The 57,671-nt window shown below is 57.3% G+C and carries 53 protein-coding genes (1 of these 53 cut by a window edge); 16 read left to right on the plus strand and 37 right to left on the minus strand.

Annotation, left to right across the window (positions count from 1 at the left end):
* The 6 genes from ACVMB0_RS00700 to ACVMB0_RS00725 form a co-directional block, all read left to right on the plus strand.
* Positions 1–368, plus strand: partial view of a hypothetical protein gene (locus tag ACVMB0_RS00700; protein ID WP_461344947.1) — the 3' portion only. 46 nt of this gene lie to the left of the window's left edge; only the last 368 of its 414 coding nucleotides appear in the window; its start codon lies off the left edge, out of view; its stop codon occupies positions 366–368.
* 193 nt (positions 369–561) lie between these two features.
* A complete protein-coding gene (locus ACVMB0_RS00705; RefSeq protein ID WP_461344948.1) occupies positions 562–996 on the plus strand; it encodes a hypothetical protein in 435 nt (144 codons plus the stop codon).
* A 423-nt stretch (positions 997–1,419) separates the two neighbouring features.
* Positions 1,420–1,686 (plus strand): DUF3892 domain-containing protein, encoded by a 267-nt coding sequence (locus ACVMB0_RS00710; RefSeq protein ID WP_461344949.1) that lies wholly within the window; start codon positions 1,420–1,422, stop codon positions 1,684–1,686.
* Positions 1,687–2,001: 315 nt separating this feature from the next.
* Positions 2,002–2,220 carry a hypothetical protein gene (locus ACVMB0_RS00715; RefSeq protein WP_461344950.1) on the plus strand — a complete coding sequence of 73 codons (219 nt, stop codon included), beginning with the start codon at positions 2,002–2,004 and terminating at the stop codon, positions 2,218–2,220.
* 373 nt (positions 2,221–2,593) lie between these two features.
* Entirely contained in the window at positions 2,594–3,421 is an 828-nt protein-coding gene (locus ACVMB0_RS00720; protein ID WP_461344951.1) for a 2OG-Fe(II) oxygenase family protein, read from the plus strand.
* 13 nt (positions 3,422–3,434) lie between these two features.
* A complete protein-coding gene (locus ACVMB0_RS00725; RefSeq protein WP_461344952.1) occupies positions 3,435–5,114 on the plus strand; it encodes a carbamoyltransferase C-terminal domain-containing protein in 1,680 nt (559 codons plus the stop codon).
* On the opposite strand, the gene ACVMB0_RS00730 is transcribed toward ACVMB0_RS00725, so the two are convergent.
* Positions 5,084–8,812: an SIR2 family protein gene (locus ACVMB0_RS00730; protein ID WP_461344953.1), complete on the minus strand. Its 3,729-nt coding sequence runs from the start codon at positions 8,810–8,812 to the stop codon at positions 5,084–5,086. The genes ACVMB0_RS00725 and ACVMB0_RS00730 overlap by 31 nt on opposite strands.
* A gap of 140 nt (positions 8,813–8,952) precedes the next feature.
* Here ACVMB0_RS00730 and ACVMB0_RS00735 point away from each other — a divergent pair, with 140 nt between their 5' ends.
* From ACVMB0_RS00735 to ACVMB0_RS00755, 5 genes are all read left to right on the plus strand, one after another.
* Positions 8,953–9,465: an SET domain-containing protein gene (locus tag ACVMB0_RS00735; protein WP_461344954.1), complete on the plus strand. Its 513-nt coding sequence runs from the start codon at positions 8,953–8,955 to the stop codon at positions 9,463–9,465.
* 152 nt (positions 9,466–9,617) lie between these two features.
* The gene (locus ACVMB0_RS00740; RefSeq protein ID WP_461344955.1) at positions 9,618–10,520 is read left to right on the plus strand and encodes a tyrosine-type recombinase/integrase; all 903 of its coding nucleotides are present in this window, start codon (positions 9,618–9,620) and stop codon (positions 10,518–10,520) included.
* A 44-nt stretch (positions 10,521–10,564) separates the two neighbouring features.
* Complete coding sequence (locus tag ACVMB0_RS00745; RefSeq protein WP_461344956.1) at positions 10,565–10,873, plus strand: hypothetical protein; 309 nt, start codon at positions 10,565–10,567, stop codon at positions 10,871–10,873.
* A gap of 369 nt (positions 10,874–11,242) precedes the next feature.
* Complete coding sequence (locus ACVMB0_RS00750; RefSeq protein ID WP_461344957.1) at positions 11,243–11,836, plus strand: nucleotidyltransferase domain-containing protein; 594 nt, start codon at positions 11,243–11,245, stop codon at positions 11,834–11,836.
* Positions 11,829–12,254: a hypothetical protein gene (locus tag ACVMB0_RS00755; RefSeq protein WP_461344958.1), complete on the plus strand. Its 426-nt coding sequence runs from the start codon at positions 11,829–11,831 to the stop codon at positions 12,252–12,254. Before ACVMB0_RS00750 ends, ACVMB0_RS00755 begins: the two co-directional genes overlap by 8 nt.
* A gap of 45 nt (positions 12,255–12,299) precedes the next feature.
* On the opposite strand, the gene ACVMB0_RS00760 is transcribed toward ACVMB0_RS00755, so the two are convergent.
* Positions 12,300–12,422 (minus strand): hypothetical protein, encoded by a 123-nt coding sequence (locus ACVMB0_RS00760; RefSeq protein WP_461344959.1) that lies wholly within the window; start codon positions 12,420–12,422, stop codon positions 12,300–12,302.
* A gap of 140 nt (positions 12,423–12,562) precedes the next feature.
* Entirely contained in the window at positions 12,563–12,763 is a 201-nt protein-coding gene (locus ACVMB0_RS00765) for a hypothetical protein (protein WP_461344960.1), read from the minus strand.
* Between the two features lie 28 nt (positions 12,764–12,791).
* Between ACVMB0_RS00765 and ACVMB0_RS00770 the strand changes: the two genes are divergently transcribed.
* Entirely contained in the window at positions 12,792–13,046 is a 255-nt protein-coding gene (locus ACVMB0_RS00770; RefSeq protein ID WP_461344961.1) for a hypothetical protein, read from the plus strand.
* A 1-nt stretch (position 13,047) separates the two neighbouring features.
* Here ACVMB0_RS00770 and ACVMB0_RS00775 read toward each other — a convergent pair whose 3' ends face one another.
* Positions 13,048–13,965: a nucleotidyl transferase AbiEii/AbiGii toxin family protein gene (locus ACVMB0_RS00775; RefSeq protein WP_461344962.1), complete on the minus strand. Its 918-nt coding sequence runs from the start codon at positions 13,963–13,965 to the stop codon at positions 13,048–13,050.
* Complete coding sequence (locus ACVMB0_RS00780; protein WP_461344963.1) at positions 13,952–14,806, minus strand: type IV toxin-antitoxin system AbiEi family antitoxin domain-containing protein; 855 nt, start codon at positions 14,804–14,806, stop codon at positions 13,952–13,954. Before ACVMB0_RS00780 ends, ACVMB0_RS00775 begins: the two co-directional genes overlap by 14 nt.
* A 267-nt stretch (positions 14,807–15,073) precedes the next feature.
* Here ACVMB0_RS00780 and ACVMB0_RS00785 point away from each other — a divergent pair, with 267 nt between their 5' ends.
* Positions 15,074–15,289 carry a hypothetical protein gene (locus tag ACVMB0_RS00785; RefSeq protein ID WP_461349566.1) on the plus strand — a complete coding sequence of 72 codons (216 nt, stop codon included), beginning with the start codon at positions 15,074–15,076 and terminating at the stop codon, positions 15,287–15,289.
* Between the two features lie 163 nt (positions 15,290–15,452).
* Here the strand turns inward: ACVMB0_RS00785 and ACVMB0_RS00790 are convergent, their stop codons facing one another.
* From ACVMB0_RS00790 to ACVMB0_RS00825, 8 genes are all read right to left on the minus strand, one after another.
* Entirely contained in the window at positions 15,453–16,787 is a 1,335-nt protein-coding gene (locus tag ACVMB0_RS00790; RefSeq protein ID WP_461344964.1) for a PIN domain-containing protein, read from the minus strand.
* A 22-nt stretch (positions 16,788–16,809) separates the two neighbouring features.
* Positions 16,810–17,346, minus strand: a complete 537-nt coding sequence (locus ACVMB0_RS00795) for an endonuclease domain-containing protein (RefSeq protein WP_461344965.1) — start codon at positions 17,344–17,346, stop codon at positions 16,810–16,812.
* 18 nt (positions 17,347–17,364) lie between these two features.
* Positions 17,365–17,859, minus strand: a complete 495-nt coding sequence (locus tag ACVMB0_RS00800; protein ID WP_461344966.1) for a hypothetical protein — start codon at positions 17,857–17,859, stop codon at positions 17,365–17,367.
* 557 nt (positions 17,860–18,416) lie between these two features.
* Entirely contained in the window at positions 18,417–19,829 is a 1,413-nt protein-coding gene (gene pyk, locus ACVMB0_RS00805; protein WP_461344967.1) for a pyruvate kinase, read from the minus strand.
* 57 nt (positions 19,830–19,886) lie between these two features.
* Positions 19,887–20,417 (minus strand): Lrp/AsnC family transcriptional regulator, encoded by a 531-nt coding sequence (locus ACVMB0_RS00810; protein ID WP_461344968.1) that lies wholly within the window; start codon positions 20,415–20,417, stop codon positions 19,887–19,889.
* Between the two features lie 354 nt (positions 20,418–20,771).
* Positions 20,772–22,550, minus strand: a complete 1,779-nt coding sequence (locus ACVMB0_RS00815; RefSeq protein WP_461344969.1) for an FAD-dependent oxidoreductase — start codon at positions 22,548–22,550, stop codon at positions 20,772–20,774.
* A gap of 30 nt (positions 22,551–22,580) precedes the next feature.
* A complete protein-coding gene (locus ACVMB0_RS00820; protein ID WP_461344970.1) occupies positions 22,581–23,411 on the minus strand; it encodes a phosphoenolpyruvate hydrolase family protein in 831 nt (276 codons plus the stop codon).
* Positions 23,398–24,648 carry a Tm-1-like ATP-binding domain-containing protein gene (locus tag ACVMB0_RS00825; protein WP_461344971.1) on the minus strand — a complete coding sequence of 417 codons (1,251 nt, stop codon included), beginning with the start codon at positions 24,646–24,648 and terminating at the stop codon, positions 23,398–23,400. Before ACVMB0_RS00825 ends, ACVMB0_RS00820 begins: the two co-directional genes overlap by 14 nt.
* Positions 24,649–24,814: 166 nt before the next feature.
* On the opposite strand from ACVMB0_RS00825, the gene ACVMB0_RS00830 reads away from it, so the two are divergent.
* Positions 24,815–25,369 (plus strand): hypothetical protein, encoded by a 555-nt coding sequence (locus ACVMB0_RS00830; RefSeq protein WP_461344972.1) that lies wholly within the window; start codon positions 24,815–24,817, stop codon positions 25,367–25,369.
* 147 nt (positions 25,370–25,516) lie between these two features.
* On the opposite strand, the gene ACVMB0_RS00835 is transcribed toward ACVMB0_RS00830, so the two are convergent.
* The 6 genes from ACVMB0_RS00835 to ACVMB0_RS00860 all read right to left on the minus strand — a co-directional run bounded on the left by ACVMB0_RS00835 (position 25,517) and on the right by ACVMB0_RS00860 (position 33,205).
* Positions 25,517–25,717: a hypothetical protein gene (locus ACVMB0_RS00835; RefSeq protein WP_461344973.1), complete on the minus strand. Its 201-nt coding sequence runs from the start codon at positions 25,715–25,717 to the stop codon at positions 25,517–25,519.
* A gap of 1,010 nt (positions 25,718–26,727) precedes the next feature.
* Complete coding sequence (locus ACVMB0_RS00840; RefSeq protein WP_229169868.1) at positions 26,728–27,696, minus strand: ABC transporter permease; 969 nt, start codon at positions 27,694–27,696, stop codon at positions 26,728–26,730.
* Between the two features lie 40 nt (positions 27,697–27,736).
* A complete protein-coding gene (locus ACVMB0_RS00845; RefSeq protein ID WP_461344974.1) occupies positions 27,737–29,278 on the minus strand; it encodes a sugar ABC transporter ATP-binding protein in 1,542 nt (513 codons plus the stop codon).
* Complete coding sequence (locus ACVMB0_RS00850; RefSeq protein WP_461344975.1) at positions 29,275–30,237, minus strand: ABC transporter permease; 963 nt, start codon at positions 30,235–30,237, stop codon at positions 29,275–29,277. Before ACVMB0_RS00850 ends, ACVMB0_RS00845 begins: the two co-directional genes overlap by 4 nt.
* Before the next feature lie 66 nt (positions 30,238–30,303).
* A complete protein-coding gene (locus tag ACVMB0_RS00855) occupies positions 30,304–31,479 on the minus strand; it encodes a sugar ABC transporter substrate-binding protein (protein WP_461344976.1) in 1,176 nt (391 codons plus the stop codon).
* A gap of 211 nt (positions 31,480–31,690) precedes the next feature.
* A complete protein-coding gene (locus ACVMB0_RS00860; protein WP_461344977.1) occupies positions 31,691–33,205 on the minus strand; it encodes an amidase in 1,515 nt (504 codons plus the stop codon).
* A gap of 229 nt (positions 33,206–33,434) precedes the next feature.
* Here ACVMB0_RS00860 and ACVMB0_RS00865 point away from each other — a divergent pair, with 229 nt between their 5' ends.
* A complete protein-coding gene (locus ACVMB0_RS00865; protein ID WP_461344978.1) occupies positions 33,435–33,599 on the plus strand; it encodes a hypothetical protein in 165 nt (54 codons plus the stop codon).
* A 203-nt stretch (positions 33,600–33,802) separates the two neighbouring features.
* Here the strand turns inward: ACVMB0_RS00865 and ACVMB0_RS00870 are convergent, their stop codons facing one another.
* A complete protein-coding gene (locus ACVMB0_RS00870) occupies positions 33,803–34,180 on the minus strand; it encodes a nuclear transport factor 2 family protein (RefSeq protein WP_461344979.1) in 378 nt (125 codons plus the stop codon).
* A 1,501-nt stretch (positions 34,181–35,681) separates the two neighbouring features.
* On the opposite strand from ACVMB0_RS00870, the gene nodU reads away from it, so the two are divergent.
* Positions 35,682–37,460 (plus strand): nodulation protein NodU, encoded by a 1,779-nt coding sequence (nodU, locus tag ACVMB0_RS00875; protein ID WP_461349567.1) that lies wholly within the window; start codon positions 35,682–35,684, stop codon positions 37,458–37,460.
* A 113-nt stretch (positions 37,461–37,573) separates the two neighbouring features.
* Here nodU and ACVMB0_RS00880 read toward each other — a convergent pair whose 3' ends face one another.
* From ACVMB0_RS00880 to ACVMB0_RS00960, 17 genes are all read right to left on the minus strand, one after another.
* Positions 37,574–39,331 (minus strand): phosphoenolpyruvate hydrolase family protein, encoded by a 1,758-nt coding sequence (locus ACVMB0_RS00880; RefSeq protein WP_461344980.1) that lies wholly within the window; start codon positions 39,329–39,331, stop codon positions 37,574–37,576.
* A gap of 104 nt (positions 39,332–39,435) precedes the next feature.
* Positions 39,436–39,720, minus strand: a complete 285-nt coding sequence (locus tag ACVMB0_RS00885; RefSeq protein WP_461344981.1) for an ATP-binding cassette domain-containing protein — start codon at positions 39,718–39,720, stop codon at positions 39,436–39,438.
* A 91-nt stretch (positions 39,721–39,811) separates the two neighbouring features.
* Positions 39,812–40,639, minus strand: a complete 828-nt coding sequence (locus tag ACVMB0_RS00890) for an HAD-IIA family hydrolase (RefSeq protein ID WP_461344982.1) — start codon at positions 40,637–40,639, stop codon at positions 39,812–39,814.
* Positions 40,632–41,402 carry an SDR family NAD(P)-dependent oxidoreductase gene (locus tag ACVMB0_RS00895; RefSeq protein ID WP_461344983.1) on the minus strand — a complete coding sequence of 257 codons (771 nt, stop codon included), beginning with the start codon at positions 41,400–41,402 and terminating at the stop codon, positions 40,632–40,634. The genes ACVMB0_RS00890 and ACVMB0_RS00895 overlap by 8 nt, the downstream gene beginning before the upstream one ends.
* Positions 41,399–42,340, minus strand: a complete 942-nt coding sequence (locus ACVMB0_RS00900) for a ribokinase (RefSeq protein WP_461344984.1) — start codon at positions 42,338–42,340, stop codon at positions 41,399–41,401. Before ACVMB0_RS00900 ends, ACVMB0_RS00895 begins: the two co-directional genes overlap by 4 nt.
* Positions 42,341–42,356: 16 nt before the next feature.
* A complete protein-coding gene (locus ACVMB0_RS00905; protein ID WP_461344985.1) occupies positions 42,357–42,605 on the minus strand; it encodes a hypothetical protein in 249 nt (82 codons plus the stop codon).
* A 624-nt stretch (positions 42,606–43,229) separates the two neighbouring features.
* Complete coding sequence (locus tag ACVMB0_RS00910; protein WP_461344986.1) at positions 43,230–43,391, minus strand: hypothetical protein; 162 nt, start codon at positions 43,389–43,391, stop codon at positions 43,230–43,232.
* A 312-nt stretch (positions 43,392–43,703) separates the two neighbouring features.
* Positions 43,704–44,585, minus strand: a complete 882-nt coding sequence (locus ACVMB0_RS00915) for a pantoate--beta-alanine ligase (protein ID WP_461344987.1) — start codon at positions 44,583–44,585, stop codon at positions 43,704–43,706.
* 167 nt (positions 44,586–44,752) lie between these two features.
* A complete protein-coding gene (locus tag ACVMB0_RS00920) occupies positions 44,753–46,231 on the minus strand; it encodes a pentapeptide repeat-containing protein (RefSeq protein WP_461344988.1) in 1,479 nt (492 codons plus the stop codon).
* 852 nt (positions 46,232–47,083) lie between these two features.
* The gene (locus tag ACVMB0_RS00925) at positions 47,084–48,796 is read right to left on the minus strand and encodes a dipeptide ABC transporter ATP-binding protein (RefSeq protein WP_461344989.1); all 1,713 of its coding nucleotides are present in this window, start codon (positions 48,794–48,796) and stop codon (positions 47,084–47,086) included.
* Between the two features lie 148 nt (positions 48,797–48,944).
* Positions 48,945–49,661, minus strand: a complete 717-nt coding sequence (locus ACVMB0_RS00930; protein ID WP_461344990.1) for an ABC transporter permease — start codon at positions 49,659–49,661, stop codon at positions 48,945–48,947.
* Positions 49,658–50,647 (minus strand): ABC transporter permease, encoded by a 990-nt coding sequence (locus ACVMB0_RS00935; protein WP_461344991.1) that lies wholly within the window; start codon positions 50,645–50,647, stop codon positions 49,658–49,660. The genes ACVMB0_RS00930 and ACVMB0_RS00935 overlap by 4 nt, the downstream gene beginning before the upstream one ends.
* Positions 50,619–51,953 carry an ABC transporter substrate-binding protein gene (locus ACVMB0_RS00940; protein ID WP_461344992.1) on the minus strand — a complete coding sequence of 445 codons (1,335 nt, stop codon included), beginning with the start codon at positions 51,951–51,953 and terminating at the stop codon, positions 50,619–50,621. The genes ACVMB0_RS00935 and ACVMB0_RS00940 overlap by 29 nt, the downstream gene beginning before the upstream one ends.
* Positions 51,907–52,236, minus strand: coding sequence for a hypothetical protein (locus ACVMB0_RS00945; protein ID WP_461344993.1), 330 nt, complete (start codon positions 52,234–52,236; stop codon positions 51,907–51,909). The genes ACVMB0_RS00940 and ACVMB0_RS00945 overlap by 47 nt, the downstream gene beginning before the upstream one ends.
* Positions 52,237–52,337: 101 nt before the next feature.
* Positions 52,338–53,678 carry an NtaA/DmoA family FMN-dependent monooxygenase gene (locus tag ACVMB0_RS00950; protein WP_461344994.1) on the minus strand — a complete coding sequence of 447 codons (1,341 nt, stop codon included), beginning with the start codon at positions 53,676–53,678 and terminating at the stop codon, positions 52,338–52,340.
* 1,470 nt (positions 53,679–55,148) lie between these two features.
* Entirely contained in the window at positions 55,149–56,522 is a 1,374-nt protein-coding gene (locus tag ACVMB0_RS00955; RefSeq protein ID WP_461344995.1) for an amidohydrolase family protein, read from the minus strand.
* Positions 56,523–56,651: 129 nt separating this feature from the next.
* Positions 56,652–57,545, minus strand: a complete 894-nt coding sequence (locus ACVMB0_RS00960; RefSeq protein WP_461344996.1) for an amino acid ABC transporter substrate-binding protein — start codon at positions 57,543–57,545, stop codon at positions 56,652–56,654.
* Between the last annotated feature and the right edge of the window lie 126 nt (positions 57,546–57,671).

Genomic DNA, 57,671 nt, shown 5'->3' on the forward strand with positions numbered 1-57,671 from the left:
GCCCCGCTCAGGACCGTCTGCTGCGTGCGGTCACGACACTTCATTCGGGCACGGTCTGGGCTGCTACGCGTCGCGCCGGCCGCTTCTGGAATTTCGACGTCTTTCAATATCTCCGAGACTGCGCCGCGGCGGAAGCCAAGGCTCGTTCTTCGGATGTCATCATAGGCCCAACCGCGATAATTGACTCAGATCAGGGAAATCCAGAGCTCGTCAGCTCGCATGAATTTCTCGCACAAGTTCGTGCAAACCTGGCCCAATGGGAAGCGATTTTGTCGATGCTGCGCGCCATCATGCCTAAAACAAAAATCCGTGCTTCGCCTCAGCAAGCGTCACGGACTACCGAAACAGTCCATAACGGACAGAAATAAAGTCGCCCCACGGGCCGTCGCGCGGTTTATTCGTCGTCACAAGCCGCTATACGGATTGCCCGATCAGCGAGCGACAACCCGAAGTTTAGCGGCCGTGACCCCATTCCTTGTTACGTTGACGTGTACAGCCCTGCTGATCCTTTGCATCTGCATCGCCTACCGCATCGGCTTCCACAATGGCCGCGCCTAGGGCATGTCGGAAGCCTATAGCTTCTACGTAGTGGCGGGCGCGGTCAGAGCCGATGGCCTTCCGAAAGACAGTCACGGGGATGTCAGCACGCATGTCGCGCTCGGCTCGACGGCACTTGCTGTTGCCGCAAGCGGATTTCTTTTTCTTCTGCCAGCCCAGCCGGTCGACTACAGCCTGCACGGCGTATTCCGCCGCTGGCAGGGAGGCGCCTGGGTGATCGTCGTAAAGTACCCGATCCGGCAGTTGCGGGAGGCCAAGCTTTACGAAGACGACGTGTTAATCGGACCCGCCAATAGTGATCCGCAAGAGATCGCGGCAAAGGGCCGAGGCCTCTACCGGCTCTACAAGGAAGAGGATGAGACCGTACCAATCCTGATGTTCTCCTCGAGCGACAACACCGACCCGAATACGAACGGCAGGAAATACCGCCTCCAATGAAGCCACGGCTCGAGCAGCTTGGAATACTGATCGCCGTCGGCATGGCGCTCTTGGTGCTTGTCACGATCGCGCTCGCGATCCTGTGACATAGCAGGAAGGCTTCCTCGTGGAACGGAAAAACCGCCTCGGCATGCGGATTGCTTGATGGAAAACAGAAAAAGCCCCACGGTTCTCGCGCGAAAAGCTCGCAGATTTTGCAAAGATGCAGGGGATCGCAATGCAGGGGATGGTAGGCATCGGACACTAATTTTGCGACGGGAGCGACGAAAATAGCTCCGGAGTAAGGGTTTTTCGAAAACTGCCCCGAGTTGTTGATTCCATCATTTTGCTGGGAACAGTCCGTGGAGACTATCAAAACATTATCGCCGTATTTTGTGGTCTACGCGGTCAGAGGCTTTCGAGATTTCTATTTGGAGAAAAGAAGTGCCAGACGCACAAGTTACCTGCATCAATAAGCTTCCACGAAACGACACGCACGAAGGCATCACGCACCTCGGGGGCGCCGGCTGGAAGTGGCCGAGATCACAAGTCATCCAGTCAATTGAGAACGGCACGAATACATTTTTCACGCTTGTCGGCGGCACGCGTGCAGACGTTGGAGTCGTTGACGGTCCGAACGGAAAGTACGTTCGGACTCACGCAGATGGCTACTACAATGACAATCTCTTAGCGCTGCCGGAGTGCCCATGAAGCTGGACGCGCTGCGGATTGGATAAATTCAACGACGTAGAGAAAAAAGGCCCGGACAGCGGGCCTTTATCCTTGGCTATGCGCCGGGTTTGGGGACGAACTGCATTAAGAATCTATCGAGGCGGTCTCCAGTCGGTTGATCGCATCGGTAACGTCTATCGTGGCATCCTTACTGAGGTACTGCGCCGCAACGTGTCTCACGGTGCTCCACGAGTTCCTGCCCAAGAACTGTTGCCCTCGCATTGGCATTTGAGTCAGCCATATCTGACGCCGTGATTCGGCCCTCCTGAGAGGCCAGCTTCCAAGACAATCGCCATGATCCACCCGGCAACGGCCCATGGTAAGTCCCGTCCGTGGTGCGATGGCGAGGTCGGCGCTGATGTCGGCATGCGAGGTGAGACCAAAATCGACCCCGGTGAGAGGGATGTGGCGATGTTCTCGACGGTGACGCTGCTTTTTCTGATCTCATCGCTAACATGTGCGGCTGTGGTCTTCATTGCCGACCCGCGCCAGGTCAAACGTCTTCGGGCCTGACTAGCTGAAGACCAGGCTCAAGGCGATCGAGACATTCTTCGGCGTCTTCCCCGGCGCAATCTCTGAAACGCTCATTGGCAGCAATGGCGCTTCACAGGTCGCTTGAGCTGGCCTCGTTACTCACGTCAATCCACTGGATATCCAGCGCTCGGCCCTGCCGCTCTCCATGACCGCCGGGCCTAGGCCCGCCGGGTCTTGGCGCAAGCTCAAGCACCCAAACCGGTCAGAAAAGCCGTGAAATCCCTAGTTAATCAGTATTTTCGCCCTTGCTTAGGGCAGCTGTCCAAGTACAATTACATGTAGAATGCTAATTTGATTTCGCCCCTTTGTCGAAATTGTACGATAACACCTGTTTATAGGAAGCCAGAGGTCAATGGTCAGGACCATTCGGGCTTCGGAAGCCGTGGTCGAACGCATCGCCAATGAAGCGTGGGCGGAAGTTCAACTCACTCCATTGGAATCAGATGCCATTGAGCAAGTTGTCGCGGCAGCGATCGAGTTCTTTCGCTCGCCGCAGGCCATGAAGGACACCTGCCAGATTGCGTCGGGCGTCGGGTACCGCCCGTATGGTATCGAATATTCCAAGGCATCCGATCGTCCCGACGACATGGAGACGTTTTCGGCAACCGCAGCATCGTCGGCGCACGCCTTCGATGTATCTGTGGCCAACGATCTCAATCGCGCCTGCGCTGGTGCGTTTCGTGAGCTCGAGCGGCTTGCAGAAGCAATAATTGCATCACTCGCGCGCCGTGTGACCGACCGCTGCTTCGAGGCTGCCCTGGCCGGGGGGCTGCACCGCTGGTCGACGCTGCAAATCAATTACTCGCGTCCGAACGAAGTCCGGTCGGCATTCATCAATGAGGAGCATGAAGACGGCCATTTCCTTACGCTTGGCTACGCGACCGCGTCTGGCCTAGAGGTTCGCCGTCCGAGCGGCGATTTCCTCGCTATCGCGCCCGCGCAGTGCCATGTGATCGCGATGCTCGGCGGCGCCGCGGCGTTGATGACCGATGGCAGGTTGCGCCCTCTGTTTCACCAGGTCCGCTCACCCGAGGGCTGCGAAGAACGGGTCAGCGTGCTGTTTTTTGCCGACCTCGCACCCGAGCTTTGTCAGCCATGGATTGTCGGCGACGCCAACTGCCACGTCGACATCGGTGGCTATGTCAGGGCCAATCCGCTCCGATTCGGATTGAAAGGGTAAGGATCCAAATAAAATGTCCGAATGGGTCCTTGGCCTCGGTGGCTCCGACCATGACTTCTCTGCGGCATTGATGCGCGACGGCGATATTCGTGTTGCCGTTGAGCAGGAGCGGCTGTCACGGCGCAAGTACGGAGAGACGCACTGGTTCGAGAGCCCAGTGCAACTCGCGATCGACTATTGTCTGGCCGCCGAGAGAATTAAACTGTCGGACGTCGCAGCGATCGTGTCGAGCGATACTTTGCCGACCAGGGTGCGTACGGAGCTGCAGGGCAGCAATCTTCGGCTGTTTCCTCATCATCTCTGCCACGCGGCTTCAGCTTACATGATGTTGCCACCCGGCTCAAAGGCCGGAGTATTGGTCTATGATGGCTTTGGATCAATCGTTGGTCCCATCGAAGACCAGGTTCGCGCTAAGCGTGAGACCTTCTCGTTCTTTCTGTTTGGTCCGGAGGGATACCGGATTCTTGGCCAGACATTGGGCCGCGCGACCGTCGAAGGTGACGATTTCCCGATCATGGTCACGGATTCGATGGGGCTACTGTATGAACTCGTGACCGCCGAATTGGGATATGAGCCACTCGAGGCCGGCAAGACCATGGGTCTTGCATCTCATGGCGAACCACGCCATGCCGATATGCTGAAGCGGTTCATTCAGTATCGGGACGACCCGGACGATTTCTTTCGTTGCGCTCTCGATAACCCCGATTTGCCGCATGCGATCGAGAAGCTGCTCGTGCAATCCCCGAATGTGTTCGGTGCGAAGGCGGACCTTGCGGCCAGCGTTCAAGCCGTCATCAACGAGACTGCGCTTCGTGCTCTTGGATTCTTCAGCAATAGAGCGCTTGATCACTTGTGCATCGCAGGCGGCTGCGCGCTCAACACCGTGACGAACTCGTATCTGATCGAGAACGCGCCGTTCGACGTTCCGTTTTCGATCGCCTCGCACAGTGGGGATGCCGGATTGGGTTTCGGCGCTTTCTGGCTCCACGAATTCGAGAAACGAAAGCGGCCCCCACAGCTGACGTTCCGCGATGGGGAAGTCAATCCCGCTCTTGCGCGTCCGGGGCGGACCTACGCGGCAGCCGAGCGGGCTAAGGCAGTCCAGCAATTCTATCCGCGGCTGAGCCTCGATCCCTCGGTTCGAACCGCCCGAGATCTTGCGCAAATTATCGCAACGGGCGACGTGATCGGCCTAGTCAACGGAGGGTCCGAAATCGGCCCCCGGGCGCTGGGTGGTCGAAGCATCATTGCCGATCCGCTGCAGATCTCTACGAAGGAACGCATCAATCGCTTGCTCAAGAAGCGGGAGCCGTTTCGACCACTCGCTCCGATGGTTCTCGAAGATCGCTACGATGACTACTTTTACGACCGGCGGTGCGCCGATCCATACATGCTGAGGGTCGCTCGCGTCCGCGAGCGCTGCCGTACTGAAGCCCCCGCGGTCGTGCATGTCGACGGCACAGCGCGGGTTCAGCTGGTTCGCCATCGAAGTAATCCGCTTCTTGCCGGCCTGCTGCAAGAATTTGAAGCGCTCACCGGGCGGGCGGTGTTGTTGAATACGTCATTCAACCGCCGCGGCGAACCCATTGTCGAGACTCCGCTTGACGCGATCGATGCTTTTCTCGGAATGGAGCTCGATGGCTTGTATCTCGATGGCGACTTCTACCGCGCCGCCATTAGCTCGAGCCGATGAAGCACTGCCCGAACCGCATCATCAAGCGATCTCGCGCCCAGCAGCTCCATGGTGCATTCGACCAGAAGTCCGAGTGCGCCGGGGCGCGAAAGCAGGAAATGGCCAATGCGTGCCCATTCCTCTTCATTGATCTGCCGGCGTCCGATGTGGGCATCCTGCCGGATCTTGATCTCGATCAGATCCTCCTCGCTGACGGCTGCGCCACTCCTTCTCAGGAAGGACAGCGTCTCAGCAGGATGTCGACTATAGGATTCGGCCAGAACCCGCACCACCGCCCGTCTAATCCGGGGATCCGGGTGTCCTATGATGCTGCGCAGCGCGAGTAGCCCCTCGGTCGGCCAAATCACGATAATCCCAGCCAACGCCTGCAGCAGCTGAATGGATTCCTCGATCCGTCCTGCCGCTAGGAAAGCTTCGAGATGGTGCGTGTAGAGCGGCAGCGGGGTTTCGGTCTGGGACCGAATCTCGCGCAAGTAATCCCTGTACGGATGCTTCTGCCGCCGCAGTGATGGCAGCAGCACGCCGTAGGGATAGATCACGCCAAATCCGTCCTCGAAGATTCGATCGAACAGATCCTGAAAGCCGCGCCGCTCCCCCCGGTCCAGTCCCGGCCTGAACAGCAGCACGTCAGGCCAATCTCTCAGGATCCTTGCTTCAAAATCGGCGAACACCTCGATTTCGTATGGCGCGTTGTGCAGGACATGCAGATAAACGAGCGCGGCGTGCAGGAAATCGATCTCGATGGGTGACGAGGACCGCGAGATTGCGGACAATCTCGACTTGACCAGATCCAGCGTGAGACGGAAGTCGTTGAAGCTCGATATCGCGATGAGCAGGTGGCAGAGATGATACTCGATCTCCGTATCGAGGGTTTGCGTATACGGCTGAAGCATATCGAACTGCTCCGCCGTCAGAGCCTCCCCCGCGCCCAATCGTGTCAAGATCGTGGTAAAGGCGCTGCGGTCCTCTCGAACGAAGAATTGTTCGATCGCCTCAAGCGGCGCGTTGAAGATCAGGCGATCGCAATATCTCCGGATATGATCGGCGATCGCGTCGGCGTCCGATTTGGTCCACGTTTGGCCCTGGAGCAGCATATCGAGCGACGCATCGAGCGAGCGCAAGGTTCCGGCATACTCGTCGGGATGAGTGTTGTCGGGGCCAAGATGGGCGGCAAAGCCTAGCAGCCGTCCGAGCCGCTGCCAGCTTGCGCACCTCTCATCCGCGAAGAAAGCCGCGTAAGGTTCATCCTTGGTCAGCAGCGCTGGCGGGCAGCCCGCTTCGAGATACAGTTTGACGAGTCGATCGGTTGCATAGATGTTGGCCTCGATCGCGGCAGGCGAGGAAACACTATCCGAGATATTGGTAAGGACCTGAATCGCGTCCGACACGGTCAATCCCGCGCCGAATTGTACCGCCGTACGAAGCAGATTTGGACCGATGCCGCCTTGGCTTGCTGCACTGGACAGGTCCATCAGATATTGCAACGCGACCGGGTCGGCCTGTTCAGTCATATCCGAAAGCACTTCGCGGCCGAAGCCAAACAGCATTTCCCGGTCCGCAAGCCCGTATTGGCCAACCCGTTCATCAAGCGAACGAAGTATCCTATCGATCATCGCGAACCGCTTCTGTGGAAGCAGCTCGAAATACAGCCGCGCCGCGGCGATCGGCTTCGCCTGCGTCCGGAATGACTTTAGATAGCGCAGTAGGTCGTCCACTGTCTCGAGGCTCGGGCCGCGCCCCGATCCCAGACCCAGCGCAAGGAAGAACTCAAGCGTTCGATCGTGATCGAATTGCAGGAAGCCGTCGCCGGCATCGACGAAGACATGCAGATCTTTCATTAGGCGAATGATCTCGCCCCGCAAGGTCGGCGGCTCGATGTCAATTTCGCGGAATCTATCCTGCTGACGCGTCAACGTGCCAAGTGCTAGGGTGGCGAGCACATCCTTGAGCGTTGACGTGTCGATCATTGAGCCCCGCCGGACGAGCTTTTCCTCGAGCGCCTGTTGATAGATGCGCGCGCCTGGTATTGCTGACATGCCGCGGTGCGAAGCGTCGGCAACGGCACCAAACAAATAGGGATCGTGCAGTTGATTGAAGACCGTCGGCGACACTTGCTCGGTGTTGACCATCGCATAGCCGCGATCCCGTAGCCGCCCGACGGCGTCGCTTAGCTCATCATCGGTAAACTCGCCGCAGGCTATCGTGCCGACGCCCTGATCCGTGGCTGTTTCGGTCCAGAGGGTCTTCTGCAGCTGCTGCAAATCGATGTGCAGCAGCATCGCGTTCCATGTCTCCTGGCGTATGGTCGCGACCACGCGGATTGCGCTGTCCGTCTCAGGAAGGAAATAGCAAAACCGCAATATATTGCGGAACAGCTGCACGCATCTTGCCAGATCGGGACTGAATTCGTTGATACCATCGATGTAGAGAACCAACCGCTGCTGGCTTTGGGCCAGCCACCGTTCGAAGCGGAATAGCGAGAACGGTCCGCTCGATCCGAGGCCCCCGAGTTGTTCGGCGACATATTGCTCGATGTCGCCCACACCCTGCAGCACGCGTGACCGGATCAGCAACAATCGGCTCCCTTGATCGCCCTCCCACGTCGTATGCAGTCGTATCCCAAGGGTGGTCTTTCCGAACCCCGACGGTCCAGACACCAGCGTCAGGACGCGATTTGATCGTAGAAATTGCCGGATCTGGTCCTCGACCCGGGGGCGCCGCGCAAAGGTTTCGACCAGAGAAGTACCGTCGCGGACGCCGTAGGCCTTGATATATTCTCGATTGCAGTAGTCGAGCCGCCACTCGAAGAGGCAGCGAAGATACGTCGGTTCGATCGTTTGCAGGGACGGTCGCTCAAGAACCGGTCGAGCGACTTCCATCATCACGTCATCAAATTTTCCGCGCACCTGACGCATCCGCGGGCCAAGTAACCTGACCAGGGGCGACTCCGGTGCCGGACGATTTGGACCGCACCAGAATATCCGATTGCTTGTACCGCTGACCGCGTCCGCGATGATCTCGGCAAGCGCCGGATCGTTGCCGCCATACCCGACGAACACAAGGTCGTGCGTACGCAGGATGTCGCTGAGCAGTTCGAGCATCGAAGGATCATATGGCGGGGCCTGAATTTCTTCGGTCGTAAGAAACATCAACGACCGAGAGGCGATGTCCCCGTGCAATTTGAGGTAAGGCTTACGAGGTGGCCGAAAGCGCTCGTTTGCGAGCAGATACGGCCGTGCAATCCCTGGGGCGTAGATCTGGAACAGGTCCCGTCCGAGCTCCTGCTCAGCCCTTTCGAGCATCCCGTCGAAATTAGTCGTAACGATCGCGTCGACGCCGCCATTTTCAGCCAACAAGACAAGCAGTTTGTAGGCGTCGGACGGTTGGAGCGGCTCCATCCGATGAAACAGCCAGTCGATGAGAAGAGCCTTGTCGTCGGGAGCCTGCTGAGCGAACAACAACTCGAACTCAGCCTCGATATCACTGGAGGAAGTGATGTCGAACAACCGTCTCTTACTGAACTCTAGAAGCGCCTGCCGTTTCAACTCCCAGAACGTGAGACCGCCGGAACTCAAATCAGCTCCCGCACCAAGAAAGACACAGATGCGCGAGAGATGACGCGTCGGGCTTGTTGCTCGGTCAGCGATCAATCGCCCGAGCAGTGCCAGAGCTTCAGGAGTTTCGGATTGACGGGGCATGATCAGCTATTCAGGCTCGCTGATCTAGACGTGCTTCTGCACATAAACAGGTGTTATGCGAGATATTGACCGGCTCCGGCCGGATATATCAACATTCTCCAGTTGCACTTCGATATTCGACCCTGTCTTGGGAGCGTCAGTTGCTGATCGTTGAGACCTACGTTGCGCCCAGCAAAATCCACGGCTTGGGCGTCTTTGCTGCTACGCCGCTCAAGGCCGGGACGTGCATTTGGGTATTTGATCCGATCATTGATCAGGAAATAAAGCTGGAGCACCTCAGCGGCTTGCCGGCCCCGGTACAGAACACATTGCTATCGCGCAGCTTCATGACGGGTGCAGGGCAAATGATCCTGTCGCGGGACAATGGTGTGTTTCTGAACCACTCGGAGACGCCAAACCTGTCAAGCGGGCTGGACGGCAGTGTCGCAGTCCGCGATATCGCGAAAGACGAAGAGCTGACCGAAGACTACCGGTTGCTGGCGCCAGGTGCTTGCCGAGCATTTCTGGATCGCAAGACCGCAACGCCGGCGTCGAGAAGCGAGCGGCTCGGAATTACCGGCGCAGATCGCGTCCTGGCGGACGGGTCGCTGCCGCAACGGCGCGACGCGGCGGGCGGACCGCTGGACCAAGCCGTCCGGCTGCGTCGCCGCTGACGCGACATCGCCCTATCCACAGCACCGAGCGTAAAGCTTGGCGGTGATCGGTGTTCATTCGGTAACTGTAACCCCAAGATCATCCCGCGATGACGTAGCCGCCGCGCCTTCGATGCGGCACATGTGCGCCAAATTATCTGCAGGAGCACACGGTGAAACTGCCGAACCTGATCAAGAAATTCTTGACGTTTTGCTCAATCGAGCGACACCTCTCCGACAACACGCTGCTCGCCTATTCCTATGACCTCGCCGACTTTCGCCGCTGGCTGCCGGCGAAAAGCCGATCTCAGCCGATTACGACGGACATCCTGAGGGCATATCTGGAAAATATGCGGCTCGAGCGGGTGCAGTCGACGGCCACCATCCGTCGCCGACTCGCGTGCCTACGCAGCTTTTTCCGTTACCTGCACGACGAAGGCTTGTCCTCCGACCCGTTCGTGGGTTGGCGGCTCAAGCTCGCCCGACGCAAGAGGCTACCCCGGGCGCTTTCAGGCGACGAAACCGCAGCATTGCTCGCGTCGGCAGGTTTTTCACCGGCACGCAGGCGATCGCGTCTGAATGAGAGGATAGAGGTCGCCCTGATGATCGCCACGGGAATTCGCGTAGGTGAACTCTGCAAGCTCGATCTTGAGGATATTTCACAGGATGCGGCCAGCTTACGCATTCGCGGCAAGGGCTCTCGCGATCGCGTCGTCTACGTCACGAATCCGGAGCTTCGACGGGCTCTTCGGCGGCGCGTTCAGGACCGTCGGCGCCTGTCAGGCAAGGGCGCGCTCTTCCTCAATCAACGCGGCTCCCGATTGACGCCCCACGCTTTCCGGTCTCAATTGGCCGGCATTGCCAGGCAAGCAAACAGCAAAAGGCGGATCACGCCACACATGCTCCGGCACACGGCCGCGACCCTTCTGATCGAGCGCGGCGTTGATATTCGTATCGTGCAGCGGCTGCTCGGCCATTCGAGCATCGCGACAACCGAAATCTATACGCACGTCTCCGATGAGGCCTTGCGACGGACCTTGGAGCGCGCCAATGTGATCGGATCGCTAGCCGCCTAGCACGTTTGCCGATATTCCTGTTGCCTTCGAACTGCAGTCACCTAATGTTTCACGATGGCGACCTCAATCGTGCAGTCAATCAGTGCTATTTGCCGCAAGTCGCCGTGGATCATCTGAAGGCCGTATTCGGCGAGCGCATCTCCGATCGCCCGGATCTCGTCAAGTTCACTCAGCCGCTGCGGCGGCCGTTTTGGCGACACGCCCTACTTCGTACCCGCTCCGGCCGTCGGACGTTCCACCAGCGGATGAACGAGCGGCGCTTCGCGCAATCGAACTGGCGCTGGCGCAGGAAGGCTTTGCGAGAAACTGGAGCGCGTCCCTACCCGTTCTATGTCGGGCGGCTCGAGCGCTAGGGCCTCGAAGCCGATGTGTCCATCGAGAGGCATCCGCCAATCGCGGACCAAAGCCGGCCCCCACATCAGCGCAGTTCAAAACCACCAAGCACACGGTCCGCCGGCATCGCTTCAAACGAAGTGACTTTGATAAGTTGTAGGAGATGCGTGATCGCATGCCCTCCAACCACTGTGGCCAAGGGCTGAAGGACACCGGCAGAGAGGACATCGGAGACCTTGGTTGAAACCGGCTATAGCAAGCACCTGGGGCGTTGATTGCCCGGGGCCCTGGCGCCGATGCATTCAAGCCATTGATTTTGCGTATTTATATTGCACTCCTTGTATTTTCCCATATTGGGTAATATACTTCCCAATATGGGAATTAAACAAATGACATTCGGAATATCCGACACGCTCTTCTCCAAGGTGCAGCAGCGTGTGATGGGGCTTTTGTTCGGCCAGCCCGAGCGAACTTTCTACACCTCGGAGATCCTCCGTCATGTCGATTCCGGCGTGGGAGCGGTGGATCGCGAGCTCAATCGTTTGCAGCGTTGCGGGCTTGTGACGGTCGAGCGGGTCGGCAATCAGAAGCATTACCGGGCGAACAAGCAGGCGCCCGTCTTCGACGACTTACGAGGCCTACTCGAAAAAACGGTCAACGTGACCGAGCCCCTCAAGAAATCATTCGAGCGGCATGCAAGCGGTATCCGCTCAGCCTTCGTGTTTGGTTCCGTGGCGAAGGGCTCCGACACCGCGGACAGCGACGTCGATATCCTCGTCATTGGCGATGACCTCAATCTCTCCGACCTCTACAACGCAGCGCAAGAAGCGGAATTGACGCTGAAGCGCCCTGTCCATCCGCTGTTTATGTCACCGCAAGACTGGCAACGTCATGTATCCGATGAGGGATCGGTCATGAACAAGATCAGCCAATCGCCCAAGCTCTTCTTTATCGGCTCTGAAAACGAGCTCCGCCATGGCTAAGCCCGAACTCGACAACCTTGTCAAAATCAACCAGCTCAAAGTTGAGCCGCCGTTGCGCAAAGAATACGATGGCATGCTGAAATCGGCGCAGCGCGGCGTTGCCGATGCACAGAATGAAAGCATCGAAACAGATAGCCAGTTCGATCTCGCCGTTGAAGCGGCCCATAAGTTCGCGCTCGCAGCCCTTCGGCGCGAGGGTTATCGCTCGGAAAACCGGATCACGGTCTATCAGACGCTAACGCACACCATTGGTGTGAGTAACGCCGACCTTCAGATTTTTTTGAAAGCGCACAACGAACGCAACCTCGCAAGCTACCAAGGGCGGATTGATATCGACGAGAAGCTGCTGGCCGATCTGATTGCTGCTACGAAGCGGCTTAGCGCGGCCGTGGCTAAGCTGACCCCACCGGCGGCCTAGATATTCAACAGACGCGCGTATGTGCTTCCTATTCGTATTGAAAAACTACGCTTCATCGTCGAAGAGGTGCAGATCGCTTTTCATCTGGCGACGCAGCTCACCGATCCGTTTCTCACCCGCACCAGCGCGCGGCACATCCTGATCCGAGCCGAGAATTTCATCGAACATGCGCGGCAGCTCAGCGTCTCAAGCTGCTGTTGCAGAGCTTCGAGTTTCTGCTGTTCCTCCGCTGTCAGTTCTCTCTCGACGGTGTCGATGGTGGTCATGGACGCCGCGAGCCTGTAATCGAACTCGTGATCAACAACCACCTATTTCCAGCCTTCCGCCGTCATGCTGTCGGCAACCGTTTGAAGCTTCTCCCGGACGCGGCGGTTGAGCAGGGACGTATCAGTCAGATAGCCGCCTTCCTCATCGAACAGGTCGCGGACAACGGTGCCGTCCTCGTCGCGAATATCGAGAATTCGTTCTTGAAAAAGATCGGCTCCAATCTTCGTAACCGGCTTTCGCATGGCCCGCTCACGGGAGTTTCGACGCAAAGTGTATTATCTGGCCGAGACGTCGAAACTTCCCGTCTTCAGGTTGGGCTCCGTGCTCTGTGCACGCAGGTCAGTGCTGGCAGGATTTATCAAAGGGCAAGAAAAGCAGCCGATCCGATTGCTTCACCTTCGGGCGAAGATCGTTGCACTGACTGGCACCATACGCCAGCTTGAGCAGGCCGGATTCGATACGGCGGAGACGCGGCACCTCGTCGCCAGGCGTCAGGCGGAGCTGAAAGGCATGTCGCGCCGGTAAGCTAGGCGAGAGACTTGAGGACCTTTTTCAGAGCCGCAACGAGCTCTGCGCGCTTTTCTTTCGATAGTTTGTCGAGATTCTGTTGACGCCATTTGACGGCAGGCAGATCGGCGGCGGCGGGGATGCCGAGGAGATCCCAATCAGGCTCGCCGCGCTCGAACGATACGAGAAATTTCCGGTGAGCCTCTGGCATCTTACCGACAATTTCTTTGACCAGGGTCTTGCGCGCGGCAACCAGCTCGTCCTTTGAAAGGGGCTTGTCCGTCATCCCTTCGAAGCCGTGAAGGAATTCATCGCTGATATCTTTTTGTGGCGAGCCAAGTACCTCGAACATCGGCCTGTCGTGACTCAAGAGATAGACGATGAAGGCCTTGCGGAGCTCATCGGTAATTCCCTCATTGGCCAGCAGGTCGCGAATATCGAACAAATCACGCGGATGCTGGCGATCCAAAGCGGCGACAATTTTTCCGCCATAGAGGTCAGCAAAAGAGACCGTGCGAGCCTCAGCGAAACCAAACGCCTCTTCGACGGCGGGGCGCACCGAAGTCACGATCGGCTCGAAGACGCAGCCACGCAGCACAGGCGTGACTTCAATCTTGATCTGGACGTTCTGCGAGCGAACCACCAGTTTGACGATCGTGGCCTCTTTACGGGTCTCATGGACCTGTGCCCCGGGGATCTTCTCTTTAATCTCTGCAACGATGCGCTTCATGGCCGCATCAATATCGGCGAGGGACTCGGCGCGCGGCGCGACAGGAACATAGGTTAGATCGATATCGACGGAGAGACGGGGTAAGCCGCGAACGAAGAGATTGATCGCAGTTCCTCCTTTCAGGGCGAAGCATTTCTCTTCGGCGACAAATGGGAGAACGCGCAGCAACAGCGCGACCTGCCTTTTGTAAGCGTCAGCGAACGCCATCGAGATCTCCTGGGACGGTTATTTGATAGGTCGGATCGAGAACACCACCTTTGACGAGCATACGTTTACCATGCCCAAGATCGACGGCTTGCTTGTTAAGCCGTTTGAGCCAGGCATGGTTGTGACGGTCGGCGAAGTAAAAGAAGAGACGCTTCACCTTAACGCTTGCGCAATCCTTCAGGAGTTTTTGCAAGCGCTCGGGGCGAAGATTGGCAAGGCCACCGAGTAGAGCATCGACCTGTTCGAAGCTTTCGTTGTTGGGCAATTCGTCGAGCAGTTCGAAAACGGCGCGCTCGGGCGTCGACAGGGTTAGAGGCCAGTCCCATTGGCCCCAGTTCAGTTGAGTTACGTCGCCTCCGCGAAAAGCGGTTTCATCGAGCATCTTCCCGGTTTCGACATTCCAGCGGACACTGCTTATGCCCTTCGCGACGGGTTCGTTTTTGAAGAGTCGCCGGTCGTTGTGGTAGACGAACTTCACGGACACCGGCAGCTTGTTCACCCAGGATGGCGGAGACTTGGGGCCGTAGAGGTGAATGCGAGTCGTCGCTTGCGGCAGGTAGTGAGCGTATCCTTGTAATTCGAGCGCCGTTCGCCCGCCCACGACGAGCGGTGAATAGTTCAGGATGCCCTGCAGGGATATGACGACCTGCTGCCAGCTCAATTCGTAGCGCGGTCGCCGGAAAACCCCGCGGGTTGGCTGTTCGAGCCAGCCACGCATCACATACAGATGTTGGAGCTGGGTGGAGTAGCCATGCCGCTTGAGCCAGGCGGAATCCACGACAAGCCCCTCAGGCAGAAGCTTGTCGAGCTGGTTTAGGAGTTGGCCTTTTTGTCTATCCATGATTGATATAATAGCATATTTTCAAACCGAAGGCTAGTTTGAAACTATCTAACTTTATCAATCATCAGTTGATTTCGGTGCCATTATCCAAACCATTTACTTCTACCGGGACGCGTCCTGTAGACGATAATTCAGGATCAGTTGCGCAACGAACAAATAACGAACAAATTGACGCTCAGGCTCAAGGCAGCTCGAAAGAGATGAAAGATGGAAGGAAGTGAATTCAAACCGGGCGACCTGGTTCGAGTGAAATCAGGCGCCCCCGTGATGACAGCCGAAAAGGTCGGCATAACCGCAATGCTCCAGGAAGAGGCGGTTTGGTGCCTCTGGTTCGAGAAGGCTGGGAACAAGCAAATTTCTCCCCTGTCGTGCTTGAGAGGCCGAACACGGCATTCTCGGTCGGAATCGTCAGGTCCTAAAGGTGCGTCATGGCGTTTCGCGGTCTCTTCATCGGCATCGACCGTTACGCCTCCCAAGACATAGATGAACTCACCTCCGCCCGACGCGATGGCGCTGGAAGCGCTATTCTCGGACACTCTCGGAGGCGAAGCTCGCTGCTCACGGACGAGAGTGCGACGCGCGAAGGCTTGAAAGCCGAATTCGACAGACTAAAGCATGATCCGGGAAAAGTGCGAAGCGGTTTAACTCACCGAGCCGTCATCGAGTTTCGCACCTCTTCCGGAAGGATCGCCTGCACGACGGGATCAGACCATTCTACTTCCTTTTCAGCGATAACAAGGGTTGCCGAAATGTTCACTGGGTCCCGAAGGTTGGTTGCTCCGACATGGAGTCGGAGATTTAGCCGCTTTGGCAAGTCCGGACCGGTAGCTACAAGGATGCTATCCAAATAGACTCGTCTCGGCCGAAAATCTGCACACTGAAGCACACCTTGCTTGTTCCTCCTGACCTCTGGGCGCGCGACCCAGTGGAATGCCACTGGATCAGGAGAAGGAGGCCAAGCCTGCACGGGTGGCCCCAAATTCATCACTGATGTCGGCCGCTCTGGTGCTTCGGGCCTCTGTAGTCCGACATATTCAGCAGCATCTTCTCGATCAGCTAACAACAAACCATCGCCCTCAAGATCAAATTCAAGACGCAGTCCTTCTGCTGCAATCCCGCTATCGTTCTTGACATGATACTGAACCGCACACGCAGCGGCCATGCGCCGAACGTGATCATGAAGATCGGAGTAATAAGTCCGGATCGCTTCTTCGAATGAAGTGTATTCTCTATTGTAGCGATCGACATCGTAACTCGAAATGCCAAAGATGGGCGCCGGCAAGTACGGGTCGGTCGGTGTATACGTGAGCTTGGCGCGAGGATGTTCGGCCAGGTACTCTCTTGCGAGACGGCTAGCGATTTCCGGATCAAGTGGCTTAAGTACCGGTATGATTACTTCGACTTCTAACGTCTCATCGTTGAGACCTTCAAACGAAGCGATAATGTTCGGCCTACTTTCCTTCGCCTCGCGCTCTAGCTGCTTAATTCTTCGTTGATCGTCAGTTTGCTCGGCGGGCAATAGCCAGTCGTCCGCAGGCCTATATGCCTCGATGCCTTCGACGCGCGCTCGGATGCGCGGTCCAGAATCGTGGGAGAATACTGCCGCCCCTCCTCCGAAGGACAGCGCTTCCGCGACGAGTTGATGATCCGGGTTGGCGGGGTCCAGCCTTGTGTACGCAGACCAATCAATCCGCGCATTGTTCGAAATCACGAGACGCACGCAAACCGGCGCGTCCTTCAGAACAAGTGCGAAGTCCGGCTCCAACGAGCCCTTATCTATAAGTTGCAACGCCAATCGAGCCCGAGTGCGTCGTCGTTCGTTCGTACTCGTCTTATGTTTATCCAATTCCCGAATTACTGCGTCGGCGACCATCAGATCGACTGATGTCGCACCTGGGAATAGATCACGCCAAGGAATGTCTTTTAGATCGCGGACCTGAATAAACGCGTTCGTATCGACAAAAAGTATCTTGTTAGCCATGACTGAACATCGCAGTTACCCGTCATTGCAACGCTGCGCTGACACATGCGGCAAGCGTTTGGCGAACGCAACTATCTACGTCTCCATTTATCTCTGAGCCTGAAAACCGAACCAACCTGATCCCAGCCTTCAAGGCGGCCACGTCTTTCAATCTGTCGTTGGCCTGCTGCTGCGGTGTCGAGTGGAAGTCTTTTCCGTCGCACTCGACTAGGACTATTGGTTTGGTCTGCCCTCTCGCGATAACTGCGAAGTCGTACCTAAAGCGCTGAAGCGGGTACTGCGGATACAGAACGAGATCAGCCCCCAGTTTCTCGCCAACCGTAAAATCCCAGCCCAACTCTTCGCAAACCGGTCTCAGCACCAATGCCAGCTTTGCGCCAAATATCGTTTCTATCGGGCTCTCAGTCACGCCTGACATGGCAAAACTCTCAACGGCACTCTCGATGGCCTTTACCATCGCCATGCTTAGCGGCATGAATTCGCCAGTCGGCGCTTCGTCCGGCTGTCGTTCATCGGGCCAGACAATGGCAGATTTAAAATTCGACAGGTCATCGACCATCTGAATGCTCGCCGCCGATTACATGTATTCTTCGAGTTCGCCCAATCGCTTGCTGCACCGCTTTAGTCGTAGCAAATCGTTGCTGCGCAATTCGCGGACGCCATTCTTCCAAAGTCGCTCGATGAACCGCTCGTCGTCATCGTCTACGAGATCGGCTCGAGCTTCGTAGCACCGATGGATTAGGTTTCTGACGCTAACGCCCGCAATATCCCGATGCAACTCGGCAGCGTCGCGAATTTCGAATAGCTTTTCGGCTTGGAGCGTTGTGAGACGGAAATCGCGCAAGGCAAGCAACGCCTCGGCTCGCTCTTTGCTGAACTTAAAGTCCCTTCGCTCCTGACGAGAGAGCGACATGATTTCCGCCGATTGCTCGGCGATGTCTCGAAGGAATGTCAACTCCCATTCCGTAAAGACACTTTCTGCTGTCTTGGCTAAGGCGAGCAGGCTGAGGGCAAGATTTCGAACCTTCGCCGGATCGCTGCTGACAGCGTGCATCTCGCGATGTGACGCCATGTGTGTAACCTGTGGAGAACCTGTCGATAAGGCTGTGCGACTCAGTTACGGATCCTGAGGATAAGGCGACTTGCCTAAGTCAACAGCGCTGCTCTCCGTCTATCCACGGAGATTTGACGTGTTCCTTCGCGCCCAACTACACCTGCTCCCCACTCGTTCGCGTCGCTGCGATGCGGCAGCTTTACTGGGCGGCGACGCCGAGGTGACGAACCGCAAGATGCTGGCACACGGTCGCCATACCCCGTCGCAGTACTGCCGAAGCACGCAAAACGTACTACGAGACAGATCGTTAACGGCGCGAAGAAACGTCGCGCGAGTTGAACAAAAGACGGCCAATTGTCGGAATGAGCATCAGTTCGCGTATCCGAATGGCGAACTGAGCACGCTGTAAGTGATTGAAAATATTGGAGCGGGTGAAGGGAATCGAACCCTCGTATTCAGCTTGGAAGGCTGATGCTGGCCTCGAACCCTATCATCTCCTGGTCACACATAAATTTCAGCATGGTCCATATGGCCATCTGGGTCGCTTCCGGCAGTTCGATGCGAAGGATATTGCCCTAACATACGACAACGCGAAGGTTGTTGGTCGCGCCTCTAAGTCCGAACGGCACTCCAGAGACAACCACAGCCAAATCGCCCGATCGAATGTAGTCTTCCTGGTGGGCGACCGCCGAGGCAATCCGCGTCATCTCCTCATAACCGGAAGGGTCGCCGGACACGGCACTATGCACGCCCCACAACAAGCTCATGCGCCGCGCCACCCTCTCATCCGGAGTAAGGGCAAGGATCGGTACCGGCGGCCGGCTGCGCGAAATCCGAGCTGCAGTCGTCCCGCCGGCCGTAAAGCCGATGATGACCTTGGCGCCAACCGTAGCGGCAAGATCTGCGCCTCCGGCCGCGACAGCGTGGGCAGGGGTATCCTCCACGTCAGGTCGAGAAGCCTCAATAAGAGACCGATAGAGGTGATGCCGTTCCGTGCTTTTGATGATGCGATCCATCATGGCAACCGCTTCGACTGGGTAGGCGCCGCTTGCCGATTCAGCGGACAGCATCACTGCGTCCGCTCCATCATAAATGGCGGTCGCGACATCTGACGTTTCCGCGCGCGTCGGCGTCGGCCCAGCCACCATGGAATCCAACATCTGCGTTGCGACGATGACAGACTTTCCGGCAAGCCGACAGGCGCGCACGAGCTCTTTTTGCCGGCCAGGCACCTCCTCTGGCGGGATTTCGACGCCAAGATCACCACGCGCCACCATAACGCCGTCGGACAACCCAATGATGTCGTCAATGCGCTCGAGCGCCATCGGCGTCTCGATTTTCGCGATTAGACCTGCGGCCTCTCCGATCAGGGCGCGCGCCTCAATCAGGTCGGACGGTTTCTGAACAAAGGACAGGGCGACCCAGTCGACCCCAAGATTGATGCCGAACGCGAGGTCGGCCCGATCTTTCTTGGTAAGCGGAGATAGATCGAGCATCGCCCCGGGTACGTTGACCCCCTTGTGGTCGGAGATCGCGCCTCCGACGACTACCTGCGCAACGATTTCTCGGTGTCCAGGCTCGGCGACCTTCAAGCGCACCCGGCCATCGTCAATGAGAAGTTCTTGTCCGGGATGGACAGCTGCAAAAATCTCCGGGTGGGGCAAGGGTATCGATTGCTTGTTCCCTTTCGTACCCTCGGTCACAAAGCGCACCGTTTCGCCAGCACGCAAAACCAGGCCGCCTTCTTCAAGGGAGCCGATGCGGAGCTTTGGACCTTGGAGATCCTGCAGGATGCCTATCGGTCGACCAAATTCCCGCTCGAGTCCACGGATACACTCATAGGCCCTGGCATGGTCCTCATGGCTTCCGTGACTGAAGTTTAGCCGAAAGATATCCGCTCCAGAACGGTAGAGAGCTCGGATCTTCTCAGATCCGGCGCTCGCCGGGCCGATGGTTGCGACGATCTTGGCGTGACGCGAGCGACGCAACGTATTCCTCCAATGAACGAGTGCTATCAATCCAGGGACGACATCCAACGGGAAGATTTAGCGGCCGCGTTCGACGGCAGTTGAGCAGCCAGTGTCATCTTCGTCGCTCGCTCGACACCATGCGATGGACGTGATTGGTAAGGTGAATCCTGCCTTGAACCGATCCATGACAATCATTGTTTCAAGGCGCTTTATGTCTGAGCTTTCGTCCGTCAGACGCCTGGCAAACTGCTCGTAATCTTCCATATCGTTTACTGTGACGAGCAAGACGATGTCAGCCAAACCTGTGACGTAGAATGCGCTCATCACCTCCGGCATCTTGCGAATTTTCCGCTTTAGGCGATCAACGGTATCGGCCCGAGCGCGCTCCAAGGAAATGAGAACCACTGCCGTCACATTCCGCCCAATTGCTTTTGGAGAAATTATGGAAACGTCCGCTTCTATTATTCCCCTCGATCTAAGCCGCTTTAGCCGACGCTGAACTCCGGATGCAGACAGGCCGACTTTCCCTCCGAGTTGTTCACTACAGAGGCGATTATTTCGTTGGACGAGATCAAGAAGACGAAAATCGATCTTGTCGAGTTGCATCACTGCCTCGCGGCCAGCGGATTGCGATCGCCCCGGGAAAGCAGACGACTGCGCAGCTCGTCCCGACATCTTCGGTTCGTCACCGCGCAGCCGACCTGTTGGACGATCGATTTCTGTCATAGCCCTGGAACACCTATCGAAGCTCTGCTCCTTGCACGACATCGAGGAGCTGCGGCGATCCTCGCTTTCCCCGCGGCTCAGTACGCTTGAACCCGGCCGCCACCTCGAAAATCTGGCGGGCCAACACCTGCGTCTGCCAAGAGCTGGTGACGGAAAGCGGTCCGACCTCCCATCCCGTCAATCCGCGCGGTCGGCTCCGAACACATGATCCCTGCCAAGCCGGTGCGTGGACGGTCAAGCTCCGGAAGCGACTGCTTTTTGCTCCTGATCGGTGGAAAGCATCATTGCGTTGACAGTGCGATATGCGAACACGATGGCGGGACCGATTGTTATGCCTGCGCCGGGATAGATTCCGCGCATCGGCGAAGTCATGTCGTTGCCGCAGGCGTAAAGACCCCTAATTGCGTTGCCTTGTGCATCAAGAACGTTTCCGTAACTGTCGGTCGCCAATCCGCTCGCCGTGCCAAGCGTTGCCGGAACGATCGGCAACGCGATGAACGGTCCATTTTTGATTGGCCCAAGGTTTGGATTTGCTCCCATCGTCGGATCGCCGAGCGTGCGGTTGAAAGCCGATTCCCCGCGCTTAAAGAGGGGATCCCGTCCTTGGGCGGCATGCGCGTTGTGTTCTTCGATCGTCTTTTGCAGCACAACGGAATCCAGTCCCAGCTGCTTTGCGAGCTCGGAAATCGTTCGACCTGCCTTGATGTAGCCGAGGCGGACGTATTTTCCGATGCTCAATGTCCAGGGCCAAGGCAGCAGGTGTCCCATGCCTCTTAATCGTACGAACTGGTGATCGCAGATAAAGTAGAACCGCTTATCCGCTGGATATCCATTTTCGAACATTGCCAGGCAAATATCGTGGTACGAATTCGATTCGTTGACGAAACGTCTGGCATTTGGGCCAACTGCAATGACCCCAGGACGGCCGCGATCGAGCCAGCCGTACGGGACAATTTGCGAGCCGCCCGCGCGTTTCAAGATCGACACCGGGGTCCAGAAACCGGCGGATGCGACATTTTTGTCGATGGCGGCACCGAGCGCGGTTGCAAGTGCAATGCCGTCGCCCTTGACGTCGGCGTGGGCTAACGTAAGGTCATGCTGGTGTGCACCACTGAGGTCGGCCCTCAACTGCGCGTTCCCGGCAAAACCACCAGATGCGAGAATAACACCACGCGAGGCACGCACGCGAGTGTCTCGATTGAGCCGCTTGACAACGGCCCCCGTGACGCGCCCGCCCTCCTTGCTGAGTTCGAGGGCTGCGGAAGATGGCCAGATCTCTACATCATACTTGCGCAAGCTCACGAGCAGCCGCGCGATCAAGGCATTTCCTCCGCTGAGCTCAGTACCACGCCTGAAACTCAGGCGATCCCGTGCATAGCGGCTCAGGCGAGTTAGGACATGCTTGAACGAGGCAACGGATTGGAACGGGTTGAGGAAGCTTCTGACCTCACTTGATGAGATCATCATGCCCCCGAGCAGAACCCGAATGGGGTCGCCAATCAGATCAAAGTCCTTGCCTAGAAGCCGCCCGTCATAAGGAGCAGGGCTCAGAGCCCGGCCCCTGTCAACGCCGCCAATTTGGCTCGAGTGATAATCGGGCGTAGCGGCCAGCGTGAACTTGACCTCCGTCCCCTTCTCGAGCGCTGCCAACGCCGGCGGACCATCCTGAAGAAAGGCGTCGATGAACTCAGCGCGGTAGTATTTGCCAAGTTCATGCTGCAGGTACGTGCTGGCCTTGCCGATGGAATCATTGATGTTTGCCGCACGCGCCTGAGCAGAATGAGGAACCCAGATCATGCCATTCGACAGGGCTGTCGTGCCGCCAAGTCGCGGAGATTTCTCGCATACTATTACGCGAAGGCCGGCTTTTGCCGCAAACAGCGCAGCCGACAAGCCCGCGGCACCGCTGCCGATCACGAGGACATCTGTTTCCCGGTCCTGACCCGGCCTAGCCACCTCTTTGGAGACGAAAGCGATCGGGTCAGGTTTAGCACGATTATCTTGCGTGTTCATGTGGCCTCGCTGCACGTGTTGCAGTGAACGTCAATGAGTTTGCGGAAGTGGAGCAGCTTTGAACTCCGCCACCGCTGCTTTCACCGCGCGCTCAATTGGAATTCTTTCAATTGACGATGCGCCAACAAAGCCGACACACTGGGTCGCCCGATAAACCTCGATCGTATCCTCAGGCTCGGCAATTGCCCCACCATGGCAAAGCGAGAGCACGTCCGACCGAACGCTTCGCGCCGCTGCGTTGATCTCGTTGATGCGTCGGATCGCATCCTTTATGGATTGCCCGTCCTCGTGACCGACGAGCCCACCCCGCGTTGCGCCGACATGTGGCACGATGCAGTCGGCGCCTGCACTTGCCATCGCCTCGGCGTCTTGCGGGCTTGCGACATAGGCAAGCGAGAAGATATTCTTCTTGCGCGCGCAAGCGATCAGTTCGACCTCGCGTTCAAAGCCGAGCCCGACGCGACCGCGGCGCTCACGCCAGTTGTCACCCATGGTGGAGATCGTCGGATAGTTGATGACGCCGGAAAACCCGGCGGCCCAGAACTTGTCCAAGAGGACATCGAGGTCGAGCCGGAGAGGATCCCAAGCCTCGATGCCGCCCATCACGGGCACGGACGACACCACGTTACGAATTTCCGCTGCAAGCTCCAACGTGCGTGCATTGGAATCGCCAATCCGGCTGGTCGGAAGCCCCATCAGACGCGACAGGCCGGTCGAGTAGACCACCAGCATGTCGGCACCTCCAAGGACGGCGCATTTGGCGACCAGGCCGCAGCTGCTTCCTGCCGCGAGAATTGCTTTTCGCTCCGCCACCTGTCCTTCAATCCTGGAAAGAATTTCACTTCGTTCAAACATCCGCATCGGATGAATCTCCTTGCGTGAGTTGTTCCAGGGTCCAGGCTGCGGCAGCCTCGGCGAACTCAAGATCGTTGATGTGACAGTTCAGGTCGCGCACCACCACGTGCGCGGGGAGATGTGCCTTGACCGCATCGAGCCAAGCCTTGTCGGCCTCGGGATCGTGGAAGATGCCGCCTCGGCGGTCGTAATCGGACACGCCTTTCGCCGGCCAAAGGACAATTGCGGGTCCTTTTGCTCGCGATAGCCGTTCTGCCGTGAGGCGGCCAATGCTCGCATTCTCAGACGCAGTTGTGCGCATGAGCGTCGTGTAAGGCGTATGGGCATGAAATCGGCGTCCACGAAACCGATCAGGAACGCTCGATGGCGGGCCAAAATTGACCATATCGACCGCGCCGGGCGCAATCACTTGCGGTATCCCTTGCTTCGACGCTGCTTTCAGTCGATCCGGGCCGGCGCTCGCGGTGCCTCCGACGATTTCATCTGCGAGCTCTGTGGTGGTCAAATCAATGACGGCGTCGAATTCACCAGCCGCGATCAGCTGCTCCATCTTGCGGCCGCCCGCCCCGTTCGCTGGAAAGACGATCGCGTCTAGCCCACCATCGGCAAGCCGCGCTGCGCACTGATTTACCGCAGGCGTTGTCACGCCGAAGGCGGTGATCGCGACGATCTTCTTGTCTCGTCCAGGCTTGATGGGTGCGTAGCGCATGGCCGCAACGGCCCGTCCGGCATTCTCGAGTACCCTTGTGGTAAAGACGTTGATGCCGAAGAGATCGACCAGCGTCGGATAAAGGATGATGTCGTTGTGAGTGGCCAATTCAGCGAGTAGCGCCGGCCTCGCGCTGCTTACGAGAAGCTTCGGAAAGCCGTAAGGCAGCTCAGACACAACCTCCGCGAAAACCGCGCTTCCCTTGCCGCCCGCAACTCCGACAATCGCGCTGATCGTTGCCGATCCGAGAAGATCGCCAACCTTTGCGCGCGTGCTTTCCGCAATCTGCTTCAGCAGCTCGGCGGGGGCCTTCGTATCGGCCTGCTTGTCGCCGTCATCTCTCTTCGTGCCGACGTCAATGAGGATGGTCTTGCGACCGCACGCCTCGATGAGGTCCGCAAGGTAAGACGCCTCGCGGCCCTTGGTATCCAACGTGGCAACGATCGCAACAGCGTCCGTGATGAATCCCGTCGGCTGTCCAGAAAGCTTACCATCCCGGCCCGACCTCTGGTCGTCCGTGCAATGGTGCGACACGATCTTCCTCCCAGACCATTCCTTACAACAGACGGTCTAGACCCGGCTTTACCCGCGTATAAGATCGGTAAGGTGACCAAATGGGTAAGATTGGGTAGAAGCGATGAGGGCGAGAGCTACTGGCAAACTTGCCATACACATGTCGGCCATAGCTAAAGGACCACAATTGCAGGTCTATGCCCCGTCTTTGCGTAGCCTTCCAAGCGGCTCCCAGCTGGTCATGGCGACCTTGCCGATCCTCGACTGGAACGAGTGTCTTTTGCGAGACCTGCGAAGCCTCAACAAAGCGACGTCCGCGCCTCGTGTCTATGCGGCGATATTGATGATCGACCCCTTCGCGTGCTGGGAGGACATTGCCGAATCGTTGAAAGATGCCGGCATCGCCGGGATTACGAATTTCCCGCCGGCATCTTTGATCGAGCGGTCGGCGGCGGGCGTACCTATTGATGCCGGACAGGAGCTCGAACTTCGGCGGATGGAATGGTTCACCAGCCTTGGATTCAAGGCGTTGTTCGCCATCGCCAGCGATTCTGAAATTACCGCGGCGGAGAAGCGACTTGGTGCTCATCTGGAGGGGCTCATCCATCTACCAGCGGAGGCTCTGACACGGACGATGAGCGAGGAGATGGAGCTGGTAAGCCTTGGCCTGCATGGATCGACATTACCGATGTTCGCGCTTTTGGACGGAAGCGCATCGAAACGGCAAACCTCAGCAACGTGACGAGCCGGACAGCAACTCTATGATCCGCAAGCTTCCTCATTTTTTGCAGAGGGATTTTCTTAGAAATCCATCAGGACCGGCCGCCCTCCGCAAGATTCATTCTTGCTCGGAAAATGCATTGTTCGGCTTAGCCGGTGCGGACGCGATCTAAAGGCGGCTCAAGCCGCCTGATACGCGCATCAGGGAGCCAGATGGCTCGAGATCGGAGCGCTGGATCATGATGCGTTTTCCACGGACCCGCATCATGATCCCATCTCTTTGTTTGAGCATGATTTTTCGGAAAACCTGTTTCCACTTTTCCAGATCATGCTCGAGGCTTTGCGACGGGGTCCCGGCATTCGACATCAAGACAATGCGCTTTCCAAACGATGATCTCGCCAGCGTGTTTCAAGGCTCGGGAGGGCCGGATGCATTTCAGATGCCGTCCGGCGCCGCTTACCGTGAACGCTGGGTCAATGACTGTTCGTCGTCGTCCGCCCTTTTCGCTAACTGCGGTCGTGTCAGGCGCATTTTTCAGGGTGACTATCCTTGCCGTGGGCCGTCGATCTTGCCGGCAATTACCTCGCCATCACTGCTGCAAAAATGGCGGCATGGTGCCGGTCAAAAAACACCGCTGCCGGATTTCTCCGGCAGCGGCTCAAGTCTCGGGAGAAAAGCAGACGAACCGGTCTGCCAGCGGACCCAAGAGATCACACCCAAGAAATCATACCCAAGAAATCACGCCCAAGAGATCAGACCCCAAAAGGGTCAGAGCGGATGTTTGGTTGCCGATTGCTATTATTCAGGCGACGGCCCGAGCGGTCACTGCCGCGCGACCAGCATCTGGGTAACGTTGGGTAACCGACCGTATAAGACGCAACTCTCATCCAGGTCTGACGCGACAGGTACTTAGCCGCCTCCTGGAAGCACGAGCTTGCGGAGCCGCACGGGGAGAATAACAATGCTCGCCGGCACTCCGGTCCCGTGCGGCTGTCAAAGAGTAGCGGCCACTTCGCCGCCGCGAGGCCGAGCTAGCTTATTCCCCGTCCAAAGGGGATCTCGAGGCAAACCCGCGCTCGAACAGCAAGCGGCGATGCATCGTGTAGGCAAGCTCCTCTCACAGGGCCGCATTTAGGATGACACCCAGCCGGCAGCAAGTTGGACAGACATTCGACTGACGCATCTAGAAACAGAGCTCTCGACGCGCCATTCGATTCCGCCACCGCAAGGGCGTCAACGGGCATTATCGGCTGTCCGGATATTCTTACCAACAACGCGAGCAATCCAGGCCGATACCTTTTTCGGCGCCGCGCGCGTCTATACCAAACGGGTCAGACGCAGGCGGCTGTCCGTTCAGTATCGCCCCTGACAATGCGCCACTATTTAATAAAGGCTAGCCGAGATCGATCCAGAGTTATTGTAACAGACAGAACGACGATGAGCCCCGTCACCATGATTTGCAGGTATGTATGCACGCCCGCGATATTGAGACCATTTTGCAGTACGGCGATCACCAGAACGCCAGTCAGGGTGCGATGGACTCCCCCCGCCCCTCCAGATAGCGCAGTTCCGCCCATGACGACCGCGGCGATCGCCTGAAGCAACAGATCATCACCCATACGCGAAGTTCCGGTTGATGTTCGCGCGACGAGCAGCAAGCCCGCAACTCCGCAAAGCATTCCGCAGACAACAAAAGCGATCGCTTTGGTGCGAAGGACGTCAATGCCCGAAAGTCGCGCGGTTAGACCGCCACCCCCGATCGCAAACAGCGCTCTTCCGAAGTGGCTTCTCGCACCGACAAAAGAAGCCACGGCAAAAATGAGAAGAGCCCAAACTCCGGAGTTCGGAATACGGCCGATCATGGAGCCGGAAGCAATCCATGTGAGGTTCGGGCTTTGGAAAAACACATTGCCACCCCCGCTGATCCACGTCGAAATGCCGCCAAGAATAGTCATTGAGCCCAATGTGGCGACGAAGGACGGGAGCCGGAGACGAAGAACGAGAGTCGCATTTACAAGACCACAAAGCGCTCCCATACCTGCTGCAGCGAAGGCTACCCCGGTTGCACCGACATCGAAGTCACGGATCAGAACCGCAGATGAAATGGCTACGAGCGTCACAATGGCTCCGACGGAAAGATCGAGCGCTCCCATAAGAATTACAAATGTAATGCCTGTTGAGACGATCAGCAGGATCGATGACTGCCGCATCAGGTTGAAAAGGTTTATCCAACTTAGAAAGCGCGGGTTGATCAGCGCGAATACCGTGACCATTGCCATCAGCAGCAACAATGGCCCGAGCGCATTTATGATGACACGGCGACGGTCATAGAACTGGGCGATCTGCATTTTTCCTTCTGCAACTGATCTCGACCCAGTCGTTTGCGGCTCATACCATGTGTTGGACAAGTTCCTGCTCCGTTGGCTTATTGTCCGCAGGCGCACTGCACTCGAACTGAAGTTCTCCCTCTCGCATCACGAGGATCCGGTTTGACATTCCAATCAGCTCGGGCAGATCGTCTGTAACCAGAAGAATAGCTACCCCCTCTTCGGCCAAGTCCCTCAGAACGCTGTAGATCTCTTGCTTGGCGCCGACATCGACCCCCCGCGTGGGATTGTCGAGGACGAGCACTTGAACCTTTCGGGCCAGCCATTTGGCGATCACCACCTTCTGTTGATTGCCGCCGGAAAGAAACTGGCAAAGCTGTGTTGGCCCTTTGCATCTCACACGCAAGCGATTGATGTACTTCTCGGCCAGGCGCCTTTCTCTGGAGCGGGAAAGGAACCCAGAGAGGCTCGAGACGAGCGGAAGCGAGGCCAACGACATATTTGCCTGAACCGACATGTAAGGCACGATGCCTTCGCTCTTGCGTTCCTTGGGCACGAAACCCACCCCGCGCCTGATCGCCGCTTTTCCACGTCCGCGAAGCGGCAAGGCTTCGCCGCCCAATTCCACGGTGCCGTTTGGGGGAAAGGGCTCAAAACCGACGACGGCCCTGGCAACAGCCTCTTTGCCGCATCCGACGAGACCGCCAATTCCAAGGATCTCACCTTTGCGAACCTCAAAACTGACATTCTTGACGTTTTGGCCGCTTAGACCATGAGCTGAAATCGCGATTGGCGCCCCGACCAGGCTCAGCTGGCGCTTTTCCATGAAGTATTCGTCGTCTCGTATTCGTCCAACCATCGCCCGATGAAGGCTTTGTTCGGAGATCTCTTCTCCTGCGAACTCGCCGACATTTCGTCCATCCTTGAACACGTAAATGCGGTCGCATAGCTCCACATATTCCACAAGACGGTGGGTGATAAGCACGAATGACGCGCGACGACGGTATCGACGAATTGATTCAAAGAGAATCCTGATTTCTCGCTCGCCGATTGCCGCAGTCGGTTCGTCGAGCAGGATGATCGGATGATCGATATGGAAATGCTCGGCCAACGCGAACGCCTTGGCAATCTCTATCATCTGCCGATCATGGAAAGCGTAATCACCGGTGCGGCGGCGCGGATCGATGTAGTCAAGACCGAGATTTTGGAGGTGTCTTTCGCTGACGGCTATCATCGCATCTCTGTCGACGATGCCTAGCCGGCTGGTAAAGTAGGGTTCTAACGAGAGGAATATATTTTCGTAGACAGCCAGGCTTGGAATAAGAGCCTGTTCCTGGAAAACCATCGAAATTCCGGCCTCAACAGCATGAGTATAGCTTAGGGGCCTGAAGCTCTTGCCAAATAGTCTCATACTTCCGGCATTCGGTGCATGGATGCCGGCAATCATTTTGAGTGTGGTTGATTTACCCGCCCCATTTTCGCCGGCAATACCAACAATCTCGTTGGGAAACACATCGAGATCGATGCCTTCGACGACGGCAATGCCATTGAAGCGCTTGGAGGCGTTACGCATTGAGTAGATCGGCGCGGAGACCCCATTCATTTCACGTCCTCCGCGCTCGCGCGTCCGGTGTTCAGAAGAACGGCGAGCAGAATGACGGTTCCTTGGATGATTGTTTGCAGATAGGGCGGCAAGGCGAGAATGTTCATGCCGTCCGAAAAGGTCGTTATGAAAAGAACCCCGATGATTGTCAGGCGCACGTTGCCAGAGCCACCTGTAATCGCAGTTCCGCCAACGACCGCCGCGGTGATTGTGTCGAGGGTCATATAACTGCCCATTGTGACTGTGGCGGATCCTAGACGCGCCGCCAACAGGACTCCGGCAAAACCGGAAAGAAGGCCCGACAATGCGAACGCCTGGACTTTGATCGCATTAACCCTCACTCCCATGAGGGCTGCAATTTGCTCGTCGCTACCGATCGCGAGGGTCATTCGCCCAAAACGCGTGCGGTCACCTACGAGGACCGCAGCCCCATAGATCAACACTGAAATCAGCACCGCATTGGGGACCACATTCGCCAATGCGCCCTGGGCCATATCGATTACGGCTGGGTCCGATACGGATAATGAGCGGCCATCTGAAATGAAGAGCACCGCTCCTGAAATGGTTGTTGCGGATCCAAGCGTTACCAGAATCGAGGGAATTCTGAGGTAGACATAAACCAGCCCATTGATCGCACCAAACGCCAAGCCGACCACGCATGCGATGGGAACCGACCATAACCCCAGGTCGGGCGATAGGCGCGCAACCAGCATACCGCAAAAGCTAGCAACAGCTCCGATGGACAGGTCGATCGAGCCCATCAGGATTACAAAGGTCGCGCCGATGGATGCGATCAAAAGGACAGAACTCGATAGTTCAATAGCCTTGATATTTGCGAGCGTTGCGAACGATGGAGCCACGAGACCAAACGCTACAGTCGCAATCACGAAGACGAAGATGGTTACGGCCCGCCGCCGTAACTCGCCATCATTGCAACCGGCCCTCGACGCTTGTAGCATTTTTGCGATCCATCAAAGGCGAGGTAAACATGATGCCTCTCTCGATGGAGAGAGGCATCCACGGCGTCACTCGGGGATACGCTGTTGATAGTGATTGTTATACTCCACCTTGAGCTGAGCGACGCAGCCTTCGTCAACGGCATCTTGATAAGCCTTCGGAAACTTATATCCGGTCGGCGTACGAGCTCCCCAATAGGTCTTCACATCGATCGGCCATACATAGTTTTGAGCATCCCAATCGTTGGGATGAAGAACCCGCGACATCTTTCTCCAATCAAACGGAAGCTTCTCGCCGGCAAGAAATGCTTGATACTTGTCTACATTTTGAGCGGTTATCAGCGTGGCTCCCGTGTACATCATACGCTCGCATGGGTTCGGCTTAAACCCTTTAGCAACATCGTATGCACGCACCAGCGCAAAACCCGCTTGCCACTGCGGGGTGAAGCCCATTGTCGCAAGAATGCGACCTTCCTTGACCAACTTGAGGGTTTCTCGATTGCCATCCAGGCCGACGATCGGAATATGCATACCGGCGTCTTCGACGGCTTGCATCGCGCCCAGTGCAATCGAGTCGTTTTGCCCGAAGACAGCGTCAATCTTGGAGTGCGCCACCAACAGGTCTTCCATGACTTTGCGAGCGTCAACCTGATTCCATTTTCCAGGCTGGCGGGCGATGAGCTTGATATTGGGGTATTCGGCTAGAGCTTTATCGAAGCCCGCAGTTCTGGAGATGTCCGCATCAACCCCTGGAAAACCAGTAATGTGCGCGACGTTGCCTTTTCCGCCGATCTTGTCAAAAAGCAACTTTGCGATTTTATAGCTGTTCTCGACGTCATCGGGCGAGAAAAACGTCGCAAAAGCGTAGTTATCTAACCCGGCGTCCAAAGGGTGGAAGCCAGGCAACGACTCCCAAACAGCAACATGCACCGCGCCGACCTTCTTTGCCATCTCGACGATGGGCTTTATGTTCGCCGCAACGAGATTCTCGCCGAACGTGATCCTGACACCAGCGCCGAATTGGGCCTCATAGATCTCGATTTGCTTTGCGGCATCACCTTTGCCCGAAAGGATGCGATAGTTCAGACCCAGGGCTTTTGCCGCCTGTTCGGCACCTTGCGACCAGTTGTTGAAATACTCATTTTCTAATGTCGACACTTCGGAGAGAACGTCCTCGGCGATCGCGTTGCCGGCAGCTCCCAGAAATGCGACGGTCGCAAGAAAGTAAGTCGATATTTTCCGCATTGATGCACCCTCCTCGTATTAGTTTGCTGTAGATGATTGGCCTGTCTTTCAATTCGTCTGCTTGCCAAGCCATCACGTATTGGCGACCGACGAATTCGACGCTCATAGCGTGTTGCCTAACGTCGGAACGAACCAGGGCGGCGACGCGCAGAGCTCCACACCGTGCCACGGACGCCACGATGGCCTGTTGTCGTCGACCACATTGCCCTGGTCACATCTTCTTCCAGTCTCCGATCCGCTCGAACGCGTGCGCCGCCTTATAGATGGTGGTCTCGTCGAAGTGGCGGCCAACAAGCATAAGGCCGACCGGCAGGCCATCCACCATTCCGCACGGCAGCGACATCGCTGGATGATGCGTGATGTTGAACGGGGCGGTGTTGGTGAACATCTCCGTTGCGCGAGTGATGTAGTCCTTGCGGCTGACATCATGGGGAGGAAGTTGCGTCGCCGTCATGGGCGTCGTCGGCAGAAGAAGGAGATCGTAGTCCTTAAGGACCCTGTCGTAAGCTGCGCTGAGGCGACGAGAGACGTTGACGGCCTTGCCGTAGAAGCGGGGCCCGTACGTGTTGTTCACATAGGTGCCAAGCAACAGGAACAACTTGGCCTGCTCTGACAGGAAGTTCGCCTTCTGTCGCCAACCTCGATGGAAGTCCATGAGTGACAGTGAGAAGAGATCGGATCGGCTGGTACCAAAGCCGTCACCGAACATCATGGTCTGTGTGGCGCCCTCGGTGCCGATCGGCGTCCAGATTGCCGCGCCTTGCAGGTGCATTGGTACAGACACCGTCTCCACCGAGGCCCCGAGATCCTTGAAGCGCTTGGCCGCTTCACGAACCACCTTATTGACATCGGCTTCCGCCCCCGGCTGCTCAAAACCCTCCTTCAGAACGCCGATCTTCAATCCGTTGACGCTTTGCCCGAGTGCTTTGGTATATTGTTCGACTTTCGGCGCTTTGATGCGTGGATCGTATCCGTCGTCTCCGGCGATGACTTCCAATAGCAGGGCGTTGTCGGCGACCGTTGCGGTCATGGGGCCGGTGTGGTCGAGCGTCAGCTCATTGGGCATGATGCCGGTATAGGGGACAAGACCCCAGGTGGGCTTCATGCCGTAGATGCCGCAAAACGACGACGGCATACGTATTGAGCCGCCCTGGTCGCCGCCGATCGCCATATCGGCTTCGCCAAGCGCCACGACAACGGCCGAACCGGAAGACGAACCGCCCGCAGAGTAACCCATCCTATGAGGATTATGGACCGGTCCGAGCGCACCAGTATGGCTTCCACCGGATGTACAAAAGCATTCGCAATGCACTTTCCCTGCGATATCGGCGCCCGCATCGAGCATTCGAGTGACAATGGTTGCGTCGATGTCCGGGACAAATCCTTCGAGCGTCGCCGAGCCGTTCATCATTGGCACCCCAGCCAACATGACGTTATCTTTCAGAGCGACGGTCTTGCCCTTGAGTTTTCCGCTCGGTGCTCCCTCGACCCTCGCCTTGCGGTACCATGCGTTGTGCAGATTTTCTTCCGGCGGTGGTTGATAACCCGGGGTGCGTGCATATTTGACTGGAGGCAACTCATCCGGGACGGCTTCGATGTACCTGTAGGCCTCGAGAGATTCGTTGATAAGTCCGCGGAAGGAGACGATATCCTCGTCGGTAAGTGAAAGACCGCATTGTGAGGCGACATCTCGCAACTGCGCGGGCGTGGGCGGGACAATTGACATTGGGCGCTCCTGTCATTTCAAGGGCAGACCCACTCTGCGATGGGCTCAATTCGGCAAGCCTAGTCGACCGCTGGTTGACCGGACCTGACGTCAGCTGCCCACAGTGGGTAAATTTGGGTAATTTTGCCAAGAAAGTGGCGAATCGGGGCAGAGTTTTTCGCGCGCCTGTCGTCTGGACGTTCTTGTTCGCCGCCGGGCCGAGGGCGCCGATGGACGAAGAGGAAATGCCATGCCGAATCGTAGATGCGACACCATAACTGGTGCGGCAAAAGCCCTGCGTGCCGCTTTCGCCGCTGCCGACGTGAACGCATTAATCAAAAAAGAAGAGCAAAGGCGCGCGCGCCAGGCGGCAGGCAAGCTCGTCCGCTACGCGTCAGATCAAATAACAAAATGAAGAGCCGAAGAACGCGTATGGCCCCATCCTATGGCCCGTCTCGTCTTAAAGAGGAACAGCCTACAACTTAGGAAGTTCGTGAAAGCCCCTGAGCAAACCGCATCTTTATGCACCTGCAATTGCACGGCCGAATGCTGATTTCCGCTTGAGGTCGTTACTCAATTCCCGAACTGCGCGACGCCGCGTAGTGTTCGGTTCGGCCTTCAAGTTGGATTGGCGGATGAGTGATGATGCACGATCTTCCATGTGTCGCCCTGACGGCGCAGTACAAAGGAGAACCGCGCCGGCGTTGATTGCTGATGGCCTTTCGATGTCTGTGAAAAGGCATAGCTACCCACGACCAGGACAACGTCGTGCGCCAACGTGACAGAGCGCCAGACCCCCATTTTCACACTGGCGCCGCCACGAAAGTAAGTGGCTATCTCTTTGGCCCCGATATAGAGCTTTGCACTCGATGTACCCTGCAGCATCGCATCATCTGTGTACAACGCAACCAGACAATCCGGCCTATGCCTGTTGAAGGTTCGCTGCCAGAGCTCCAGGAACTCCCGGATATCTGTCGTCAATGAGTCGCTGTTCACTACTGACCTCGATCTGAAGAGTTGATGGTCGGAACGCAGTTTTCGATGACGGCAAGAGATGACAGCAAGACCGGCTGCACGCAATCAAGCGCCTGACCTGACTTGCTCACCGATGTTGAGGAGAACGCAGCGATTGAGGGGCGGGAGTGGAGGCTGACAATATTGCATGCGCTGTCAAGCGAGGGCCCGCGACGCCATCAGACGCCATCAAGCGACAATGCGTGTTCAAGGCCAAAACCGCCTACGCATCGCAATGTCCGACAAAGGCGCAAGGATAGTTTCGACCAGGAATATAGCACAAAGCCGCAGCGAGATGCTACTGCGCGTCGCGCGGCATTCTGAACTCGTCGGTCAATCAATCTGCCTAGCAAAGGCAATTGACTAGCTCGGTCGTTGCTTACGTTGTCAAGATCCGATAACCGCTGTAGTTTTATTTTGCCCGGCTACGATTGTCTCAAGCCAGATTGTCGGGACCGCGGGAAAAGAGAAATGCAAAAGGGGCGCGCCGTGTGGAGACTAGGCGCAGAGATGCTCAGCTCAATCAAGTTGACTGCAGGCGGGGCCTCGCGGCCCCCTCTTAAGCGGCTGCCGTCAAGCATGGGACGACCAAGGCAGCTCTGGCGCGGAGGTATTTGCGGGGTTCGCACTTGCACGGCGCGCAGCTCCGTGCGACGCGCTAACGTAACTCCGAGCAGCTGCCGTTTCTAAAGTCGAGTTACGCCCCGTCTCGCTCCGCCCGCCCTGTCGGAGATTCGCGCAAACGCATTCTCCTGAATCGTCATCGTCCCTTGAACCAGCTGCATGGCGTCAAAATGCGGAGGCGATTGGCCGGAGCGTCCGCTGAACCGCAGATGTCCAACGTGGTCTCCATCACATCAAACAAAGCTGCCTCGCGCGCTGTCAACAATTGCGGCGCGCCACTGAAGTAACCGGAGCGTCTGCAACGTCACTGTCAGCCTCAGAACATCCCGTTCTCTACGCGACACGCGCTGGATAAGAATAAGCTAAGAAAAGCAGCACTGGCTGTTGGCACGCTCTTTGAAACGACCAACGGGTCCGGTTCTGTGAAGAGCCATGCGAGAATAGGAAATGCTGCCAGAATGCGCCGATCTGATGAAGCGAGCGAGTGCCTCCGCGTGACAAAGAACAAGAGCGTTGACGCGCATGCTACACATTGACCCGCGATCACGAAGCTCAAAGCCGCATTACAACGCAGAACGGCGACCTCGATCCCGGCGCACTGCCGGGTCGCGAACGCGACATTAGTCGGGGCCCCCGATTTCGGTCGGCGCAATTGTGCACCACGCTCGCGCGCCATCAGCAATCGGATCTCTGACGACGGAATCGGCCGTGGGCATGCGACCGCAACCAATGGTGATCTCGGTCTAGCCCGAGCGGCCCGAGAATGAGCCGGGACAACGACGATTGCTTAATCGCATGTTCTCGACCTCTAGACTTGACCTTTAACTCATCAAATTGCCGGCATCAAAGTGGAGGCATTATGCTTATCTGCGGTATCAAGCTGACGCATGACGGAGCGGTCGCGCTGATCGAGGACGGTCGGCTCGTCTTTTGTATCGAACAGGAGAAGCGGAGCAACAATCCGCGCTATCAAACGATAGACAATCTCGATGCAGTCGTCATGGCCTTGGCAGAGCACGGTCTGGATGTGCAGGACGTTGACCAGTTCGTCGTCGACGGCTGGCTGGGGCAAGTGGAAGCTCAATACAAACTCCGCAGCGGAGCGGCTCCTATCACGCTCAAGGGGGCGTCCTATGTTGAACCTCATCCCGAGGCCCTTCTCACATCTCGCGATGGCGTTGGCCTTAGGCTCGACGGCAGGGATTTCCCCTATAAGAGCTATCCTCACGTGGCCAGCCACGTGGCGGCCGCATACTGCACCAGCCCGTTTGCCAAAGCCGGACAGCCTGCTTTCTGCCTCGTGTGGGATGGGGGCACCTATCCACGGCTCTATCATGTAGAACGCGGGGGCGCCCGGTTCATCGACAGTTTATTCCCGCTGTTTGGGCACATCTATGCCGCTGCGGGCCTTCATTTTGGGCCATACAAGCGGGCTAATCGCACCAATTGGGACCTGGGTAAACCCGGCAAGGTGGATCCAGGTGGCGCCGGCAAGCTCGATCTAGGTGTCGCCGGCAAGCTGATGGCCTATATCGCCCTCGGCTCCGTCGACGAAAACATCATCAAGGTCTTTCAGGAGCTCTACAAAGAGCAATTTGAAGCTGACACCAAGCGGGAGAGTTACCGTACAGATCTCGGGAGCATGGAGTTTGAGCTTACGACCATTCACGACTTCTTCGACGCAAGCGCGCCGCGGTTGACGGCCAAGGCGGCTGAGGATGTGCTCGCATCCTTTCATTGTTTCCTCGAGCGCCTGCTCGTGCACAAAATGGCGAGTGCTTTGCAACGGCAGTCCGGTTTTTCCACTCGCAATTTGTGCATAGCAGGCGGCTGCGGCCTCAACATCAAATGGAACAGTACACTACGTTCGGCAGGACTGTTCGATGCTGTTTGGGTACCGCCATTTCCAAATGACAGCGGCTCCGCGATCGGTGCAGCCTGTTGTGCAATGGTAGCGGACAAGGGCCTCGTGCCGTTGCAGTGGTCGGTCTACAGTGGTCCGGTGCTGCAAGGTAGTGATGTGCCTCCTGAATGGGATGGTTCGCCCTGCAATATGCATGAACTGGCGACTATTCTCGCCAGCGACAAACCCGTGATTTTTCTTGCCGGTCGCGCCGAGCTTGGGCCTCGGGCATTGGGTAGCAGGAGCATTCTTGCAGCCGCAACATCGCCGGGAATGAAGAACTATCTCAATGACATCAAGCATCGCGAGCACTTCCGGCCAGTTGCGCCGATCTGCCTGGAAGATCGCGCGCCGGAGATTTTCAGCCCAGGAACGCCGGATCCTTACATGCTTTTCGATCATCAGACTCGACCAGAATGGCGGGACAAAATCCCCGCTGTTGTCCATCTCGACGGATCTGCGCGACTGCAGACGATCAGCAGGACCTCGCAACACAAAGTCGCCGAGCTTCTGGTCGAATATGAAGCGCTGACGGGCATTCCGCTGCTTTGCAATACGAGCGCCAATAATCATGGGCGTGGGTTTTTCCCTCATCTGGCCGCAGCCTGCAAGTGGGGCCGCGTGGAGCACGTATGGTGCGATGGAATGCTATGGAGGAAAACTTCCCAAGCCAGCGATGTTGCCGGCGGTGTTTCACCCGAGATCAGCGCAGCTCCACGGCAGCAATCGGCCTAGTCAAAGGGAGAGCATCTGGTTGGTTGGGCCGCCGGTCGCCATGACAAGTATTCACGCCTCTGGAGGGGACCGCTTCCAAATCGCTTGGCTGAGCAGACTGAACGGCTGGACTGCTACTCTAAGATCCGCAGCTTCTTGATCTTGTTGTAGAGGGTTTTTCGAGAAAGCCCGAGAGAACTCGCTGTCTTTCCGCGATGAAGCCTGTTTCGCTTCAATCCCTCAATGATCCACTCCCGCTCGGAGAATGCATTTTTTGGCTTAGTGGTGGGTACGGACGTGTTCAACAGTGGCCTCAGGATGCCCGCGCTGATATGCGCATCCGGAAGCGTCACCAGCTGGTTCACGATCTGGCGCAATTCCCTGAGATTGCCGGGCCAATCATGGCCAGCAAGCGCCAAAAATGCCGAGTTTTCGAGCGCGAGCGTTTGAGCATTTGAGTCCCCCTTTGCCTCGACCGTGAAATGCTGAACCAGCTGGGGAAGGTCCTCCAATCGGTCTGGCAAGGCGGGGAGCTTGACGTCGAGCCCCGCAAACAAGGCAAGCAGGCGGGGACACAGCATTGTTTGGAGGCCAGCCCCGCGAGCAACCGTGGCAGTTGCGACGATTCGAGCACTGGAGCGCACAATAGATGCGCCGTTCAAGGGCGCGAAACTGCCGGTCTCGAGGTAATCGGCGAGCCGTTCCTGGCCATCACGCGAAAGCTGATCGAGATGCAGCAGCAATACAGTCGTATCGCTTGCACTTTCCAGCAGCGACAGTTGGCGCCTTCTGTTCTGGTCGCGCTCGGCCCCGAAAAGCGCTCCGACCGTATCGATGGCCGGACCGGGTCGGCATTGAAACAGCGCTGCGTTCGCGTGCTTGCGATCGCTGAAGGCATGGACCAAGCTGGCTATCCTTCGTTTGCCCGACCCGGGCTCGCCCCAGACGAGCACCGGACTTGAATGAGAGGCTAGACGCTTCGCGGTCTCAAGAACACGTTTCATGACTGACGACTGCGCGATGATGCCGTGCCTGAAGCCGCTCAATTGGAGTTGGCGCTCGAGGAGGTCGACCTTCTCCCGCAACAAGTGAAGGCTCTTAAATCCCGAGGTGATCTCAAGGACCGACATCTCCAGGGGGACCCGATCGAGCGAGGAGCCCCCGATGAAACCCTTGACGCCCGTCTCGCTGCAGATATCCAAGAGTTCGTCCGGCTTTGTTATCGGCCCGCCGCCAAGGAGGCAGATCACGTTTCGGTCGACGGATTGAGCCACACGCGCGACTGCGCTCGTGCGCGCGGCAAGCTCCGACAGGCTAATCGATGGGTCAGATGCGCTTTCAACGCCACGGTTGAGATTGAAATTGATGCAGATGGCCTGAGTACCGGCTTCAACCATGCGCCTTGCTTCGGACTGGGTCCGTGTATAGGCGATGGTCATCAGGCCACGTTTTGCGGCCTTCACCAGCAGCTCTATTTCGCGGGCATAACCCAGGCCCGATTTCTCAAGCAACGATCTCCTGTAGTCATCAATGTGAATGACGGAAGGAAAGTTAGTGACTCCCGCAAAACCCCATCTGCCGATCCGGTCGAGCCAACGATCAATGTCGAGCTGCGGATCAAAGGTACAAGCGCCGAAGAATACCGGCAATTTCGTGCTGGGCAGGATCTCGGTCCGACCGAAGCCGGCCACGAAATCGTTGGTATTGCGGATTGGCAGGATTGAAGCGGGCGAAGAGCCGCCCATCGCGCGGAATCGACCGGCATTGAGCGCGAGGACGAAATCTGCTCCTGCTCGCTCGGCCGCTCTTGCGGCCATGCCTGATCCGATGCCCGCCCCCAGCACAAAGGAACGGGAGTTCCGGAAGAACTGCTTGATACCGTCTCCCTTCACCTCACCCGCCCGTGTCTAACGACCGAGTTTGCTGCCGGCCAACACCAGATAAAATTAGCTCCATTTTCCAGGCGCTTGCAACCGTCGCAGGGCTTTTCCGTTGATCATGAACAGATGGCAGTCCGCCGGGAGGCCGCAAGGCGAACGTTGCCGGATCTATTGAGCAGCTCGGGGGCTGGCGCTTTTGCCATGACAGACTCTTTTCCGGCGCTGCCGTAAATGTAGGTGACGCTGCCGAGACAAAGGACCATCCCGAGGTTACGATCAGCCGCGTCAACATCGTTGACGACCTGATTATCGATCAGCAAGCGCCCACCGCCAATCCGCTCCAGCCCGCCAATCATGCGCAGCAGCGTCGACTTGCCAGACCCGGATGGCCCGACGAACACGACGAATTCGCCACGATTGTCAGGTCGATATTCCGCAGGATCTGGATAGTCCCGTAGGCCTTGCTGACGCTTTCGAGACGAACATCGGCCATCACGCTCTCCTCTGTCGTGGGGTTCCAACCAGCCCCGTCGGAACCTCAATCTCTCCCAGGCTCGATACGATGAAATCTGGTCGCGCGAGTGCGGGATCCTCTCGGGGCGGAACGCCGGTCGTGACCAGCACAGTCGGAAGACCAGCTCCCTTACCGGCCTGAATATCCGTCGCAATCTGGTCGCCAATCATCAGTGTGGCGCTGCGCACCGTCCCGAGGCGGGAAAGCGCAGTTTCGATCATGTGCGGTTCAGGCTTCCCAACGATCAGGGGCTTGGTCCGGGTGGCTGCGGCCACCGCGGTAATCATTGCTCCTGCCCCCGGCTCGAATCCATTGGCGGTCGGCAAGAGGAGATCAGGGTTGGTGCCGATGAAGGCGGCCCCGTTCAAGATCGCCTCAACAGCAATCCGCATCTTCTCATGTGTGATGTGGCGATCGAGGCCCATCACGACGATTTCCGGTTCTCGGTCAGTAACGTCCAGCCCGACTGCGGCGACCGCATTCGAAAGCGAGGCCGCGCCCATAACATATACGCGTTTCGCGTCCGGGTAATTCGTCCGCGCGAGCTCTGCGGCCGCAATCGCGCTGGTAACCACTTCGTTCGGTCCTATCGCAAGTCCAAACGCTTCCAGCTTGTAGACGACGTCCTCCGGCGTGTGGGTCGAATTGTTTGTCACGAAGCAGAACGGCAGCCCGGCCGCTTGCCATCGACCAAACGCTTCTACCGCATCGACGATTGCGGCATCTCCGCGATAGAGGACGCCATCGAGATCCGAAATGACCCCCGCGATAGGCGGCCAATTGAGGTGAGAGCTTGGGCTAACCATTCATCAGCATCCCGCCGTTCACATGAACGATCTGCCCTGTCATGTAGGAAGCTGCAGGACTGGCAAGGAACACCGCAAGCCCTGCGATATCGTCGGGCACTCCAACACGTCCCAACGGAATGCGGCCGCTGTGGCGCGCTTCGGTCTCCTCCCGCGGGCGACCGTGCATGGGAGTGTCAATAATGCCGGGCGCGATCGCGTTCACATTGATGCTAAGGGGCGCACATTCGTAGGCAAGCAGTTTGGTCACGTCGTGAACGATTGCCTTCGAAAGACAATAGTCGCTTCCGCCAGCCTGGTAGTTGAACACTGCGCCTTGCGAGGACAACGAGGAGCCGACATTGACAATGCGGCCGCCCCTGCTTCTCATGAAGCGCTCAATAACCAGCTTTGAACAGCGCAGGACAGCGACCGAGTTGATCTGGATCGTACGTTCAATTTTCTCGGAGTTTCCACCGAGCAGCGCCTGAGCGGATTTAATGCCTGCATTATTCACCAGCACGTCCAGCCGACCAAAGTGTTTGGCAATGTCTTCCAGGACCCGCCCGATGTCGTCCTCGCGCGCGACGTCCATCGCCATGGGAAGTATGCCGTTACCATAGGGCAGCCTTGGCAGAGTGTCTCTGAGGTTCTCTAAATTAGCATCGGTGGCAACGACGTTCGCGCCTCCCTGGCGAAACGCATTGGCAATGGCAGAGCCAATACCGCCGCCTGCGCCGGTGACGAGCACCGTTCGGTCGGAAACTGAGAACTGTTCGGTCATTCCAACTCCAAGATCGTTTGAGACTGAAGAAACTCATCAACTGCCTGAGCCGTCGGCATTGAGCTTTGAGCGCCGCGCCGTGTTACGCACAAGGCTGCAACCGCTAGCGCCTTTCTAACTGCTTCCTTAAGAGGCAGCCGTTGAGCGAGCGATGCTGCGAATGCTCCGTTGAAAGCATCTCCCGCGGCCGTGGTATCGACCACCTTGACCGGAAAGGCTCGCAGAGAAAAGGAGCCTGTACCGTCGGCATAGTAAGCTCCCTGTGCTCCGAGGGTGATCAGCGCGGCGCCCGGACCGAGATCAAGCAGCTTTTCCGCTGCGCGTGCAGCACTCTCGAAGTCGCACACGTCAATGCCGGTCAACTCGAAGGCTTCCGTCTGGTTCGGCGTGACGAAATCAACGTTTCTCCATGCAGTCGATGGAAGACCTGGTCTCACCGGGGCCGGATTGAAAATAAGCTCGAAGCCTTTCTCACGCTTCATCTCGAACAGTCGGTTGAGTGCGGCGATCGGCATACCCATTTCTGCGACGACGATTGCGTCGCGCTCTATGAATTTGGTTGCGCTCTCGATCATGTCAGGCCCCACCTTCGAATTGGCGCCCGGGTCTATGACGATCATGTTGGAGCCGTCGTCAGCGACCATAACCACGGCCAAGCCCGAGACTTCGCCCGCACAGACCGTAATTGCCTCAGTGCGAACGCCGGCTTCCATAAGTGATTTTAACAGCGACTGACCGGCATCATCATCACCGAGATGCGTGTAGAAGTGTGGTTTTAGGCCGAGCCGGGCGGCCGCGACAGCTTGGTTGGCGCCCTTTCCTCCGGGGTTACGGGTCAACGCACCCATCAGGCTTTCACCCGGCGTTGGAAGCCGCTCGACATTGAAGCACAGATCGAGATTCGTCGTTCCAAAGAACATCAATGGCCTGGCATTCATTTTACCGCACCGAAGGTTAGGCCGCGTTCGAGGTGATGTCCGTCAGCTTCTCGAATTCCGGCAACTGGGCTGCCACCGCGTCCGCATACGGATGAATGTCATAGGCCCAGACAATCGACGCGCCTTCAAACTGACGCCAGTTGATCTCGTCCGCCTTGACTTGGGTGAATCCTATGACCGTTCCAGCCAAAGGCGCAACGCAGATGAGAACGTTACGGGCAAGCCCCATGTAATAACCGCGAAAGGCGGCGAGCTTCCTTGTCATCATCCCCTCCTCTGGGCTCGTTGGGCCACATACCCCGCGCCCTCCGCGTCCAATGCCGAGGCGCAGGGATGCTAATCCGTCACTTTTTCGCCCTGAGCGCCTTTTCAAACGAACGTTGAGTAACATTGGGTAAGATCCAAGTTCACGCTCAGTGCAGACGGATCGACCCAACTAGACGACCGGCATCACGGTCGCATTCCGTGAAACACGTCGCTTGCCGAATCTGGCCGTCGAGACATTGTGAGACCATCGACCTCGGTATGATATTTCGCGGCACCGAGCATTTGCTCGAGGCCATATTGCGCGTGCCAATGATAGCGCGCTCCTTTGCCCCCGAGCCGCTCCCTTGCTTCGACAAGACCCGTACGGGCTAAGCGGAACCCGGCGTTGCCGCCACCTCACCTGTGGTTACTGGCAGGTCTGGAGAACCACGTATTCTCAAGCATTTTCAGAACTTTGGAAGCCGACAACAGTGGCATCGCAATTCTATCTTTTTGCCTATGCTGAGATATCTTGGATAGGGACTACGGCTTCGGCGAACATCCCGTTCTCGGGGAAGACGACTTCGATCGAAAAGCTTAGGAAAGCAGCAGACATGCCCCAATTGTGCCGAGACGTAGAATGTCAGCCGGCAACGAGCGCTTTACCTGCCCTTGCCGTAGCGAATTGACCCTTCTGTTCATAACCGCTCGAGCAAATCCATAGGCTGTCGTCGTGAAAGCGCTTGGCCTCGCTTACACCGGCTGCTGGCGCGATATGAAATCCATCATCAACGCGCTCGCTCATGAACGCTCGTTCTGCACAGATTACTGCTTGCCGACTTGGGCCCCGACAGGTCGCGATTCAGCGCTTTGAGTTGCCCCGGGGCGGGACTACGAGCGGATTAATCGAGAGCATATCCCACAAGATCCAGCAGCAGCAGGGATCGCATTTGGCTTCTCAAATCGATCATGTTCGGTGGATGGCGATAGCTTAACCTTATAGCCGACCAATGCGCCTGGCCTGGAGGCGACGTAAAACGAGGTAATCATCAGGCACCTACATCCACTATGGGCGCCAGAGCGACAGTATTTTCCATAAGTACGCATAGTCGCGTGGCTACTGCTGCTCAGGCAAATCAATCCAGACGTCCGGAGGACCATTCAGCAGCGTATCTTGATCTGGAACGTAAATGCTATCAAAGACTCTGAGGTCATGAGCCATTGCCGCCGCAATCATTATGAAGGGGAGCTTGACCTGCTCCAGATTTTCAAAGCTATCAGCGTCAACGACGCGGATGAAATCGAGTTTGAACTTTCGGAACGCCACCAGAGATGCGGCTGACATTATCAGATCCTTGACGCGCGAGACTCCTCGGGCGACCTCTTTCCTCGAATGGTCGAGTGCCATGAAGAGACACGACAGCTCATCAAGCTCGGAGCGGCTAAATCGCCTCAAGCGCGACGAAACTGGCACTCCGTTTTTGTATCTCACCGTCGGCACGAACCGTATCTCGCTGTCAAGAAGTAGGTCTGCGACGGCGCGCTTCACCAGAATCGCCTGACCGATATCCTTAAGGCCGAAGTAGCTGCGAGTTGGGCGCGCATAGCAGATCCAGCGGATTGCGCCGGTAACAGCTTCCTTCAAATACGCCTCAGGCCCATCTAAGCGCAAATGATAGTCTCCTTGCGATATAAACGTTCGGTAGCCAGTCGGAAACATTTCGGCGTCGTTCGAGGAAATCACGGCTGTTGCTCCCGCACGCAGGGCAAGGCCAATATCATCATCCAAATTGAAATCGTAGTTCCCACCCGGTCTAAGCTGGATCTTGTTCGGATACACCGTGACAATTGCGACGTCATTCTCTGATGCCGCTCTTCTGATTAGTTCTGCATGCCCACGATGCAGGGCGCCTAGAGTGTGTACCGTTCCAATCGTTTGACCCGTTCTCGCCACCTCCCGGATGAAGGCTTTGCCCGCTGAAAGACATGCCAGATGCATCTTCTCGCTCCAATTTCTTCGAACGCACAAGCAGCCCTTTGACCAGTCAGATCGCAGAAGGCCAGCCTATGGTGTCAACCAACCGCGCATCCCAACGGGTTGTCAAAGAGGTTAAACGCTCTCTCACAGCACGGACCAAGCGGCAATCTATTCCAAGATGCCGGACATCAGGTTGAGCCTTCGCGATCACGCCTTATCAATGAAGAGAAGTTAGCCAAATAGCTTGATGACTCGCGCAGCTGATCGCCCTTGAGACCGGTCTGAAGTCCGGGACACCGGTCCGCAAAAAACGGTGGCTCGAATGTGGTGATCTTGGCACCCGAAAAGTCGACCTTTACGAAGCTGGCCTGGAACGGCGATATCCCACTCAGGTTCGCGTCGCGCAATGACGATTGATTCATGCGAATGTATGCGACGCGCGCTGCCTCCAGGTTGCTGTTGGTCAATCCCGCCGCCAGATATGCCTGAACGAGATTGGCTCCTTCGAGATTAGCGTGATCCAATGCCATTGATTGCGGAGGATCACCGGTAATCATCGACCTGTAGAGGTACGCCTGCGAGAAGTCTGCATTCTCAAGGTCGCAGTCGCGCATGAACGCGCAGCGGCCATGAAAGCTCGTGAACTTAGCGGCTCGCATCGTGCTTTCTGTGATCGAAATGCCTTCGCCTGATGCCCGGGACAGATCCGCTCCATCGAGCTGACAAGAACGAATTGACGCACCGTTCAATACGGCGCCGATGAGGTTCGCCTCGGACAAGTTTACGGACAGGAACCGCGCCTCGGTCAAATCGGCCTGCTCAAGCTGCGCCCTTGAAAGATTTGATAGGTGCAGATCAGCGAATGGGGCACTCAGTGCCGTTGCCGTAATCCGGCCGCTCACCTTTGAGAGTCTCAGAAACGGAAGATGAGCGCCTTCCAGGACAAGACCGTCGACCGAGGTGGGACGCACGATCGATAGACAGTCACCCTTTGACTGCAAGAATGAGCAAGCCGCCAGATACGCCTTCGTGATCGTGACCTGGCTCAATTTGGCAAAGCGAAAAGAAGCGGAGGAAAGGAAGCACTCGTTAAGAGTCGAGCCTTGCAATTCCGCCCCATCGAATACAGCATGACTCGCGTCACACTGATAGACGAGAAGTCCACTGAGCATCGCGTTGTCAAAACGCGCTCTTTTCATGCTGCAACCGTGGAACAGACCGCCGGTCGCATCAACTACGTTGCGCAGACTGGCATCATCGAAGTTACACACCTGGGCCGCAATCGCGTGCATATACGCAAAGTCCAGCTTTGCCCCACGGAAGCTTGCTCTCTCTAGCCCGGGACAGATCAGGTTCGCTCCAGAAAGGTCTGCCCGATCCAGCTTTGCTCCGTAGAGTTGCGCGCGATTGAGGGTACAGCGCCGCAACGGAAAATCGGATAGATCGAGACCGCTGAAGTCCTCTGAGGACAGCTGCAATCCAATCCCGGTCCTCCTGATCACATCCTCAGTTCGTCTCCCCACGGCCGCCACCGCACGCAGCCGATCAGCAGCTCGACTCCAGTATCGAACGAACTCTCCATCCGATGAAAAATTGTCTGTCGTCCCGCTCTGGTCTGAGTCATGATTCGCGCTGCACGCGCAGTTGGCGCCGATCGTTTGCGACATGTCGACGATTCCGTCTTGCCCGGATCACGAGTGGGCCTTTTTAGCACTTGTTACAGGCAAACGCCGCTACGCCATGCGATTTGTGCCACCGCCATCTGCCAAATCAAAGCTTCGACGTGCCGATGACGTCACATGTTCGCGGCGGGCCTTCGCAGCCATCGGCCGTGCGCTCGTCGACTGAATGTACCATAGCCCTCCACCACCGCCTTGTTGCGATTGTTACTCACCGCGGCAGCCGAGGTCACCAACGCAAGCTCGTTGACTTTGCTGATCTGCCCAAACACGCGCTTCGTCTCGATACGCCTCTCCCAATCGAATTCATCCGTCAACCGAATGCGAGAAGCTCCAAATTTTGCTTCTTTCTCAGAATGAAGCCACGGCCGAAAGCGATCGCTTATGCAGCGCCGTACTCGGCATTGCCTGAGCAACGACCGTGCCAACCGATCAGCTGCAATAAGGGCTGAATAAATGCGATGAAATCGAGATCGCCGGATCGCCCCCCAGTTGTTTTGAAACTGACAAAAGCTGCCTCTTGTCGGGGATCGCACCAGGTTCCAAAGGATATCGTAAAAAGCCGAGTTCCGAGTTAGCTCGCGAGACGGCGATGGCCGACAAGGCCTGTCGGCACATAGTCAAGGAATTCGGCACGTTCCAATCGTCGGGTTCGCGAACAGGAAGTGACCGAGCTCGCCTGGCCCGCTCCGCGCGCCGGCCGCCCCACCGCGAACCGCACACTGTGCTGGCGGAGCGATGAACGAGCGCGTAATCGTGACCAAACCGGCGCGCAAAATGGTAATACCTCCGCGATCGACGATCAGCTATTTATGACCCAGAAGTCGAGTTCGGCAGCATTCAGGCGATGCCTCTTTCGAGAATCGTTGACGAACGACTTATCTCGGGACCGCGCACAAGACGGGGCATGGCGGCGATAAGGCTCCTGGTATACTCAGATCGTGGATTGAGAAATATCTCTTCAGTCGCGCCACAGTCGACAATTCTCCCTTGGCGCATCACGATGATGCGATCGCTGATATGACGAACAACACCGAGATCATGGGATATGAAGAGATAGCTCATGCCGAGCTGGCGCTTCAGATCGCCAAGCAAGTCTAGGACCTGGGCTTGGATCGAGACGTCGAGCGCCGAAACCGGTTCATCGCAGACGATCACGGCAGGATTTGGCGCGATCGCGCGGGCGATCGCGACGCGCTGGCGCTGACCGCCCGAGAGCTCGATCGGTCGCCGGTCGAGCAGGGTCTTGGATAATCCCACCAGCTCGAGCAACTCGATGACTCGCTCCTGACGATTGCGCGACGTCTCGACGTTGCTCAAAAGGCTGTCGGATAAAATGCGACCGACCGTCCAGCGTGGATCAAACGAGCTAAGAGGATCCTGGTAAATGATCGATATCGACCGCCGGCGAGCCCGCCGTTCGCGTTCGGCAAGCATGGTCCAAGCCCGGCCCTCAAACTGAACGGCTCCCTCGTCGGGTCCTTCAAGCGCCAGGACCATGCGCGCCATCGTGGACTTTCCTGACCCGGACTCACCCACGATGCCCAAAGTCTCGCCGGATCGCAATTCAAAGGAGACGCCGTCGACAGCCGCCCGTGCAGTACCATCCGGGCCCTTGAATCGCTTCACCAGGTTTGTCGCTTCGAGCACGATAGGGCGAGATGTCTGCGGCGATTGCACGACTGGCTCCGTTTGCTCGCCAATGGTCGATGATGAGAGACGCGAGCCACGCGGCCGCCCCGACGGCACGGCGTCCAGCAGCTGACGAGTATAGGAGTGTCGCGGATCTCCAAATATCTGAGCGGCGGTACCGCGTTCGACCACCTCGCCTTGACGCATGACAAGGACCTCATCCGCCACGCGGGAGACCACTGCCAGATCGTGACTGATCAGGATCAGAGCCTTACCTCGCGTTTTGGTTTCCTCGAGCAGTGCCAACGCCTGAGCTTGCGCTGTCACGTCGAGCGCGGTGGTCGGCTCGTCGGCGATGAGGAGTTGTGGATCGAGCGCAAGTGCTGCAGCGATGAGAGCCCGTTGGCGTTGACCACCAGACAATTGATGCGGCAGTTGCTGGGCCTTGATTTCGGGCTCAGGGATGCCGACGAGCTTGAGGAGAGCAATCACGCGCTGTGTGAGCTCCTGGCGCGATGACACGGCACCATGCAGGCGTAATCCCTCACCAATCTCTTTGCCGACCCGCCGAAGCGGGTCCAATGAGACGAGTGCATCCTGCAGTACGAAGCCAATCCCACTGCCGCGAATGCGCCGCCAACCACGATCGTCAACGCCGATCAGGTCCGTTCCATCGAAGCTCAGTTGGCGTGCATGGACCCTGGCGTGGCGACCGGCGAGGCCTATGAGCGCCCGCGCGGTCACGCTCTTGCCTGAGCCGGACTCACCGACGATCGCAAGGCATCCCCCTGGTCGTAAGGAGAAGGAGACATTGCGCACGACCGCTTTCGCGGAGATGTCGCGCCCGAAGGAAACACTCAGAGAATCGACGGTGAGGAGATCTGCCTGCTGCGAGACAGGCTTGAGATGAACCTGCAGCATTCAACTTTTTCCTTCCAGGCGGTCCTGCAGGTGGCCTCCGACAATGGTGAGGCTGAGGGCAAAAATCGTCACGGCCAGTCCGGGTATGATCTCCAGCCACCACGCATAGATCACATAGTTACGGCCGGCATTGAGCAGGGCGCCCCATTCAGGTGCCGGGGGAGCAACGCCGAGACCCAGAAAGGCAAGGGCCGGACGCCCAGATAATCGCTTGACCGACCCCGATCGTCACCATAGCTGTCAGCGGGCTCATCGCGTTCGGAAGAATATGCCTCCAGACGATACGTGGAAACGGATGTCCGAGGGCCTTGGCTGCCTCCACGTAGCCGGTCCCCTTGATAGAAAGCATCTGGCCCCTGATCATGCGCGCATAACCGGGCGCCGTGCCGATTCCGACGGCTATGACCTCAGTCAGCACCGATGGCCCAAACACGGTCACGAACACCAGGGCGAGCAAGAGCGTGGGAATTGCGAAGAGCACGTCGAAAATCCGGGTGAGAATGCTGTCGATCACACCACCGAAAAGTGCGGCGGTGACGCCGAGAATGAGTGCAACTGACATGCTTAGCGCGGTCGCACCAAGTCCGATGGCAAGCGATTGTCCAGCCCCCTCCAGCACACGGGAGTAAAGATCCCGGCCCAATTGATCTGTACCCAACCAATGGACGATCGAAGGCGACTGCAATGACGAGCTCAAATCGATAGCGAGCGGGTCGTGCGTCTGCAGCGCCTTTGGCGCGATGGCCACGAGGGCAAAGAAGCCAATGATGGCGAGCGAGGCAGCAACCCGGAAGGGAATATTGCACAGGAATTCCAGGAGTTCTCCGAGCGGCCGAGACACCGTGAGTTCTGCGGACCTGCTCATGCCAATTTCATCCTCGGGTCAAGCATCCGATAGGCCAGATCGACAATCACACTGACAAGGACGAACAGGCCGGCAGAGATCAAAACAGCTCCCGAGACGATCGGAACGTCCCGCGAGGACGTCGCGGCGACGAGAACTCCGCCCAGGCCTTGACGGGCGAAAACGACCTCTATCAAGATCGCCCCCGAAAGAAGCTTGCCAAGAGCCCAACCTGACAACGTAATGCCGGGCAATGCGGCATGACGCAGGACATGGTGAAGTCTGACGCCGACATCACTCATACCTCGAGCTCGCGCGGACGTAACGAAGGGCTGCTCGAGCACGCGCGTGAACTCGTTCAGAACGACTTGTCCGAAAAAGCCCGACAATTCGAGCGCCAGTGCAAGGGTTGGGAGAACAAGTCCCATCGGCGAACTTTCGCCGACAACGGGAACAATCCGCAAGTTCACCGCAAAGACGACAAGCAGAATCGTAGCTAACCAGTAAGGCGGCACGGTTGCCAGGAAGATTTGCGCGCCGCTGAGCAGCTTCGACCATATGTTGTCTCTGCCGGCGATCAGCAGGGTGGTCAAGATGGCAATAGTCCAGGCCATCAGCAGCGCGGCGATCGCCAGAGCAATAGTCGGACCAATCTGCTCTGCGATGATCCCTGCGACGGGTCGATGCTGCTGGTATGATTCACCAAGATCTCCGTGCAGCATTCGCCATATGTACTTGGCGTATTGAACCACGAGCGGTTGATCAAAGCCGTATTGCGCATTGATGGCTGCGAGCTCCGCCGGAGCCGCCGGACCGACGTTACCACTCCGTACATTGATGATGATCTGCGCGCGATCGCCGGGCAGCAAACACTGAATTAGGAACGCAAATGTTGCCGCAGCCCAGACGACAGCCACGCCGGAGAGGATGCGGCGCGCGAACCAGACAAGCGGACTATCGGCTACGCGCTGCACGGCCTCATTTCCGTTCATCAAAATGAGCATCATAGAAGACGGGCTCGCCCACTGACCCGTGGTCCAACCACACGTCTTTCAGATTGGGCCTTGTGGCCAACGTCACGTCCAGCACCGTGAAGCCGATCACAGCAGCCTCATCCACGATCTTCCGTTCCGCCTGTTGATAAAGACCGGTACGTTCAGCGCTACTGAAATCTTGCTCCGCCCTTTGGATCACCTCCCAAAGCGCCGAATCCTGGAAGCGCGACGGATTGAATCGATTGGGTTCACCATTCTGGTCCGGCTTCCATGAAATTCGGAATATCTCGGCGCCGGGTGCAACCCAATAGAGCAGCACGATTTCATAATCATCGGGGCCAAGGTTTCTTCCGGCGAAGAAATCAGCGGGATTAGTAGGTTGAAGACGTACGTCAAAACCGGCCGCCCTTGCCTGCTGTTGGATTACTTGCAAGGCTTGCTCGCCATCGGGCTTCAGAAAAGCGCTCGAATAGGAAATGCGTACCGTCAGTGAATTGCCGTTCTTGACACGGACGCCGTTACGGTCGGGCCCGGTCCAACCCGCCTGATCAAGCAGCTGATTGGCTTTCCGAATGTCGTACGCATAGGCCTGCCCGAGTTCGTGCAGGTATTCCGGCGAGCTTTGACTTAGTGCACCGTTGCCTTCAAATGGCAAAGAGCCAAGGAAGGATGTGTCAACCGCGGCCTTTCGATCGGTAGAATAAGCAAAAGCCTTGCGGACGAGCACGTCGTCAAACGGGGGCCTGGCCGCATACAACGCAAGGCGTAGAGGGGTGCCGCCGGTAATATGCCGCAATACTGCAAAGCGGGAATTGGCGTCTTTCCATGCAATGGCCGGGATGTCATATATGGCATCGGTCTCGCCCGTGATCAGCGAGCCGTATCGGACAGTCTGATCTGGCAGAAACTTCCAGCTGATTCCGTCAACGTAAGCCGGGCCCTGGTGTTTGGCGGTGGCCGGCGCCGAATTGTAGTCGGGATTACGGCGGAAGGTGACTTCCCGCCCATGGCGCCACCTGTCGACGATGAAGGGACCCGAACCGACCGGGTTCTCGCAATTCACCGCAAGCCCACGTTTGAGCGCGGTTGGCGACAGAATGCCTTGTGACGATTGGGCGAACACGTTGAGCAAGGGCTCGAACGGCACCTTCAAGGTTACCTGCAGCGTCAGGGGAGCGATTGCATTTGCCGATTCGAAGCTGTCGCTAAGATAGGGAGCGGCAGTGGGATTGCGAAGATCGGGATTATTGCTGAGCCACCCGTTGATATTGTCAGCGATCGCCTGCGCATCGAGAGCAGTCCCGTCCGTGAACTTCACATTTGGCTTTATCTCGAATGTGTACACCTTTTTGGTCGTCGGAGATGGTCCAGGACTCGGCCAACCATGGTGCAATCTTGCCGTCGTCGCTGCGAGCAACCAGATTGTCGCTGTACTGGCGTTGCAGGTACCATTGCTGCACCCACCCGCCGAACAGGCAGGCAGGCTCTTGAAAATGCCCATAACGGATAACGCCTCCCCGCTTCTCGGCTCCCCCTTCTTGAGCCTGAACGCTGGGTACCCATTGAGACAGGCCTGAGAGCACGGCAAGGGTGGCCGCCATCTTTCTTGCTAGATGGTTCGACGAGCCAGTGAATCGCCTCGAAGGTCGCGCAGTCGGTAAAAGCATATCCAGGCTCCGGAGCATTTGATGTTGAGGAAACGTCACAGTGGTGGGCTAGCTGCGGCTCTTGCCGGCTCGAAAGGAATCGAAATCCCAAAGTGCTCCCGCAGTGTCTGCCCGCGATATTCTTTGCGAAACAGTCCGCGCTTCTGCAGGATGGGAACCACATTGTCGACAAAGGCCGGCGTGCCATCCGTCAGCACGTCCGGAATGATATTGAAACCATTGACCGCGCCGGAGCGGAACCAGGCCTCAATCGAATCCGCGATCTGCTCGGGTGCGCCCACGATCAAGCGATGCCCAAACGCCTGAACGCCACTGATGATCTCGCGAACCGTCCGGCCTTGGCGTGCGAGGACTTCAATCGTGCGATGGTGGCCGACAGAAAACGGAACCCTATCTGCATCGGGCAAAATTTCCTGCGGGATGGTCCTTTCGAGGCTGAGCTTTTCGACCGCCACGCCCATGCTTCGTGCAAGAGCGGCCATGGCGCGATCTAGATCGAGCAGCTCGTCCAGTTGCTCTTTGCGACGAGCCGCCTCTTCCTCGGTTCCCCCGATGCAGGTGACCAGCCCTGGCAGGATGAGCGGAGCCGCGGGCCGTCCGAATTGCCGAGAGAGCGCGCGCAGGCGCGCGGCCTCATGCAGCGCCGTTGCCAAGTCCCCGGCTGCCGCAAACACGACATCTGCACTGCGGGCACCAAGCCGTAATCCGGGCTCCGAACCGCCTGCCTGAACGATGACTGGATGACCTTGCAACGAAGCGGGATGCGTAAGTGGGCCTCGGATACCGAAGCTGTTCGTAGTTGGGTCGAGTAGCCGGAATTGCCTCTGATCTGCGTACACTCCCGTAGCCTGATCGGCGATGATCATCTTGTCGCCCCAACTCAACCAGAGAGCACGGACGGTTTCAACGAAGTCCTCGGCGCGTCTGTAGCGATCCGCTCGTGCGATCTCTTGACCGCCAAAGTTCGCAACCGTCGCCGGGCTCGAGGTCGTGACGGCGTTCCAGGCGACGCGGCCACCGCTGATGACATCGAGAGATTGGAAGCGCCGGGCGAGATTGTATGGCTCGTTGTAGGTTGTCGACGCGGTCGCGATCAGCCCGATCCGCTCCGTTTCGCGGGCAATCACAGAGAGAACCAGCGTAGGTTCGAGCCCATTCAGCGGCGGCTGGTGCGTAATGTCGGAACTTATCGCGGGGGTGTCGGCGAGGAATACGGCATCCAGCAGACCGCGCTCCGCAAGCTTCGCAGCCCGGACGTAGTGCTCGATATCGAAAAAGGCGTTTGGATTTGTGCCCGGCCAGCGCCACGCGGCAGAGTGCCCGCCAGCCCCATGAAGATTCAAGCCCAGATGAAGCATCGAGTTCACCGAAGACATCACACCTCCGAATGCGACGGTCTCTGAGCCGATCGCCTGGTCTTGAAGACAAGCCGATCTTCGCCTGCGATTTCGGTGCCCTCGCTGCGTTTTCGCGCGGAGCCGCCCTGAATGCGGCCGAGCAACCTATTTGAGAACGCTGACAATAAGCCGCCAATTGATGCCAGGCGCGTATCACCGAAGAGCCCTCGGCCAGGCCCTGTGATGTTCTCGGAGCCGGCGCGCAGAAGCGCTTCGTCGACGATAGTTGCCGAATGACGCCGAAACGTGTGCAGCTTTTTTGCAATCCCGATTTGATTCCACACGCGTACACTCACATCGGCTCTCCACTACTCATCAAGAAGCTTCGTTCTCAGGAACGTCTGTCGACGCGCCCATTTGCGACCGTACCGTTTGGACCGACCGAGCGAGCTCGAGGCGGACGATCTGTAGAGGTCGAGAGCAGCCAAACGCAATAGTTGAGTATTTCAATCTAACATCCTCGGTTGGCATCCTCTTCTATTCGATGTCTATCTTCTCACCGCTAAACCAGACTGGTCTCTGATCAGGTTCGCCGAGCAAGTCGATGCATGATTACAATGACTTCAAGCGGCAAAGCCGGCGCGCAGCTAAACGACACGAATCGTGCTCGATGACACTGAGACATTCGGCGCAACAGTTTTGACCAACCGCTTTCTGCCGCGCTTCAAAGTTAAAGCCGGCAATTGAGGTGACGCCGAGCCAATCATCCAAAAATGCGATTAAATATTCTAAATTATCGATACCTCTGTGACACGACCCTGGCAGCTTGCTACTGGGGTCACGCGTGCCCCAGGCCGCATTCCTTGGCGGGCTTGATCAGCGGCCTCAGGAATCAGCCTCAATCCGCACTCGGGCGACGCGGTGCTGAATCGACGCAAACGCCGGTGATGAGGTCGAAAGAAAATCATGCAACACAGGGGCGTACAATTCAGCATGAAGCGTCGGCAGGCGAATGGCGCTAACGTTTTGAGATGGGCGGCAAGACGACCAGCGACAACGCCCCGAACGACCTTGAAGCTTACGCCATCGGCAAGGGCATTCTGTCAGCGTCTTGTGACGTCGCGCGAGGTCGATAGCATCTTCGGATTCCAGAGCGAGCACGAGGCTCTGGAATGCGTGCGGAAGAGGTCGCAAGGCTGGTTGCTAGTCTTGAGAGTAGGATCAAACAGGGCCGCCAACCGAGACGGCCTATTTGTTGAATCGCTTACGGCGCGAACATCGCTATGCCGATGATGAGGAAGGGGCTCAGTCCGAACAGGACGATACAGACACTTTTAAGGAGTTCGCTTCCCATGACACAACTCCGGCGTTAGTGCCACACCTTACGCCCAATCGAACTCGATGGCATGTGCAATTTGTGCCACCGCAACGTTTCGTTGCGATCGGCTGCCAACTCCGGCCATGATTAACCAATGGAATACTTTCGGGGTCAGCTTTGAAGCTGACTACTCATCGGGGGATTGCTCGACACTCCGCTGGCGTCGTATCCACCCGATGCGCTTTCTGAAAGAACTGAAGCGCGTTGCCGCGCATGATCCGGTCGATCAGGTCACGGGTGGCCTCGAGCGCGATCCAGCCTTCGGCCACCAATTGCGAGAGAGCTTGTGCGATTCCACGGCGCGCTACGCACGCATGACCATAAATTGGCTCGACAGAGACATAGTCGCCGCCGAAGGTGAATATCTTGTTGGACGGAACCGCCATCAAAAACTCCTTCAAGAAGCGAACGCCCGCCACCGGATTGATGATCCATGCCCAGCACATGTCGATCGCCGCGTTAGGATAATGTTTGGCCAACGCAATAAACTCGTGCTCGTATGGGTAGCCAATATGCATGAGGACGAATCGGGTTTCGGGAAAATCCTGCAGCAGACGGCACACATCTGCTGCATTGCTGCGAGTACGCGCGAGTTGCATCACGCCGTGGCCCGCCAAAACGCCGGTGTGCAGTTTGACCGGCAAGCCGTACTCGCCGGCCTTGCCGACGCAATAGCGGAATAGATAGTCTTGCAGCGCCTTAAGATCCTCAGGACCGAGGGCGTGCAATGCGCCTACCCTGTCGGCATGGTGCGGGAATAGTCTTGCGGCATGCGCCTTGGTGACCGGCTCGAAATCGAGAGCGCGAGAATAGGCGATTTGCGATTTTACAGCCACGGCCTTGGCTCCGTAAGTCGCGAAATAAAAGTCTATGACCCCGAGCCATTCATCGAGAGTGGTTGGGCGTTTGCCGGTCTCGACCTCCACCCACGCAAAGTCAGCAGCACTACACCGGCACAATTGAAGGATGCTTATGTCGTGGTCGAGCAGCCCTGGCTGCTCGGTCTCCATAAAGATGCGCTGAAGCGAATTGACGTGACAGCCTTTGATGTTTGCCAGCTGCAGAATCCGTGCGTAAAAACCCGGCTGTACGGTCTGATGGTATTTCTCGGCGATCCGGGGCAGGCTTTCGGCGGTCAGGTCCTCTTCCCCGTAAACGCCACGAAACGTATGGCGCAGCGCCTGGGCGTAGCCGGTGTGGCGGATGCGTTCCCAATAAGGCGCGATCAGCCGATATTTGTCCTGGCTCGCAAGGTCCGGCCCGAGAAACGCCCGTAGGTCGGTCGCTGGCAGGCCCGCAACCACCAGGTCCTCGGCAGCATAGGATCTGAATAGATAGGCCCAGTCGTTGCATGGCAATGTCCGTGGATGGATTGCTCCGGAAAGGCGCTGGCTTTCCTCGATCAGGTGTTCATGGGTGTCCACAAATGGCGTCTGCTCGACCCATTGCGCGATTTGTCGATCCACGTCTGTCATCGACTTCCAGTCCACTGCTCCGCTTGTCATTTCGCGCTCCCTTTAGGTGACGACAGTTGCTTGCGCCCGCATTCGCAATCACGCCAGCATTGGACCATGTTGCCAGGTCTGGCGTTGATGTCCTGTCGCCGCGGCGGCTTCGGCTCGCCGCGGTCAAGCTCAGTAATTGACCACATCACTGGGGTGAGCGACGCGCTCCTTGAGCGCATCGGTCATTGGGAAGTTCAGGTTGATGTTTTTCGGCGGAATCGCAGCCACGAACCATTTGTCGTAGATTTTGGTGAACTCGCCGGAAGCCATGAGGTTGGAGAGAACGTCGTCGACTAACTTTTTGAAGTCGGGATCATCCTTCGAGAACATCAGGCCATAATAATAAATGGTACCGTAGTTAGCATTTAGAAAGATGAGGTCGGCCGGTTTCGCATAATCCGCCTTCATGCCGGCCAGGAGAATGTCAGCTTCTACCCACGCCGCCACACGACCCGTCGTGAGCAGCAGCAATGATTCCGCATGGTCTTTGGCTTGCGCGATGGTCAGGTTGAGATCGTCCTGCTGCGAAATGCCCTTGGCAATGCCGAGAGCATCGGAACCTTGCGTTACGACAACAGTCTTCCCTTTCAGGTCTTTCGGCGTCTTGAGCCCGCTCGACGCCTTTGCGAGCCAAGCCGTTTGACTGGCGAAGGTTGCAACACTGAATGAGACCTGCTCTAGACGCTGCTTACTGCTGGCAGTGCCGCCGCACTCGATGTCGATCGTGCCATTCTGGATAAGTGGAATCCGGTTGGACGAGTTGACGGGCGTAAGCTTTGTCTGAATGTCCGGCGCGCCGAGATCAAGTTTCAGACGATCGACGACGTGCGCGCACAGGTCGAGGGAAAAACCAACGGGCTTCTGATCAGCGCCGAGATAGGAAAAGGGAATCGAGGCCTCGCGATAACCAATGGTGATCACCTTTTTCGATCTAATGTTGTCAAGCGTTGGACCCGCGTGCGCCGTGGAAATCGCAGTTGCGGTGATCGCGATCGCTGAAAGCAGTGCAAACATTTTAGCCATAGGAATTCCTCTGATTCAGATGAAGCGCGCTTTTTGCGCTTTTGATCTTGGGCAGCGCGGGCGTTCCCAGGCGATCCGTGCGCGATCTGGCGTCGCTAACATGACCGCTTCCAACGCGCGGAAAAG

The organism is Bradyrhizobium sp. USDA 4451, assembly GCF_054822585.1.

Bases quoted from the DNA above. Each gene is read 5' to 3' on its own strand.
- ACVMB0_RS00810 (WP_461344968.1), bottom strand. From the start codon at position 20,417: ATGCAACTCGACAAGATCGATTTTCGTCTTCTTGATCTCGTCCAACGA.
- ACVMB0_RS00955 (WP_461344995.1), bottom strand. From the start codon at position 56,522: ATGACAAGCGGAGCAGTGGACTGGAAGTCGATGACAGACGTGGATCGA.
- ACVMB0_RS00765 (WP_461344960.1), bottom strand. From the start codon at position 12,763: ATGCGAAAGCCGGTTACGAAGATTGGAGCCGATCTTTTTCAAGAACGA.
- ACVMB0_RS00950 (WP_461344994.1), bottom strand. From the start codon at position 53,678: ATGTCTTCGGTGAACTCGATGCTTCATCTGGGCTTGAATCTTCATGGG.
- ACVMB0_RS00860 (WP_461344977.1), bottom strand. From the start codon at position 33,205: ATGTCAATTGTCCCGCCCACGCCCGCGCAGTTGCGAGATGTCGCCTCA.
- ACVMB0_RS00935 (WP_461344991.1), bottom strand. From the start codon at position 50,647: ATGATGCTCATTTTGATGAACGGAAATGAGGCCGTGCAGCGCGTAGCC.
- ACVMB0_RS00850 (WP_461344975.1), bottom strand. From the start codon at position 30,237: ATGCTACAAGCGTCGAGGGCCGGTTGCAATGATGGCGAGTTACGGCGG.
- ACVMB0_RS00785 (WP_461349566.1), top strand. From the start codon at position 15,074: ATGACAGCCGAAAAGGTCGGCATAACCGCAATGCTCCAGGAAGAGGCG.
- ACVMB0_RS00915 (WP_461344987.1), bottom strand. From the start codon at position 44,585: ATGCATCTGGCATGTCTTTCAGCGGGCAAAGCCTTCATCCGGGAGGTG.
- ACVMB0_RS00745 (WP_461344956.1), top strand. From the start codon at position 10,565: ATGTTTCACGATGGCGACCTCAATCGTGCAGTCAATCAGTGCTATTTG.
- ACVMB0_RS00910 (WP_461344986.1), bottom strand. From the start codon at position 43,391: ATGAGCGAGCGCGTTGATGATGGATTTCATATCGCGCCAGCAGCCGGT.
- ACVMB0_RS00900 (WP_461344984.1), bottom strand. From the start codon at position 42,340: ATGAATGCCAGGCCATTGATGTTCTTTGGAACGACGAATCTCGATCTG.
- ACVMB0_RS00855 (WP_461344976.1), bottom strand. From the start codon at position 31,479: ATGCGGAAAATATCGACTTACTTTCTTGCGACCGTCGCATTTCTGGGA.
- ACVMB0_RS00705 (WP_461344948.1), top strand. From the start codon at position 562: ATGTCGGAAGCCTATAGCTTCTACGTAGTGGCGGGCGCGGTCAGAGCC.
- ACVMB0_RS00795 (WP_461344965.1), bottom strand. From the start codon at position 17,346: ATGGTCGATGACCTGTCGAATTTTAAATCTGCCATTGTCTGGCCCGAT.
- ACVMB0_RS00790 (WP_461344964.1), bottom strand. From the start codon at position 16,787: ATGGCTAACAAGATACTTTTTGTCGATACGAACGCGTTTATTCAGGTC.
- ACVMB0_RS00775 (WP_461344962.1), bottom strand. From the start codon at position 13,965: ATGGCGTTCGCTGACGCTTACAAAAGGCAGGTCGCGCTGTTGCTGCGC.
- ACVMB0_RS00780 (WP_461344963.1), bottom strand. From the start codon at position 14,806: ATGGATAGACAAAAAGGCCAACTCCTAAACCAGCTCGACAAGCTTCTG.
- ACVMB0_RS00730 (WP_461344953.1), bottom strand. From the start codon at position 8,812: ATGCCCCGTCAATCCGAAACTCCTGAAGCTCTGGCACTGCTCGGGCGA.
- ACVMB0_RS00840 (WP_229169868.1), bottom strand. From the start codon at position 27,696: ATGCAGATCGCCCAGTTCTATGACCGTCGCCGTGTCATCATAAATGCG.
- ACVMB0_RS00750 (WP_461344957.1), top strand. From the start codon at position 11,243: ATGACATTCGGAATATCCGACACGCTCTTCTCCAAGGTGCAGCAGCGT.
- ACVMB0_RS00715 (WP_461344950.1), top strand. From the start codon at position 2,002: ATGATCCACCCGGCAACGGCCCATGGTAAGTCCCGTCCGTGGTGCGAT.
- ACVMB0_RS00930 (WP_461344990.1), bottom strand. From the start codon at position 49,661: ATGAGCAGGTCCGCAGAACTCACGGTGTCTCGGCCGCTCGGAGAACTC.
- ACVMB0_RS00925 (WP_461344989.1), bottom strand. From the start codon at position 48,796: ATGCTGCAGGTTCATCTCAAGCCTGTCTCGCAGCAGGCAGATCTCCTC.
- ACVMB0_RS00960 (WP_461344996.1), bottom strand. From the start codon at position 57,545: ATGGCTAAAATGTTTGCACTGCTTTCAGCGATCGCGATCACCGCAACT.
- ACVMB0_RS00720 (WP_461344951.1), top strand. From the start codon at position 2,594: ATGGTCAGGACCATTCGGGCTTCGGAAGCCGTGGTCGAACGCATCGCC.
- nodU (WP_461349567.1), top strand. From the start codon at position 35,682: ATGCTTATCTGCGGTATCAAGCTGACGCATGACGGAGCGGTCGCGCTG.
- ACVMB0_RS00815 (WP_461344969.1), bottom strand. From the start codon at position 22,550: ATGAACACGCAAGATAATCGTGCTAAACCTGACCCGATCGCTTTCGTC.
- ACVMB0_RS00895 (WP_461344983.1), bottom strand. From the start codon at position 41,402: ATGACCGAACAGTTCTCAGTTTCCGACCGAACGGTGCTCGTCACCGGC.
- ACVMB0_RS00800 (WP_461344966.1), bottom strand. From the start codon at position 17,859: ATGGCGTCACATCGCGAGATGCACGCTGTCAGCAGCGATCCGGCGAAG.
- ACVMB0_RS00820 (WP_461344970.1), bottom strand. From the start codon at position 23,411: ATGCGGATGTTTGAACGAAGTGAAATTCTTTCCAGGATTGAAGGACAG.
- ACVMB0_RS00755 (WP_461344958.1), top strand. From the start codon at position 11,829: ATGGCTAAGCCCGAACTCGACAACCTTGTCAAAATCAACCAGCTCAAA.
- ACVMB0_RS00905 (WP_461344985.1), bottom strand. From the start codon at position 42,605: ATGACAAGGAAGCTCGCCGCCTTTCGCGGTTATTACATGGGGCTTGCC.
- ACVMB0_RS00865 (WP_461344978.1), top strand. From the start codon at position 33,435: ATGCCGAATCGTAGATGCGACACCATAACTGGTGCGGCAAAAGCCCTG.
- ACVMB0_RS00920 (WP_461344988.1), bottom strand. From the start codon at position 46,231: ATGTCGCAAACGATCGGCGCCAACTGCGCGTGCAGCGCGAATCATGAC.
- ACVMB0_RS00760 (WP_461344959.1), bottom strand. From the start codon at position 12,422: ATGTTCGATGAAATTCTCGGCTCGGATCAGGATGTGCCGCGCGCTGGT.
- ACVMB0_RS00945 (WP_461344993.1), bottom strand. From the start codon at position 52,236: ATGGCGGCCACCCTTGCCGTGCTCTCAGGCCTGTCTCAATGGGTACCC.
- ACVMB0_RS00725 (WP_461344952.1), top strand. From the start codon at position 3,435: ATGTCCGAATGGGTCCTTGGCCTCGGTGGCTCCGACCATGACTTCTCT.
- ACVMB0_RS00890 (WP_461344982.1), bottom strand. From the start codon at position 40,639: ATGGTTAGCCCAAGCTCTCACCTCAATTGGCCGCCTATCGCGGGGGTC.
- ACVMB0_RS00845 (WP_461344974.1), bottom strand. From the start codon at position 29,278: ATGAATGGGGTCTCCGCGCCGATCTACTCAATGCGTAACGCCTCCAAG.